The sequence below is a fragment of the Neoaquamicrobium microcysteis genome (assembly GCF_008180155.1).
GTDB classification, from domain to species: domain Bacteria; phylum Pseudomonadota; class Alphaproteobacteria; order Rhizobiales; family Rhizobiaceae; genus Aerobium; species Aerobium microcysteis.
In genome coordinates this window covers 1-54,470 of record NZ_VSZS01000065.1, presented here as the reverse complement: position 1 = coordinate 54,470, position 54,470 = coordinate 1, and the positions used below count along the sequence as shown (strand labels likewise).

Below are 54,470 nucleotides of genomic sequence, written 5' to 3'. Positions count from 1 at the left end.
GACGCTCCTCATCATCGAGGCGATGAAGACGATGAACCAGATCCCCTCGCCGCGTTCGGGCACCGTCACCGCCATCCTTTTCGAGGATGCGCAGCCGGTCGAATATGGCGAGCCTCTGGTCGTGATCGAATAGGCCGGGATCAGGAGGATGTTCCAGAAAATCCTGATCGCCAATCGCGGTGAAATCGCGCTTCGCGTGCTGCGCGCCTGCCGGGAGCTCGGCATTCAGACCGTCGCCGTCCATTCGACTGCCGACGCCGAGGCGATGCATGTGCGGCTGGCCGACGAAAGCGTCTGCATAGGCCCCCCGCCCTCTCGCGAGAGCTACCTCAACATCCACCAGATCGTCGCAGCATGCGAGATCACGGGCGCGGACGCCATCCATCCGGGCTACGGTTTCCTGTCGGAAAACGCCAAGTTCGCGGACATCCTGGCGGCCCACAACATCACCTTCATCGGCCCGTCGGGCGACCATATCCGCATCATGGGCGACAAGATCGAGGCCAAGCGCACGGCCAAGCGCCTCGGCATTCCGGTCGTGCCCGGCTCGGAAGGTGCGGTGTCGGACGAGAAGGACGCGCTGCGCATCGCGGCCGAGATCGGCTACCCGGTCATCATCAAGGCCTCGGCCGGCGGCGGCGGACGCGGCATGAAGGTGGCGCGCACCGAGGACGACCTGCTGGTCGCCCTTGCCACGGCCCGCACGGAGGCTGGAGCAGCATTCGGCGACGACGCGGTCTATATAGAAAAGTATCTCGAGAAGCCGCGCCACATCGAGGTGCAGATCGTCGGCGACGGCAACGGCAAGGCGATCCACCTCGGCGAACGTGACTGCTCGCTGCAGCGCCGCCACCAGAAGGTCTGGGAAGAGGCCAATTCGCCCGCCCTCAATGCCGAAGCGCGCGCGAAGATCGGCGAAATCTGCGCCAACGCGGTGGCCGATCTCGGCTATTCGGGCGCCGGCACGATCGAATTCCTGTACGAGAACGGCGAATTCTATTTCATCGAGATGAACACGCGCCTGCAGGTCGAGCATCCGGTGACCGAGGCGATCACGGGTATCGACCTCGTGCACGAGCAGATCCGTGTCGCTTCGGGCGGTGGGCTTTCGGTCACGCAGGACGAGGTACGCTTCCACGGCCACGCGATCGAGTGCCGCATCAACGCAGAGGACGCGAGGACCTTCGTCCCCTCGCCCGGCACCATCACGCATTTCCACACGCCGGGCGGCCTCGGCATCCGCGTCGATTCGGGCGTCTATTCCGGCTACCGCATTCCGCCCTACTACGACAGCCTGATTGGCAAGCTGATCGTGCACGGTCGCAACCGCGTCGAATGCATGATGCGCCTGCGCCGTGCGCTGGACGAATTCGTCGTGGACGGGATCAACACAACCCTGCCGCTTTTCCGCGATCTTGTCGGCAATATCGACGTAGCCAATGGCGACTACGACATCCACTGGCTGGAAAAGCATCTGGCCAAAGCGGAGTAGGCTGGAACCGGGAGCGAGATGAGCCGACCTTTCGCGCCAGGTCAACGCATCCCGACGGACCTGCTGCTGCGTGCCTACGCATCGGGCGTCTTTCCGATGGCGGAAAGCGCCGACGACCCGGAAATCTTCTGGGTACGGCCGGAGACGCGCGGCATCATCCCGCTGGACGGGTTCCACGCCCCCAGAAGTCTCATGAAGACGGTGCGGCAAGGCGCCTTCGACATCCGGTTCGACACGGATTTCGAAGGCGTCATCGACGGCTGTGCCGAGGCACGCGCGGGACGCCGCTCAACCTGGATCAACGAGCCCATACGTGAAGCCTACACGGCCCTGTTCGAGCAGGGGCACTGTCACACGATCGAGGCGTGGCGCGAGGGGGAACTTGTCGGCGGGCTGTACGGCGTGACGCTGGGACGGGCGTTCTTCGGCGAGAGCATGTTCTCACGCGAGACGGATGCCTCGAAGGTTTGCCTCGTCCATCTGGTTGCGCGGCTGATCGAGCGCGGCTTCGTTCTGCTCGACACGCAGTTCACCACCGAGCACCTCAAGCGCTTCGGCGCTGTCGACGTACCGCGGGGCAAATATGAAGTTCTGCTCGAGGAAGCGCTTGCGGGCGAAGCGCGGTTTGCGGACTGAGGATCAGCCGCCGGCCGCTTCGGGAGCCGGCACGTCCGATTCCTGCTTGCAGCTCTTCAGCCACACATCGTAGACCGCGTGCTCCACGGCGTTGAGACCGGGGCTTTCGGCAAACATCCAGCCGGTGAAAATGCGCCTGATCTTGCGGTCCAGCGTGATCTCGTCGACCTCGACGAATGAATCGGTCTTGGGCTCCTCCGTATCGGGAGCCGAATAGCAGACGCGCGGCGTGACCTGCAAAGCGCCGAACTGTACCGTCTCGTCGATATACACGTCGAAAGTGATGATGCGGCCGGTGATCTTGTCCACGCCGGTGAACTCGGCGACCGAATTCGTCACACGCTGCGCGGCGGCAGGCGCGGAGGCCGCGATCAGGGCTGCCAGCGCGAGGCCACAGCCAGCCAGCCGTCTCGCGGCTGCCCGCCGGGGCTTATCTTTCTTCTCGGTGTTGCAGTCGTTGCCCATGCGGCGGCGCGATCCGTTTTCCTAGGGAGAAAGCCACTCGTTAAGGGACAATTGTGGCGAGAAGTGTCCTGTTTCGCGCCTTGCGCAACGATCAGGAACCGGGCGTCCAAGCGTCGTAGTCGCCAGTCACGCGCGGGCGTTCCTCGTTCGTCAGCACGGAGCCTCGCGGGCGATACGCTGCTGCCGAGCCGGTCAGGTTCGTCTGATGCGACTTCTCCCACTCGTGGGCAACATAGTTCTCGGCGCTGGGCGCGACATCGGTGCGGTGATGCATCCACCCGTGCCAGCCGGGTGGGATGGCGGACGCTTCGGCATAACCGTTGTAGATAACCCAGCGCTTCGGGCGACCGTCGCTGTCCTTGCCGCCTTCGTAATAGGTGTTGCCGAACTCGTCGGTGCCCACCTTTTTGCCGCTTCGCCATGTGAAGAAGCGCGTGCCGAGAGTCTGGCCGTTCCACCAGGTAAAGAACTGCGTGAAAAAGGTCTTCATCGATTCCTCTGGCAGGGGTCGGTTGCCGTCCGCACGCTTATGGCGCTGTCCGTGGCGGTTGGCAAGCGCTGCGGCAACAGGGCGGCGGAGAACCCCACAACGCCCTGTCAGCTGCTGCGGCGAGGCCTCAGGCGCTCGCCGCGCTGCCCTTTTCCTTCTCGGCGTAGATGTAGAGCGGGCGGGCGTTGCCGGACACGACCTCGTCGGAGATCACGACTTCCTGCACGCCTTCCAGCGCCGGCAGCTCGAACATCGTGTCGAGCAGGATCGCTTCCATGATCGAACGAAGGCCGCGTGCGCCAGTCTTGCGCTCGATGGCCTTCTTGGCGATGGCCGACAGCGCGCTCTCGTGGAATGTCAACTCCACGTTCTCCATCTCGAACAGGCGCTGATACTGCTTCACAAGCGCGTTCTTGGGCTCGGTAAGGATCTGGATGAGCGCAGGCTCGTCGAGGTCTTCCAGCGTCGCCAGGACGGGCAGGCGGCCGACGAACTCGGGAATCAGGCCGAACTTCAGCAGATCTTCCGGCTCGACCTGACGGAACAGGTCACCGGTGCGGCGATCTTCCGGCGAAGCGACCGTCGCGCCGAAGCCGATCGAGGTCTTGCGGCCACGGTCGGAGATGATCCGGTCGAGGCCAGCGAACGCGCCGCCGCAGATGAACAGGATGTTGGCCGTGTCCACCTGCAGGAACTCCTGCTGCGGGTGCTTGCGACCGCCCTGTGGCGGCACGGAAGCCACCGTGCCTTCCATGATCTTGAGCAGTGCCTGCTGCACGCCCTCGCCCGACACGTCGCGGGTGATCGACGGATTGTCCGACTTGCGGGAAATCTTGTCGATCTCGTCGATGTAGACGATGCCGCGCTGGGCGCGCTCGACATTGTAGTCGGCCGACTGCAGCAGCTTGAGGATGATGTTCTCGACGTCCTCGCCGACATAGCCCGCTTCGGTAAGCGTGGTGGCGTCGGCCATGGTGAAAGGCACGTCGATTATGCGCGCCAGCGTCTGGGCGAGCAGCGTCTTGCCGCAGCCCGTCGGGCCGATCAGCAGGATGTTGGACTTCGCCAACTCGACATCGTTGTTCTTGCCGGCGTGCGCGAGGCGCTTGTAGTGGTTGTGCACCGCCACCGACAGCACGCGCTTGGCGTAGGGCTGGCCGATCACGTAGTCGTCCAGAACCGCCAGGATCTCCTGCGGGGTGGGGACGCCCTCGCGCGACTTCACCATCGAGGATTTGTTCTCCTCGCGGATGATGTCCATGCACAGTTCGACGCATTCATCGCAGATGAATACGGTCGGCCCCGCGATCAGCTTGCGGACCTCGTGCTGGCTCTTGCCGCAGAACGAGCAATACAGCGTGTTCTTCGAGTCGCCGCCACTATTGCTGACCTTGCTCATGCTATCCAAACCCTTTCGGCTCTGCCCGAACCATACCACGATGTACGATCCGGGGGCACAACACTATGGCGGGAACGCGTCCCTGCCAATGCCAATGGCTCATTGAAACCGTTCCGCACAGAAAACAACCCGGAGCCGGCCACGGCGACACGCGAATCCCTTGGAAAGGCTAAGCCGCCGAAGCTCAACAGAGGCTTAACGTAGGGTGTCACCCTTCCCGAGGGAACAGCAAATTGTGACCGAAATGGCGCAGCACGCGTCAAAAATGCGTGGGATTCGTACTGCGCCGGCTGGATCACGAAGCGGTCGGTCCTTCGATCGTCTCACGGCTGGAGATGACCCTGTCGATAAGGCCGAACTCCTTCGCCTCCTCCGAGGTCATGAAATGGTCGCGGTCGAGCGTCCGTTCGATGATCTCGTAGTCCTTGCCGGTGTGCTTTACATACACTTCGTTGAGGCGACGCTTCAGTTTGATAATGTCCTGGGCGTGACGCTCGATGTCGGAAGCCTGGCCGGAGAAACCGCCGGACGGCTGATGCACCATGATGCGCGCGTTGGGCGTCGCGAAGCGCATGTCCTTGTGGCCGGCGCACAGCAGCAGCGAGCCCATGGAAGCGGCCTGCCCGATGCACAGCGTCGAGACGGCCGGCTTGATGAACTGCATGGTGTCGTAGATCGCCATGCCCGAGGTGACCACGCCGCCGGGCGAGTTGATGTAGAGGTTGATTTCCTTCTTCGGATTCTCGGCCTCGAGGAAGAGGAGCTGGGCGCACACCAAGGTCGCCATGCCGTCCTCGACCGGGCCGGTGATGAAGATGATGCGTTCCTTCAGCAGGCGCGAGAAGATGTCGTAGGCGCGCTCGCCGCGGTTCGTCTGCTCGACCACCATCGGCACGAGGTTCATGTAGGTTTCGACGGGGTCTCTCATAGTATCCCTTCCAGATGGGAATCAGCGGGCCCGACGGCCAGAATCGTGATTGTCGGTTCCCTGTTAGATAGGATGCCGGCTTTGCCTTGCGCAAGCCCGTCGGCACGCCAAGGTAAACGCCCCCGGCGCCCAGCCGCGCTGACGCAGGGTCAGATTTGTTCGGCCTGCAACCAGCGCTTGAGACAGCGTGTGTCGCCATCCTCCACCGCTTGCGCCACACGCCGGCCGACGGCTGCGCCGAACTTGTAGCCGTGCCCCGAACAGGCCGAGACGACGAGGCATTTGCCGCGCTCCGAGGCGAAGAAGCGCTCGTCGTCGGTGAAGGTGTACGCGCAGGTGACGACCTCGCGGACGACGTATTCCGATATGCGCGCGATGGGCGGCGAAAACAGGTTCAAAATGGCATCGCCCTCACCCGGCGCGGGCACGCGGTCCATGTCGGCGTCGGGCTGCGCGCGCTTGTGCAGGCCGGAGCCGAACTTGAGCCCGCCCTCGCCCGAGCGGGGAATGATGTAGCCGTCGGTGGCGCCGCCGACATCGAGTATCACCGGCGCAGCCTCCCAGGCTTCGGACAGGTCGGCCGGCGGCTCGAGGTAGACGACGGCGGTGCGATAGGTCGTCAGCTCGGACGCGAGATCGGGGAACAGCTTGGTCACCCAGGCGCCGGCCGCAACGACGATGCGGTCAGCCTCGATTCGCTCGCCATCGGCCAGTTCGACGACGCCGGCGGCGCAATCCACCGACGCCACTCGCGTATGCTCACGCACGTCTGCGCCATTGGCGCGCAGCCATTCGCCAATTCCCGCCGCGATGCGACGGCAGTGCAGCGCGCCACCTTCCGGCGAGTGAAACGCATAGCGGATGCCGGCGGCATCCAGAAACGGCCAGCGGCGGGCGGCTTCCGCAGCATCGAAAACCTCTATCGGCCAGCCGCCCTGCTCCATGCCTTCGCGGTAGCGCTCGGCATCGTCGCCCGGCTCGCGCGACACGCATAGAAAGCCCCGCGCATCATAATGGCTCTGGCCCAGATCCCGCCAGAGTTCGTCCCACGCGTGGTAGGCCTCGGTTATGGCGCGGCCGTAACCGCTGTCCAGCCCATAGGCACGGCGGATGATGCGGTGATGGTCACCCGATGCGGCGAGCGGATTGGGTATAGGCCCCTGCTCCAGAAGCGAAACGTGATGCCCTCGCCTGGTCAGCGCCCAGGCCGTTGAAAGCCCGGCTATCCCGGCGCCGACCGCAATCACCTTCATCGCCAACCCCCTCAGATCGCTGTTGAGGTGTCACAATACGGGCTGGAAGCGGGGGTGCAAGTCGAGCTATGCACCCGTCATGGACAAACCTGCCTATCTGGAATTCGATCCCGACAGCCGCAGCGTGCGGCTCGACCCGCACGAGGCCAGCTTCGTGCAGGACCCCTATCCGGCCTACGCGTTTCTTCACGCCTCCTGCCCCGTGTTCTTCTGGGAGAATTTCGGGCTCTGGTGTCTGGCCGGATACGACGAGGTCAACCGCACCTTCCGCGACCGGCGTTTCGGGCGCGAGCGGCCCGGCGGATATATGGCGAACGTGCTGGCGACGGGGGACCGCTCGCATCTGGCCGATTTCGACCGCGCCGAGGCGGGTTCGATGCTGGAACTGGAGCCACCCGTCCACACGCGCCTGCGAACGCTGGTCAACCGGGCCTTCGTCTCGCGGCAGGTGGAGCGGCTGCGCCCACGCGCCGAGAGACTGGCGCACGAACTGATCGACCGTTTCGAACGGGATGGCGAAGCAGACCTCATACCGGATTTCGCGACCCCGCTTCCCGCCACCATCATCGCCGAGATGATGGGCCTGCCGGCCGAGACGGGGCCGCAGCTCGTGGCGTGGTCGAACGACATGGTGCGCATGTACATGCACGCCCCGACGCGCGAAATCGCGGAGCAGGCAAACGCATCGGCAAGGGCGTTCTCCGCGTTCATCCGCCATCACGCCGAGGAGCGGCGCAGGACCCCCGGCGACGACCTGCTGAGCGTACTGACGGCCGCGCACGAGAGCGGTGAGAAACTGTCGGAAGACGAGCTGGTTTCGTCCGCGATCCTGCTTTTGAACGCCGGCCACGAGGCAACCGTGCATCAGACCGGCAATGCCATCCGGGCTATTCTTTGGCAGGGCGGCGACCCGCGCCGCTTCTTCTCAACGCCCGAGGCGACCGCGGCGACGGTGGAAGAGTGCCTGCGTTTCGACGCTCCCCTGCACATGTTCACCCGCTACGCATACGAGGACGTCGAGATCGCGCCCGGTATCCAGTTGCGTTCGGGCGAGCAGGTGGCGCTTCTGCTCGGCGCCGCCAACAACGATCCGGCGGCATTCGAGCTGCCGCGCGAGTTCAACCCTTCTCGCGCAGACCAGAAGAACGTCTCGTTCGGCGCCGGCATCCATTTCTGCATCGGGGCGCCACTGGCACGGCTTGAGATGCAGGCGGCCCTCAAGGTGCTGTTCGAGCGCCTGCCCGCCATCAGGCTTGCCGAAGAGCCGCGCTATCGCGACATCTATCACTTTCACGGGCTGGAGCGGCTTGTCTGCCGCTGGTGACGACCGTCGCGCCAAAACAAGGAAAGCACCGGGATCGCTCCCAGTGCCTCCCTGTTCAGATCAGGGTCTCGTTGTGGACGCGCCTCGAAGAGACGAAACCGCATCGAATCCTGTTTCTGACGGTGGCCGCGGGACATGCGCGCCTTCGAAGAAGGTCTGCTTTCCCGGACCTGCCTCTCCCGACCCCTAAGAGCCGTTTTCGGCATACCATCGAAGGACTTACCCGGCCTTCATGGCAGCATCGGTCCGCCTGTAGCGTTCCAGACCGCTGTCAGCGGTTCCGCTGGACTTCCGGCTTCGCCCTTGCCGCGGGTTTTACCCCGTAGCCCGACCGGGCCGGTGCGGTCCCAGTGATCCTTTGGCTTGTTCCCGCTGTCCGAGCGGGGCCGTCAGGCATCTGAGATGTCCTCAATTTACGGCCCTGCCCTTGCGTAAGCAATGCGGCGCAGCCTGTGGACAATGTGGATATGGGGGATTACGCAGCGGAAAGTCGCTCAGACCCGGATCACATATTCCTTGCGCGTCGTCTCCACCACTTCCCACGTGCCCTTGAAGCCTGGGCGGAGCACGAAGCTGTCGCCCGCCTTGAGCGTGTGCGCCTCGCCGGCTTCCTCGGCTACGATGGAGACGCCTGAAAGGATGTGACAGAACTCCCACTCGTCATATTCGATGCGCCATTTGCCGGGTGTTGCTTCCCAGATGCCGGCATAGAGGCCGCCATCGGCCTCCTCGACATTCCAGGTCCGGAACTTCGGATCACCAGCGATCAGCCGATCCGGCGCGGGAGCACCCTCCTCCGGCTCGCTCCCCGCAACCGATACACCGACGAAGCGACTGACATACATGGCATCACACCTTGGCCAGGGCCTGATCGAGGTCGGCGATGATGTCGGCGACGTCCTCGATGCCGACTGAAAGGCGGATCACGTCGGCGCCCGCTCCTGCCGCTGTCTTCTGCTCGTCGGAGAGCTGGCGGTGGGTGGTGGACGCGGGATGAATGATGAGCGACTTCGTATCGCCGATATTGGCCAGATGCGAGAACAGCTCGACGCCCTCGACCACCTTTACGCCGGCGTCGAACCCGCCCTTGAGGCCGAAGGTGAACACCGCTCCTGCCCCGTTGGGCGAGTATTTCTGCTGAAGCGCATGATTCGGGTCGGATTCCAGGCCGGGATAAGACACCCAGGCGACCTTGTCGTGCTTCGTCAGCCATTCAGCGACCTTGAGCGCGTTGTCGCAATGGCGCTGCATGCGCAGCGGCAGCGTCTCCAGTCCCGTCGCGATGAGGAAAGCGTTGAACGGCGATATAGCAGGGCCGAAATCGCGCAGGCCCAGCACCCGGCAGGCGATCGCAAAGGCGAAATTGCCGAAGGTCTCGTGCAGGACCAGCCCGCCATACTCAGGGCGCGGCTGCGACAGCATCGGGTAGTTGCCCGATTTCGACCAGTCGAAGGTGCCGCCATCCACGACGATACCGCCCATGGAGTTGCCGTGGCCGCCGATGAACTTCGTCAGCGAGTGGACGACGATGTCCGCACCGTGCTCTATCGGCCGCAGCAGATAGGGGCTCGCCATCGTGTTGTCGACGATCAGCGGCAGGCCGTGCTTGCGGGCTATCTCGCCGATCTTCTCGATATCCACGAAGGTGCCGCCCGGATTGGCGAGGCTTTCGATGAAGATGGCGCGGGTATTGCCATCGATCTGGTCTTCAAAGGTCGACGGATCGTCCGTGTCGGCCCAGCGGACCTCCCAGCCGAAATTCTTGAAGGCATGGCCGAACTGGTTGATCGAGCCACCATAGAGCTTCCTTGCAGCAACGAAATTCTCGCCCGGCCGCATCAGCGTGTGAAACACGAGCAGCTGCGCGCCATGGCCTGACGACGTGGCGACGGCCGCAGTGCCGCCCTCCAGCGCTGCAACGCGCTCCTCCAGAACCGCCTGCGTGGGGTTCATGATGCGGGTGTAGATGTTGCCGAACGCCTTGAGGCCGAACAGGGAGGCGGCATGATCGACATCGTCGAACACATAGGCCGTGGTCTGGTAGATCGGCGTGGCGCGCGCGCCGGTTGCTGGATCGGGCTGGGCGCCCGCGTGGATGGCGAGCGTGTTGAAGCCGGGTGCGCGCTGTGACATCGATTTCCTCCTGAAGTTTCAAGGTCGCGGCATTGTTCGCAAACGCTGCGAACAAAGGCAAAGAGGATTTTTCTCTCCGGAACGCCCAGTGCGGCGGCGCACGGGGCCCGCGCACACAATCCGTAGAATAGATTTCCAGCGCTACCTCTGCCTTATGCCGAAGCTCTGGAATCCCTGCCGCATGACCGGCTTCTTCGACGATATGACGCGGCTGTTGACGCCGTTCCAGCCGATTTCGCCCGCAAGGCGCGCATACTCGATCTTGGGGCAGCGGTTCATCACGACATCAATGCCGGCTGCCTCGGCTTTGGCCGCGGCCTCGTCGTGGCGCACCGTCAGTTGCATCCAGATCGCCCTGGGCAGCGGGTCGAGCGCCAGCACCTCATCGACGATGGCGGGCACGGCTGCCGAGGCGCGAAATATGTCCACCATGTCGATCGGCTCGGGAACGTCCGCCAGCCGCGCATAGGTCATGCGCCCCAGGATTTCCTTGCCGGCATGGCCGGGATTAATCGGAAAGACGGTATAGCCCTTGTCGATCAGATATTTGGTCACAAAAAAGGAAGGTCGAACGTCGTTGGCCGAAGCGCCGACGATGGCGATGGCCTTAACCGTGTTGAGGATGCCTGCGATGTAGGAATTGTCGTAAACGTCGTGGTTCATTCAGGCAGCGAGATACGCCCTTCTGCGTCGATCGGAAAGTCGGGGTTCCAGGCAACTTCCCACAGGTTGCCCTCCGTGTCTGCGAAATAGCCCTGAATGCCGCCCCAGAAGGCCTGCTGGGCCGGTTTCAGCACGAGACCGCCGGCTTCCGCGGCGCTCTGGATTATTTCTGCCACCTCGTCAGGCGACCGGGTGTTGTAGGCGAGCGCGATGCCGGAGAAGGATCGTTCGAGAAGCCCGGGGTCGAACCCCGCATCCTTTGCGAGTTCCTCGCGCGGCCAGAGCGCGAGAATCAGCCCGCCCATCTGGAAGAACGCCACGCCATCGGTGAACTTCCGGTGCCGCTGAAGCCCGAGCGCTTCGTAGAACGCGGTTGCACGGTCGAGGTTTTCGACCGCGAGCGTCACGATCGATATGCGTGGCTCCATGCTCATTTAAACCTAAAGTGATCCTTCATGATCTCGAACAATTGGCGCGCTGAATGTTCGTCCAACTGAATAGACTGACTGACTTTTCCAGGAATCTTCCTATCTCGGCTACCCATCGTATCGATCTGAATCAGGCGTCTACCGTCCAGTTCATAACGGATAATCTTTGCATCTATTGAATTGTGGAGGGTGACACGTTCGCGTGCCACTTCTTCAAAACTATCGATCCTTGCCATTACTCGCCCGTCCACTCCGGCTTGCGCTTGCCTATGAAGGCGTCGATGCCCTCCGCAGCGTCTCGCGCCAGCATGTTTTCCACCATCACCCCGGAAGCGATATCATACGCTTCGGGCAGCGGCTTTTCGATCTGCGCGTAGAACGCCTGCTTGCCCATGCGGATCGCCAAAGGCGATTTGGCGGCAATGGCTTGCGCGTATTTGGTCACGATCTGATTCAGGTATTCGGGTGGCACGACGCGATTGATGAGGCCGAATTCGCGTGCGCTCGACGCGTCGATCATCTCGCCGGTCAGCAGCATCTCCATCGCATGCTTCGGCTTGATCTTCCGCGAGAGGGCAACCGCCGGCGTCGAGCAGAACAGCCCGACGTCGATGCCGTTGACGCCGAAGGTGGACCGGTCGGTGGCTATCGCAAGATCACACGACGCGACGAGCTGGCAGCCGGCGGCGGTCGCCGCGCCATCCACGGCGGCGATGACCGGCTGCGGCAGCGCCACGATCGTCTGCATCAACCGCGAGCAGGTCGCGAAAGTGTGCTCGAAGAAAGCCCGGCCGCGGTCATCATCGGCGCGATGGCCCTGCATTTCCTTGAGGTCATGCCCACCGGAAAAAAGCTTCCCCTGCGCGGCGATCACCACGACGAGCACGGCCTTGTCATCACCCGCGGCGTCGAGCGCCTCCTGCAGCGCGGTCATCGTCGCGAGCGACAAAGCATTGGCGGGCGGGTTGGCCAGGGTCAGGCGCAAGATGCCGTCGCGAAGGTCGGCGTGGACCGGCCCTCCTGCATCTTCCTGCCTGCGCATGGCGACGACCTCTGCCATCTTGTCCTCCCCGGTTGATTGCGCACCCAGCCTGCGATTTGCGTTCGAAACTAGCACGGGGCGGGTTGAAGGAAAGGCGGGAAATGGCGAAACTCACTTTGACGTTTACGAAAACGGAAGCCGGGAGGGGCAGATGAGCACATTCGAGCCGATCATGACGGCCGACGAAATCAACGAGTTCCTCAAGTCGGTCTATCCGCAGCTCAACGACGATTTTTCCGACTATCTGGCAACCGACGTGTTTGCGGGCGGCTGCATCGTCCGCCTCAACGCGGGAAAGCGCCATCTGCGCCCTGGCAATACGGTTTCGGGCCCGTCGCTGTTCACCCTCGCCGACATTGGGGGCTATGTCTGCGTGCTGTCCCACGCCGGCCGCGACGCCCTGTCGGTGACGACCAATCTGAACATCAACTTCATGCGCAAGGCCGAGGCCGGCCCGATCGACGGGCATTGCCGCATCCTGAAGCTCGGCCGGAGCCTCATGGTTTTCGATATCTCGATGGTCTCGGGGCCGGACAAACACGTCGTCGCCCATGCAACTGGCACCTATTCGATCCCACCCAGGCGGTGAGCCGTGCGGTAAAATAATACCGCACGTGTACACCATTGTTTTTCCTTGCTATTTTTGGAGCGGGGCCGCCTAACGCGGCTTGACGGCGTTCCGAGACGCTTTTATAAGCACCATCGAACACAGCGGCCCTATCGGCCGCCGTTTTCTTTTGGGTAGCGGCACCTGCCGCCATCCAAGCCAAGCAACAAGAAACGCCTTCTCCGGAAGGTCCGAAACGAAAGCATAAGACCATGACAACCTTTTCGCAGAAGCCTGCGGACGTGGTGAAGAAGTGGGTGCTGATCGATGCCGAAGGTCTCGTCCTCGGCCGCCTCGCATCCGTCGTCGCCAACCGTCTGCGCGGCAAGCACAAAGCAACCTTCACGCCTCACGTCGATGACGGCGACAACGTCGTCATCATCAATGCCGACAAGATCGCGCTGACGGGCAAGAAGTACACCGACAAGACCTATTACTGGCACACCGGCCACCCCGGCGGCATCAAGGAGCGCACCGCTCGCCAGATCCTCGAAGGCCGTTTCCCGGAGCGCGTCGTCGAGAAGGCGATCGAGCGCATGATCCCGCGCGGCCCGCTCGGCCGTCGCCAGATGAAGAACCTTCGCGTCTACGCCGGCGCCGAGCATCCGCACGAGGCGCAGCAGCCCGAGAAGCTCGACGTGGCAGCGCTCAATTCCAAGAACAAGAGGGCCGCATAATGGCTGACCTTTCCTCCCTCGCCGAACTCGGCCAGGCAACCGCCGAGCAGCCTGCTGCTCCCGTGCACGTCCAGAAGCTGGACGCTCACGGCCGCGCCTATGCCACCGGCAAGCGCAAGGACGCGATCGCCCGCGTCTGGGTCAAGCCAGGCACCGGCAAGATCACGATCAACGACAAGGAGTACGACAAGTACTTCGCCCGTCCGGTGCTGCAGATGATCCTGCAGCAGCCGATCGTCGCCTCCAACCGCAACGGCCAGTACGACATCGTCGCGACCGTCGTCGGCGGTGGACTTTCGGGCCAGGCCGGTGCCGTTCGTCACGGCATTTCCAAGGCGCTGACATACTACGAGCCCACGCTGCGCGGCGTGCTCAAGAAGGGCGGCTTCCTGACCCGCGACAGCCGCGTGGTCGAGCGAAAGAAGTACGGCAAGGCGAAGGCCCGTCGTTCGTTCCAGTTCTCCAAGCGCTAAGCGCTTCGGACGATCGGACAGACAAAAGCGGGCCTTCGGGTCCGCTTTTTTTGTTGCGTGCGCGTCGCAGAGAGCCAATAGCTTTCGCGCGAACAACCGGAGGGACGACAATGCCATCCAGCGCAATCGACCGCGCCTTCACCGCGAGAAAGACCGTGGGCAGCGACAGCGAGCCGACCTATGCCGGCGCGCTTTCCTTCATGCGGCGCAAGTTCACCAAGGACGTGAAGGGCGCGGACGCGGTGGTGTGGGGCATTCCCTTCGATGCTGCGGTGTCGAACAGGCCCGGCGCGCGCTTCGGTCCGCAGGCGATTCGACGCGCCTCGGCGATCTTCGACGTCGACCCGCAATATCCCTTCGGCGTCGATCTGTTCGAAGCCATGGCGGTTGTCGACTACGGCGACTGCCTGCTCGACTACGGCAACCATCAGAAGACGCCGGCCACCATCGAGCGCGAGGCCGCCAAAATCCTCAAGCATGCTGGCTTCCTGCTTTCGCTGGGCGGTGACCACTACGTCACATGGCCGCTGCTGAAGGCGCATGCCGAGAAGCATGGGCCGCTGGCGCTGGTGCAGTTCGACGCCCATCAGGACACCTGGTTCGATGACGAGAAGCGTATCGACCATGGCTCCTTCGTGGCGCGCGCCGCGCGTGCCGGCATCATAGACCCGGAGCGGTCGATCCAGATCGGCATTCGCACCCACGCACCGGAGGATTGCGGCATCCGGATCATCCACGGCTACGAGCTGGAGGATATGAAGGCGGCCGATATCGCTTATGCCATCCATGAGCGCACCGGCGGCAAGAAGACCTATGTGACGTTCGACATCGACTGCCTTGATCCGGCCTACGCGCCGGGAACCGGCACCCCTGTCGCCGGCGGGCCCTCCTCGGCGAAGATGCTGTCTGTGCTGCGCCAGCTCGGCGGCATCGACATCGTGGGCGCCGACGTCGTCGAGGTAGCGCCGGCCTACGATCATGCAGACATCACGGCGATTGCCGGAGCGACGGTCGCCATGCACTATCTCGGGCTGCTGGCCGAGAAGCTCGCGCGACGATGAGAAATCGATTCCGGAGCCTCAAAGGTTGATTCAACCCGGCTCGGCAACCATCTGTTTTCGCACGCATTCCGGACAAGAGACATGAAACCGAAAATCTTCATCGACGGCGAGCACGGCACGACGGGCCTTCAGATCAGGCAGCGGCTGGGCAGTCGCGCCGATCTCGACCTGCTTTCCATCCCCGAGGCCGAGCGGCGCAATCCCGCCCTGCGGCAGGAGATGTTGCGGGCCGCCGACATCGCGATCCTGTGCCTTCCGGACGACGCCGCACGCGAATCCGTCGCCATGCTGGACGGCAACAATTCCACACGCGTGATCGACACCTCCACGGCCAACCGGGTCAATCCCGACTGGGCCTACGGCTTTGCCGAGATGGACCCGGCGCAGACGGAAAAGATCGCGAATGCAAGGTTCGTCGCCAATCCCGGCTGCTACCCGACAGGCGCGATCGGGCTGATCCGGCCGCTCAGCCAAGCCGGCATCCTGCCTGCCGACTATCCCGTAACCGTCAACGCGGTCTCGGGCTATACCGGCGGCGGCAAGCAGATGATCGCGCAGATGGAGGATGAAACGGCGGCGGATCACATCGCCGCGCCGCACTTCCTCTACGGGCTGACGCTCACCCACAAGCATGTCGCCGAGTTGAAGCTTCACGGCCTCCTCGATCGCCGGCCGATCTTTTCGCCCAGCGTCGGCCGCTTCGCGCAGGGCATGATCGTGCAGGTGCCGCTGCATCTGGCCGATCTGAACGGCAATCCCTCGCTTGCCGACCTGCACGGTGCGCTGAGCGCCCATTACGCCGGGCAGAACGTCGTCGAGGTGGTGCCGCTGGCTGAAAGCGCCATGCTCTCGCGCATAGACCCGACAGAGCTCAACGACACCGACCGCATGAAGCTGTTCGTCTTCGGCACGCAGGGCAATGGGCAGGCCAATCTCGTCGCCGTGCTCGACAATCTCGGCAAGGGCGCGTCGGGCGCGGCTGTGCAGAACATGGACCTGATGCTGGGCAAGGCGGCTTGACACAACGGGGCCGAAGCCCTTCGGGGCTTGTCGGTCGGTCGCGCTGTGCAGGAGGCCGCGCGCCAGATCAGGTCTTAGCGGAAATCTGCGTCGGCAGCGGATAGCTGCCCTTCGTCCCCCGCCAGTGTGCCGCCGCAAAGCCCAGCAAAATGATCGCCAGCGCGTGGTGCGTAAGCGCGGCATGCAGGTTCACGACCGACAGGAGCGTAGCGATACCCACGCCCGCCTGAAGCGTCACGAGCAGCAGCAGCACCCCTGCCCTGCGCGCGTGGGTCGACCCCGGCTGCGATCGCCACGCCGCAATCGCGTGCCAGATCGCCGCCACGAAGACAATGTAGGCGCCCAGCCGGTGCATGAACTGCACGGTCTTGGGGTTCTCGAAGAAGTTCACCCAGACCGGCTGCAAGGTGAGAAGCTGGTCCGGCCACAGTCGTCCGTCCATCAGCGGCCATGTGTTGAACGTCATGCCGGCGTGAAGCCCCGCAACGAGTGCACCCAGATAGATCTGGACGAACACCAGAATGAGCATCCAGCCTGCGAAACGCCGCGTTTCGGGCCGCGATGGCCCCGCCGAATGCGGGGCAAGCCCGCGCGCAATCAGCATCGTGGCGACGAAAATCAGGCACGCAAGCATCAGATGCGTTGCAAGCCTGTACTGGCTGACCGAGACGCGCTCCGACAGGCCCGAGGCCACCATCCACCAGCCGATGAAGCCCTGAAGCCCACCCAGCGCCAGCAGGCCCACCAGCTTCGGCTTCAGATGGCGCTCCAGCCGGCCCGTCAGCCAGAAGAAGGCCAGCGGCACGGCCACCAGGAAACCCACGCCGCGCGCGAGCAGTCGGTGCGCCCATTCCCACCAGAAGATGACCTTGAACTCGTCGAGGCTCATGCCTCTATTGATCTGCTGGTATTGCGGGATCTGGCGGTACTTTTCCAGCTCCTCCTGCCACTCCGCCTCGTTCAGCGGCGGCACAACGCCATGGATCGGCTTCCACTCGGTGATCGACAGGCCGGAGCCCGTCAGGCGGGTCGCGCCGCCGACCAGAAACAGCGCAAGGAGAACCACAAGCACGATGTAAAGCCACACCCGCACGTAAAGCCGGTTGCGCTGTTCGCGGCTTTGGGCGCGCAGCGGTGCTGAGAGGGTTTGCGCTTGATCGGCCATCTGGCTCGTCCTTGACGACTGGTTGGGCGTTTCGTGACGCATCGCGCGACCCAAGGCAAGAAACCCGCGCGCGACAAGCGGTCGCGCCGGCCCCGTGGGGGCTGCGCAGGTTTGCACCACGTGCCCGTTCGGATTATGTCGTTGCCCAAAGGAAACGCAAAATGCCCGTTCGCATCAAGAAGCTGATCGGCACCGTGCTGCTGGTACTGTTGGTCACAGTCTATGCGCTGGTCGCCACCATCGTCGCCGTGGCCCAACTGGCCGAGTCCGGGCCGCTGGTTCACCTGGCATATTTCTTCTTCACCGGCATTCTGTGGGTGCTGCCAGCGATGCTGATCATCAAGTGGATGGTCAAGCCGCCCAAGGCCCGCACAGGCTAAAGCGTAACCAGCTTTCGGCCGCGGTTGGAAAGCAGCGTCGGCAAGCCGGACAACAGCGCGCGCATGTAGCTGAGACGCTGATAGTTTCCGTTTACGGAGATACGCGGCAACGCATGGGGATGCTGGGCGTGCCCCGCGTGAAGGACGCCGTGCCGGGTCGTAACGGCCGAAGCGAAGCCGGCCTTCGCCGCAAGCGCCACTTCCCTTTCGCCAGCAGCGCTCTCGTAGCCGTATGGATAGGCGAAATGGCGTGGGCGCTGGCCGGTCTGGCTCTCGACCATGGCTGCGGAAGCGGTCATCTCGTCCAGCGCCGCCTGTTCGCTCAACCTTTTCAGGTTGTAGTGGTGCACCGTGTGCGCGCCGATCGTCGCCAGATGGTGACCGGCCAGTTGCCGGATTTCGTCCCGGTTCATGAAGCGCCGCGGAGAAAGACCATGTTGCGCGGCGGCCGCGATCTTCTTCAGCAGCATCTGCTGGTCTTCTTCGGCCACGTCTTGCGTCAGATGGTTCATCAGCCAGCGGGCGGACGCCTTCTTCGACAGTTCATCCGAGCAATCGAGGCTCACGACACCCTGAGGCGTCGGCAGGTTGATGGCATCGCGGCTTGCCGCCAGTTCCTCCACGGCCTCCCACCACGGCACGACCGTACCGTCGGTGAGGCCAGGCGCCACGTAGATCGTGAAAGGCGCATCGTGCGCCTCGAACACCGGCAGCGCGTTGGTGAGATTATCGAGCCAGCCATCGTCGGCGGTGATCGCGACAGCCGAACGGCTGGACCTGCCGGCAAGGTGCTCCAGCATCTCGTCCAGCGATATCAGCGCGACGCCGCGTGCTTTCAGGTCGGCAAGGAGCCGGTCGAGGAAATCCGGAGAGATCGAAAGATGGCTGTTCAGGCCGAGCGGCGAGCCTTCCATCCGGTTGACCCGGTGCAGCATCAGGATCGCGCCCTTGCCTGACAGCAATGGCGCGCAGACAGCGGCCAGCCCCGACCAATAGACGCCGCCGAGAATCAGCTTTCTGGCCGTCTCCCGCGCGTCGATCATTGATTCACCTTTTGCATCTAGGCTTCCCGCCCGCGCGGTTCGTTCGAGGCGCGACGGCTCGCACTCTAGGGCGGAAGGATTGCGGTATGGTTGACATCGGCGCGACGGGCCGCACGGCCAGGGCGGCTGACCGCAATGCCGGGGCCGGCATCGCATCGCTGAAGTCGCCGGTCGATGTACGCCCGGCGGACGCCGTCGCCCTTGCCGAATACGAGGCTTTCTGCGCCTCGGCCCTGTATGCGCCGCCACAGAACCCGGTCTGGGTTCGGGCGTGGATTGGCGCGACGCAGGCCGATGCATTCGTCGCCACGGTAGACCGCGATGGCCGCGCGGCGATCGCACTCGTGCTGGAAGTCGTGCGTGAAGGCCCCTTCCGCATCGCTCGCTTCGTAGGCGGCAGCCATGCCAACGGCAATTTCGCAGCGATGGCAAAGGGTTCGCACGAGCCGCTTGCGCGGGACGAATACCGCGCCTTGACGGAAGCGATCCACACCGCAAGGCCTGACGTCGACCTTGTTGTGCTGGAGCGTCAGAACCCGGCGGCTGCGAGCGTTCCGAACCCGCTCACGAACATGGCGACGATGCCTAGCCCGAACGTATCGCTGGCGGTCGATCTGTCCGGCGGCTTCGACGCGATGCTGACGCGCCGCAACGGCAAGAGGAAACGGAAGAAGTACCGGCTGCAGCTTCGCAAATTCGAGGATGCCGGCGGTCACAGGCTCTTCGAAGCAGGCGCGCCGGCCGAGGTCGAGCGCCTGATTTCAGAGTTCTTTGTGATGAAAGCCGCACGCTTTCAAGAGCGGGGCATCACCGACGTATTCGCGCCTCAAGAGGTTCAGGCATTCTTCCGCGACCTGTTCATGTCCGCGCTGGAACAGCCGCGACCGCCATTCTTCCTGACGGGACTGGAGGTCGCGGGCAGGCTCCAGGGCGTCAACGGGTTCAGCGTGATGCCTGATGGCGTCGTGTGCGAGTTTTGCGCCATGCGCGACGAGGATCTGGGCATCAGCCCCGGCTTCTTCCTCGACTATGTCGCCATGGAACAGGCTTGCGCGGACGCCATGGGCATCTTCGACTTCAGCGTCGGCGACGAGGAATACAAGCGCAGCTGGTGCGACCTCGAGACATGGCAGTTCGACACGCTGCTGCCGCTCACAGGCAAGGGCCGGCTGCTGAGCGCGTGGAAGATCGCGCGGGCCAAGGCGGTGCATCGCATCAAGTCGAACGCCATGCTCTGGTCGGCGGTCAAGAGGCTGCGGAGCAGGGTCGCCGGGGCAAAGCCCGCCGGCGACGATTAGGGTCCTTCCGATCTGAAAGATCGCAACATGCTCTAGCTCAGGCGACCGAGCGGCCCTCGGGTGCCGGCGGCGCATCGTAGCCAACCGGTGTGACCATGTGGACATCCTCATAGCCGTGGGCCAGCAGATCGGCGGTGGCGGCCGTCACGGCGGCGTCGTCGGGCTGGATCACGCTCACCAGTATCTCGCTACCCTCTCCCGCTACACGGGCGATGCCTTCGGCGTTCGTAGCGCCGCATTCGACGATCACCATGTCGTATGCGGTCGTCAGCGAGTTCATGATGATGGGGAGACGATCGGCCGCCCGCATCGCCTTGGCAGCGTCGGCCGTGCCCACCGGAATGACATGACAGTCGGAATAAAGATCGCCGCGGATGATGTCGGCGAACTGGGCTTCCGAAGCCAGCAGGTTGGTGATGCCGGGATAGTGAGGGCTCTCCAGCATCGAGTTGGACGGCGCGCCCGAATAAGTCAGGTCGAGGAAAAGCACGCGCAGCCCGGCGTCGCAAATCTCTCGGGCCACCATGACGGACGAAGCTGAAGCCTCGTCCCCTTCCGGCGATACGAAGATCGCGCGGGCAGCGCCGCCCGACACCAGCCGCTCGGCGGTCGCTTCGATGGAAAACTCTTCTGCGAACTCGTCTTCCACTGCGGGCGCGGCATCCAGCGGTTCCTCGACTTCCAGCGTCGGTTCCGGCTCGCTTCGTGCTTCCAGTGCCGTCGGCATCGCCACCTGCTCGACCGGCTCGAAGGTTCCGGTCGCAGGACGCATCGCGCGGCCGCTGAACAGTTCCCGCAGCAGGATGAACAGGCCGACGATCAGCAGGGAACTGATGAAGGCAGCCGCCATGATGGGCAGGACCTTCGGGAAGTAGGCCTCGAAAGGCGCCGTCGCGCGGGAGAAGATGCGGGCATCGGCCGGCAGGTAGTTGCGGTCGGCTCGCGATGCCGCCTCGCGGTAGCGCGTGAGATAGGATTCGAGCAGCGCGCGCTGAGCTGCCGCCTCGCGTTCCAGCGCACGCAGTTCAACTTCCTCGTCGCCGGCACGCGCCGTTTCCGCCTTCAGCCCATCGAGATCGACGACCAACTGGCGCTCGCGGGCCTGGGCGCTCGACACTTCGTTCTCGAGGCTGCGCAGCACCTTCTGCATCTCGTTGCGAAGCTGCTGGTCGGTTTCGGCCAGCTGTGCGTTGAGCGCGCGGATGCGCGGATGATTGCCGAGCAGCGACGTTGACAGGTCCGCGAGATCGGCTTCGATCTGCACCTGCCGCTCACGCAGCCGCTGCACCATCGGCGCGTTCAGCACATCGGCCACTGTGTCGATACGCTCGCCCGACTGGAGCGCGGCGCGGATGGCCTCGACGCTGCCCTCCGCGGCGGAACGGCTGGCGCGCACACGGCTCAACTCGCTCGACAGTTCGGAAAGCTGCTGCGTCGAAAGCAGCGCATTGCCCTGCCCTACGACCAGCAGGTCGGAACTGGCGCGATACTCCGCCACCCGCGCCTCGGCCTCGCGGACGCGCTGGCGCAGATCGTCGATTTCCGGCTCCAGCCACTGGGTGGCATCCGCGTTCGACAGACGCTTGGCCTGCTCCTGAACTGCAATGTAGGCGTCGGCGATGGCGTTGGGCACTGCCGCCGCCAACTGCGGGTCCTCGGAGGAGAAGCGGATGACGATGACGCGCGAACGATCTACACGGTAGACGCTCAGCTTCTCGCGCATCGACTGGATGACACGCTCGTCCGCAGAGGCCTGCGATGCATCGTTCCTCAGCCCGAAGAGGACGAGAAGATTGCCGAGCGCAGAGCGTTCGCCGCTGCCGCCGAATTCGTCGCGACCGGCAAGTTCAAGCTGGCGCGCAACGTCGCGCAGGATGTCGGCCGACGAAATCACCTCGACCTGGCTCGTGATCGCTTCTTCGTCGAGAAGCGGCCGATCCGCGTCCGCCCCCGCATTGCTGGGCCGAGTGTAGATCGATTCGCGGTTTTCGATGAGGATGCGCGTCTCGGCGCGGTAGAGCGGCGTCGCCATCGACGCCAGCATGAACGCAATTGCCGTTATCGACAGGGCGAAAATGACGATGCGCAGCCAGTTTCTCGCCAGGCTGCCGAAAAGCGCCCCGATATCCACGTCGACATCGCCGACAGAGCGTGCACCAGACATGTTACTCTACCCCGTTACGCATTCGGGGCCATGGTAAAGATACATGGTAACCGGCAGGTTAAGCGCCGGGCCGCGTATGGTTTTTCTTTGACGATCCCGCCTAGACTCGCCTTGGCAAGCATCGGGAGCCGCCGCCTTTACCCGGCATTAACCTTAACGGGAGGATAACCGGACCCACGTTCGATCCACGGCGCTGGTCCGTCGTGGAAACAGGGGATCGTCGCCGGGCCATGAGAAGTCAGTTTGCAGCCGCGCTCGTCATTTCCGCATCCGTGCTCGCTGCCGGATGCTCGAGCTATCGCCCTGCCCCGCCGGCCTTCCACGAGGCCATCAACAAGCCCTACATTCTCGATGCCGGAGATCGCATCCGCGTGACCGTGTTCGAGCAGGAGACGCTCACCAACACCTACGCCGTCGACCAGTCCGGCTACATCGCCTTCCCGCTCGTGGGCGCCATCGCAGCGCGCGGCTACACGGTCCAGCAGATCGAAGGGCAGATTGCCGACAAGCTGCGTCAGGGCTATCTGCGCGACCCCGACATATCGGTCGAGGTGGACCGTTACCGCCCCATATTCGTCATGGGCGAAGTGGGTGCGGCAGGCCAGTATTCCTACGTTCCGGGCATGACCGCGCACAAGGCGGTGGCGGCTGCCGGCGGCTTCACGCCTCGCGCAAACCAGGCGAACGTCGACATCACCCGCGACATCAATGGCGAGGTCATGACCGGCCGCGTAGCGACGTCCGACCCGCTCATGCCGGGCGACACCATCTACGTACGCGAGCGCTTCTTCTAGGCCGAAAGAACAGCCACACGTGCCGACAGGCCTCCGCATCATTCACTGCTTTCGATCGCCCGTCGGCGGCATCTTCCGGCATGTGCGCGATCTCGTCGCCGCGCAGTCGGCCGCCGGACATCAGGTCGGCATCATCTGCGACTCGTCCACCGGCGGCGATCTCGAGGATCGCTACTTCGACGAGATCAGGGGAATGCTGGCACTCGGCGTATCGCGCATCACCATCCATCGCCAGATCGGCCTCGGCGACCTCGCCGCCGGCTGGCGCACGTACAAGCTAATCAAGGCATTGCAGCCGGATGTACTGCACGGGCACGGCGCCAAGGGCGGCGCGCTCGCGCGGGTATTCGGCTCACTTCTGCGGGTCTCCAGGTATCGCGTAGCCCGCCTCTATTCGCCCCATGGCGGCGTCCTCCACTACGATCCGGCAAGCAGCAAGGGACGCATCCTGTTCGGCATCGAGCGCTTTCTTGGCCGCGTCAGCGACCATGTGCTGTTCGTGTCGGACTATGAGCGGCGCACCTTCGTCGCCAAGGTGGGCGAGCCGCGTTCGCCGGCCAGCCTCGTCTATAACGGCCTGAACGAAGGCGAGTTCGACCCCGTCGCTGCCGACACCGGCGCTGCCGACTTCCTCTATATCGGCATGATGCGCGACCTGAAGGGCCCCGACATCTTCATCGACGCGCTTGCGGAAGCCTCTAAACAACTGGGCCGGCCGCTCTCGGCAACCATGGTCGGGGATGGCGACGACCTTGCGCGCTACAAGGCGCAGGTTGTGGAGCGCGGGCTTGCCGACCGAGTCCGTTTCTTCCCGCCGATGCCGGCGCGCAAGGCTTTTGCGCTGGCCCGCGTCGTCGTGGTGCCGTCGCGCGCCGAGGCGATGCCCTATATCGTCCTGGAGGCTTTGGCGGCCGGCAAGACGATGATCGCCACGCGAGTGGGCGGCATTCCCGAAATCTTCGAGGACGGCTCCCCTGCCCTCGTCTGGCCTACGGTCACCAGCGTGACGGCCGGCATGGTCGCAGCCATGCGCGACGAAGCCGGGTTTGCCGCGGCGATGCCCGACCGCGCGACGCTCCAGTCCCGCTTCGGCGCCGATGTCATGGCGCGAGATGTCGAACGGGCCTATGAGGCCAGCCTGGCCTGACGGTCATTGAGGCGGCACGGGCGTGTCGATCGTCACCGTCACGCCGGGCAACGCCTCCAGCGCCGCCAATCCCGCAGCATTCACCTCCAGCGAAATCGCCGGGGTCACCTCGAACTGTGCGACGATCCGGTGCGGCAGGCCGTCGAGCGCGGCGAGGATGCGCCGCGTTTCCTGCTCCCGGCTTCCGGGTCCGAACTGCACGATGACCAGTTGTGTATCGTTCTGTGCGATCACGATGTCAGCTCCGGCTGCCTTCCCGCCACCCTGGGCGAGCCCTGCAGATCCTGCCCCGAAAGCCGAGGCGGCGACCAGCAGGACGGCACCGACCGCCAAAGCGCGCCGCAAGCGCCGGGCGTAGCGCCCCGCAATATCGACACTGTCATCGTCACCATGCACTGCGGCTGACTTCTTCACGGAAGATACCCCTATCGGTACGCGTGGATCGCGTCGCCTTCGATCCTGATACGCTGGTCCCGCTGAACCGTCGATGAATGCGCGAGCGGCCCGCAGCGTCAAGGTTTCCTTAGCGGCTTTCTGGTAAGCACTTCTCAACCCGAAGGCACGACCATGGCAAAGCCCAAGATAGCGAACCGTTTCAGCAGCGAGGCCGTCCGCTCCTTCAAGGACGGCGAGAAGCCGCACGTTTCGGGCGACCTCAACCCCATGGCGCGCCAGATCGCGACCCAGTATCGGCGGGACACCATGTCGCCGGTGATGGTGAGCGGTGTGCTCCGGCTGGCTGAATTCGCGCTGCTGGCGATCTCGGGACTGGCGATCTACGCCGCCTATGTCGATGTCCACGACGCCTTCCTGTGGCAGTATCCCGTCCTGATACTGGCGACCTCGCTCGTCGCCGTCATCCTTCTCGAACTGACCGACAACTACCAGATACCCCGGCTGCGCCAGCCCATCGGCAGCCTTGGGAGCATAATTCTGGTCTGGGGCGGCACGCTGGCGATGACCACCGTCGCAGGTTTCTTCCTGCGCGTGTCGGCGGATTTTTCGCGCGTGTGGCTGGCGTCGTGGTTCGCTGCGGGTCTCGCCCTGATTCTTCTCCTCCGGTTCGTGATCTCGCGGCTGGTGCGCCGCTGGGGACGAAACGGCGCGATGGAGCGCCGTGCGGTGATCGTGGGCGGCGGCAAGGGCGCGGAATCGCTCATCCGCTCGATCGAGCAACAGCCACACAACGACATCCGCATCTGCGGCATCTTCGACGATCGTGACGACCGCCGCTCGCCGCCGCTCGTCGCCGGCTACCCCAAGCTCGGCAACATCAGCGAGCTCATCGAGTTCGCCCGCATCGCCCGCATCGACATGCTGATCGTCTCGCTGCCGCTGACTGCCGAAAACCGAGTGCTTTCGCTGCTCAAGAAGCTGTGGGTGCTGCCGGTGGACATCCGGCTGTCGGCTCACTCGAACCAGCTTCGTTTCCGGCCCCGCGCCTACTCCTTCATCGGCTCTGTGCCGATGCTCGACATCTTCGACAAGCCGATCAACGATTGGGACTCCGTCGCCAAGCGCGCCTTCGACATCGTCTTCAGCCTCATCGGCATCGTCGCGTTCTCGCCGATCATGCTGGCTACGGCGATCGCCATCAAGCTGGACAGCAAGGGTCCCGTTCTCTTCAAGCAGAAGCGGCACGGCTTCAACAACGAGGTCATCGACGTCTACAAGTTCAGGTCGATGTTCGTCGACCAGTGCGACCCGACTGCCCGGAACGCCGTGACGAAAGGCGATCCGCGCGTCACGCGCGTCGGGCGCATCATTCGCAAGACATCCATCGACGAGTTGCCGCAGTTCTTCAACGCCCTGATCGGCAACCTGTCGCTCGTCGGCCCTCGCCCGCATGCCGTGACTGCCCAATCGCATCACCGGCTCTACCATGAAGTCGTGGACGGCTATTTCGCGCGTCACCGCGTCAAGCCCGGTGTGACGGGCTGGGCGCAGATCAATGGCTGGCGCGGCGAGGTGGATCACGACGACAAGATCCGCATGCGCACGGAGTTCGATCTCTACTACATCGAGAACTGGTCGCTCTGGTTTGACCTCAAGATCCTGCTTCTGACGCCTGTTCGGCTGCTCAACACCGAGAACGCCTATTGAGCGCGGTCACGGTCAACGGGCTCCCGCGCTCGCTCGTTCAGGCCAAGTCGGCCTCGCTGATCGGCTCTGCCGCGGTCGCGCTGGGCGTATTTCTGCTTGGCTTCGTGATACGGGAACCCGCACCCTACGAAGTCTACATGGTCGGGCTCATCGCGGTGTGGAGCCTGTTCGGCCTGCGGCTGTCTCTCCACGCCGTCGTCCTGCTGGCGCTGCTTGTCGCGTTCAACATCGGCGGCCTTCTTTCGATGACGACCATGGGCGACCTGTACGAAACGCCCCTGTTTCTGGCCGCTTCGCTCTTCCTCGCGTTCACGGCGGTCTTTTTCGTCGCGATCCTCGAGGCGGACCACAATCGATACCGCCTTATCTTCATGTCGTGGATCGCAGCGGCACTGGTGACCGGATCGCTTGGCATAGGCGGGTATTTCGGGGTGATACCGGGCGCGGAGATGTTCACGCGTTACGACCGCGCTATGGGCGCCTTCCAGGATCCGAACGTCTTCGGCCCTTTCCTGGCGCTGCCGGCGGTCTATCTGCTCTACCGCATCCTGACCGGCAATCCGCTGCGCATGCCGTTCTACGCAGGTGCGTTCGTCGTCATCGTCGCCGCGATCTTCCTGTCCTTCTCACGCGGTGCGTGGGGGTTGTTCGCCGCATCGTCGGTGCTCCTCACCGGGTCCCTGTTCATCCAGAGCACCAGCAGCCTTTTTCGCCTGCGCCTCATCCTCATGGCGCTGCTTGCCTCGGTTCTGCTCGTCACGGCGATCGTCGTCGTCATGCAACTGCCCGGCGTGTCGGACCTGCTCACCACGCGTGCCCGCCTCGTACAGGACTACGACGCCGGCCATCTCGGTCGCTTCGCCCGCTTCGGCATCGGCCTTCAGATGGCGATCGAGAACCCGATGGGCATCGGGCCGCTCAATTTCGGACGCAATCTGGGCGAGGACACGCACAATGTCTGGCTGTCGTCACTGATGAACTACAGCTGGCTGGGCTTCATCTCGTTCGTCACCCTCGTCGTTTGGACGGTCGCGGGCGGCTTTCGCATTCTTTTTCGCGACCGCCCCTGGCAACCTTACCTGCTGTGCACCTACATCGTGTTTCTCGGGCACATCGCGCTCGGCACCGTCATCGACATGGATCACTGGCGTCACTTCTATGTGCTGATAGGGCTGATCTGGGGTGCCATGGCGCTGGAAAGCCGTCATCAACGCGGGCTCGCTGCGCAGAAATCCACCTGAGAATGCGCGTTTCGGCGCGGCGGCGGCCCCAAACCTGTTCTGTCCACAGCCTGCCCGCCGCGAATCCGGTTGTGCGGCTGCGCAAAAACGCTATTTTCGCCGAAACTTTTCAGCCCTCCCCCTCGGGGGACCAGAAGAAACGACTGCCGCTTGATACGCATCGCCATTGACGCAATGGGTGGAGACCACGGACCGGAGGTGACGATCGCCGGCCTTCAGAAAGTGGTCGAGCGACGCCCTGATGTCCGCTTTCTCATTTTCGGGCGTGACGAGCGTGTCCGCCCGGTGCTCGACAAATACCCTCGCGTCGCCGAGGTCAGCGAGTTCACCCACTGCGAGATTTCCGTTCGCATGGACGACAAGCCCAGCCAGGCGCTGCGCCAGGGCCGCTGGAAGTCCTCGATGTGGAAATCCATCGAGGCGGTGAAGACCGGCGATGCCGATGTCTGCGTCTCGGCCGGCAACACCGGCGCGCTCATGGCGATGTCCAAGTTCTGCCTGCGCACGATGGCTTCCATCGAGCGTCCAGCCATTGCAGCGATCTGGCCGACAGTGCGCGGCGAGAGCGTGGTCCTCGACGTGGGCGCCACCATCGGCGCGGATGCACACCAGCTCATCGACTTCGCGATTCTCGGCTCTGCCATGGCGCGCGCCATCTTTGCGATCGAGCGCCCTTCCGTGGGCCTGCTCAATGTCGGGGTGGAAGAGATCAAGGGGCAGGAAGAGGTCAGGGAAGCAGGAAGGCTTCTTCGCGTATCCAACCTGAAGACGATGGACTATCATGGCTTCGTCGAAGGTGACGACATCGGTCTGGGCTCGGTCGACGTGGTCGTCACCGAAGGCTTTGCCGGCAATATCGCGCTCAAGACCGCCGAGGGCACGGCCAAGCAGATCGGCGAATACCTTCGCGCCGCCATGAGCCGCACCGTCATGTCCAAGATCGGCTATGTCCTTGCGCGCGACGCCTTCAACCGACTGCGCGAGAAGATGGACGTGCGCAAGATCAATGGCGGCGTGTTCCTCGGGCTCAACGGCATCGTGGTCAAGAGCCACGGCGGCACCGATGATGAGGGCTTCGCGGCCGCCGTCGAACTGGGTTACGACATGGGTCGCAGCCGCCTGATCGACGGCATTCGCAAGGAACTGGAAGCATTCCACGGCCGTGATGGCAAGCGGCGGGGCACGACGGACGTCGATACGGCTACCGACGAAGAATAAGGCATAAGAAGAATGATTAGATCCGTTGTGCGCGGCGTCGGAACCGCCCTGCCGCGCCGCATCATGAAGAATGCAGAATTCGAGACTCTCGTCGATACCTCCGATGAGTGGATCGTGCAGCGTACCGGTATCCAGCAGCGGCACATCGCGGCCGACGACGAAACCACGGCGTCGCTGGGCGAAGCTGCGGCGCGCGCGGCGCTGGACAATGCGGGCCTGACGCCCGATGACATCGACCTCATCGTGCTGGCCACCTCGACGCCCAACAACACGTTTCCCGCCACCGCCGTGGAGATCCAGCAGCGGCTGGGCATGCGCCACGGCTTCGCCTTCGACATGCAGGCCGTGTGCAGCGGCTTCGTCTACGCGGTCGCCACCGCCGACGCCCATCTGCGTGCGGGCATGGCGCGCCGCGCGCTGGTCATCGGCTCCGAGACCTTCTCACGCATCCTCGACTGGACCGACCGCACCACCTGCGTGCTCTTCGGCGACGGCGCGGGCGCGATCATCATGGAAGCGGCCGAGAGCGAGGGCACGATGGCCGACCGCGGCGTTCTAGCCGCCAGCCTGCGCTCCGACGGTTGCCACCGCGACAAGCTCTACGTCGATGGCGGCCCCTCCACCACCGGAACTGTCGGCCATCTGCGCATGGAAGGCCGCGAGGTCTTCAAGCATGCCGTTGGCATGATAACCGACGTGGTGGAAGATTCGCTGGCGCAAGGCGGCATCACCGCCGACGACCTCGACTGGTTCGTCCCTCATCAGGCCAACAAGCGCATCATCGACGCCTCGGCCAAGAAGCTGGGCATCGCCGAAGACAAGGTTGTGGTGACGGTGCACCTGCACGGCAACACGTCCGCGGCCTCCGTTCCGCTCGCGCTCGGCGCCGCCGTTGCCGACGGCCGCATCCAGAAGGGCGACTTGGTCCTGCTGGAGGCCATGGGCGGCGGCTTCACTTGGGGCGCCGTCCTCCTGCGCTGGTAAACGCGGCATCAACCACAATTCTAAGTCGAGCCTGTTTGCAAGTTGGGTTCTTGACCTCGCTTGGGCAATTTCTTAACGTCGCGAAATATTGCGGATTTTTCAGTTATTTCGATATGGTTGGACAGCCGAATGGGGGGAACGACACTTACGCGCGCTGACCTGGCCGAGGCAGTCTACCGAAAGGTCGGTCTGTCGCGCACGGAGTCCGCTCAGCTTGTCGAGATGGTTCTCGACGAGATCTGCGAAGCTATCGTTCGCGGGGAAACGGTGAAGCTTTCTTCCTTCGCGACCTTCCACGTTCGCGACAAGAACGAGCGCATCGGCCGCAACCCCAAGACCGGCGAGGAAGTGCCCATCCTTCCCCGCAGGGTGATGACCTTCAAGGCTTCCAACGTGCTCAAGCAGCGTATCCTGCGCTCGCACCAGAGCGGCAAGGCCAAGAACCGCAAGTAAGCCGCATTCGCGATTGCAGAATGACGCTGCGTAATAAAAACTGCGCACGAGCGATGCTGCGTGCTTGCAACGGCTGCCGCAAGTCGGTGGAATAACGCACGATTCGCCAATCGGAGCACTGGCCTCAAATGGACAAAAGCCCTGACGCCTTCCGCACGATCAGCGAGGTGGCCGAGCAGCTCGACCTGCCGCAGCACGTCCTGCGCTTCTGGGAAACCCGCTTCAACCAGATCAAGCCGATGAAGCGCGGCGGCGGGAGGCGATATTACCGCCCCCAGGACGTCGAACTCATCAAGGGCATCCGCCACATGCTCTACGACCAGGGTTACACGATCAAGGGCGTGCAGAAGCTCCTGCGCGACAACGGCAACCAGTTCCTGGTCGCGATCGGCAGTGGCGATCTTGCCGCCATCGAGGTGATCGCACAGCGCAAGCAGGCAGCCGTAGAGGCGGAGGAAGCCGCCTCACGCCCGCGCGGCGACGACGAGATGCTCGTCGGACAGCCGCGGGTCAAGCCCGGCCGGCGCTTCTTCGGCCTTGGAAAGAGCGAGGAGGAAGGCGCGGTCCAGAGCGGGGACGGCCGCCTCTCGCGCGACAACCGCGCGCTGCTGCAGGAAGCGCTGTTCGACCTGCTGGAGTGCAAGCGCCTGCTCGATCAGGTGCGCTGAGCAGCGACAGCGCAAGGCTGGCCTGCCACAAGGTGCCGGCCAAAAAAGCGAATGCCCGGCAGCGTGCTGGGGGGCCGCTCGCTACCGGGCTTTGTCGCATCACGCTTCCGTTGCGGAAGCATTTGGAAGATGCGCCGCGTAAGTTAACGCCCGGTAAATTTTTGAAGGCCACTGCGAAATATCGTGCCTTTTTGGGACAAAAGCAGGCCGCCTCAGAGGCAGGCTATGCCACCGCTGACAGATAAATGTCTGCTGCCATTGAGCGAGACCATTGTCGGCCGGCATCAAAGAAAAAATGGTCGGAGCGGCGGGATTCGAACCCACGACCCCTTGACCCCCAGTCAAGTGCGCTACCGGGCTGCGCTACGCTCCGAACCGCGGAAAGCCCTATAGTCTCGCCGTGTGTAAGGCAAGCGCCAAATCGCCTAAGTGTGAATAAAGACGCATATATTTGGCAGGCCCGAGGAGCGGTGCCTCCCTCAATTCCTGTTCTTCAGCGCCTGGAGTTTCTCGAACAGGGGGCCGCGCTTTTCCTCGGCGGACGATCCGCCCTCGCCCGGTACCGCCACGCCCGCCTTGCGCGGGTAGGGGTTGATGCCCAGCGCAAAGAACTCCTCGGCAAGCTGGCCCACATCCACGGTGTCGCCCGAAAACGGTTCCGGCGCGTCGTCACCTTCCGCGTCGAGGAGTATCTCGCCCTCGGCGGAACGCCTGGGGACGTTCAGCTTGGAATTTTCGGGCAGGAACAGGGCCGCCACCTCTTCGTCCACCTCTTCGCGCACAGGCTCCAGCGTCACGATGCATTCCTGCACGATGGCAGCCTTCACCGTGCCTGTGACCCTAACGCCGCCCTTCTTCCATGTGGTCACGTCGAGTTCCGCGACGAATCGCTCGACGGCCACAAGGCCGTGCGCCGCCGCCAGCGCGGCGCGCTGCTGCTCGTCTGCGTCGATCGTCACCGGCATGCCCTTCTTGGGCAGCCGCGCGACGTTGACGGGGAAGGAAACCGGGCTGACCGTCTCGTTCACGCCACCGCCTCCCCTTTGCCGGCCTCCGGAAAGGCCACCTTGCCCGCCAGCAGCGCATCGTCGTCCTGCGCTGCCAGCACTGCGGCTGCTTCCTGCATGTAGGCTGCAAGCTTCGGCGCTTCCGGCCAGGCCTCGCTCTCGGGCAGCACGTTGCGCGCAAGGGCTGCGGCCAGGGCCTCGCCGTCTCCTGCCGCCAGCGCCTCGCGATACGCCTCGGCGCGGCCGTAGAACATCTTCGCCAGCTTCTTCATCCGCTTGGGTACGCCCAGATCGCCGATACCGAGCTCGCGCAGCGAATGCTCGACATCCTTGAAGAACTCGTCGGTCATATCCTGCGCCATTTCGCCAAGCGCCGGGGGTGCGCCGCGCGCGCGGTCGAGAAACAGGAACATGTGCACCGAAAGCATCTCGAAGCGGCCCAGCGGCGTATCAGGCACGCCCCACTGCGAATAGAACACCGGCTGCCGCGCGGATGCCACGATTTCTCCGTAAAGCGCATCGGTCACGAGCTGGTTGGGGCGCCGACCGAGACTCAATATGGACTTGAACATGGCAAAGGCTTTCCAAACGGCCCGTTTCGGGTGCGGCGCGGTTGCATCGCCGCGCAAGCTGGTTTACCGGTTTTGCCGCTCGGCGCAAGCCGCACAGGGGACAGGATTATCATGGATCTGATGACGCAGACGCGGAATTTCAAGCCGGATGCAGCCCGTTCGGCGCGCGCGGCGCTCATCGCCATCGGCGCGGCCGTCTTTCTGGCGGGCTGCAATTCCAGCAACGTGATGCAGGTCAGCGAGACGATCAGCCACGGCTACATTGTCGATCAGGACACGCTCGACATGGTGCCTGTCGGCTCCAGCCGCGAGCAGGTGCTTCTGGCGCTCGGCTCACCGTCGACGACCGCGACCTTCGACAACGAGGTTCTCTACTACATTTCCCAGACCCGCGTCCGGCCGGTCGCCTTCATGAACCCCAGCGTCACTGACCAGAGCGTGCTGGCCGTGTATCTGGGTGATGACGGCCGCGTGACCAACATCGCCAATTACGGGCTTCAGGACGGCAAGGTCTTCGATTTCATCTCGCGCACGACGCCGACAGGCGGCAAGGACCAGAGCTTCGTCAGCCAGCTCATCACCGGCGTTGCCGGTCGTCCGGGCTCGGTGCCGGCCGGCATGGGCAGATAGCCCACAAAATACCAGCCTCGAATCAGGAAGGCCGCGGGATCGCTCCCGCGGCCTTCTTCCTTGGTGCCGACAATCAGTGCGCGAGTACGGCCAGAAGCAGCAGCGCCATGATGTTGGTGATCTTGATGGCCGGGTTGACGGCCGGGCCGGCGGTGTCCTTGTAGGGATCGCCCACCGTGTCGCCCGTCACCGACGCCTTGTGGGCCTCGGAGCCCTTGAGGTGCTTGACGCCGTCCTTGTCGGTGAAGCCGTCCTCGAACGACTTCTTGGCGTTGTCCCACGCACCGCCGCCAGAGGTCATCGAGATGGCGACGAACAGGCCGTTGACGATCACGCCCAGCAGCATCGCGCCCAGCGCGGCGAAGGCCGACGCCTTGGAGCCGGAAATGAGCAGCACGCCGAAATAGACGACGAGCGGCGCCAGAACCGGCAGCAGCGACGGCACGATCATCTCCTTGATCGCCGCACGGGTGAGCATGTCCACGGCGCGCGCATAGTCGGGCTTGGAGGTGCCCGCCATGATGCCCGGATCGGCCCTGAACTGCCTGCGCACCTCTTCCACGATCGAGCCTGCCGCACGTCCCACCGCCGTCATGGCGATGCCGCCGAACAGGTAGGGAATGAGGCCGCCGAAGATCAGGCCCGCCACCACGTAGGGGTTGGACAGTGAGAACGACACGTTCTCCATGCCCTGGAAGTAGGTGTAGGTGTCACTGTTGGCGATGAAGTATTCCAGATCGTAGGAATAGGCCGCAAACAGCACCAGCGCGCCGAGACCGGCGGAGCCGATCGCATAGCCCTTGGTGACGGCCTTGGTGGTGTTGCCGACGGCGTCGAGCGCGTCCGTCGAGTGGCGCACTTCCGGCGGCAGGCCCGACATTTCGGCGATGCCGCCTGCATTGTCGGTAACCGGGCCGAAGGCGTCCAGCGCCACGATCATGCCGGCAAGGCCCAGCATCGTGGTCACCGCAATGGCGGTGCCGAACAGGCCGGCGAGCTGGAACGTTGCCAGGATGCCGCCGACGATCACGATTGCCGGCAGCGCGGTCGATTCCAGCGAGACCGCGAGGCCCTGGATGACGTTTGTGCCGTGGCCGGTGACGGATGCCTGCGCGATCGAGTTCACCGGGCGCTTGTCGGTGCCGGTATAGTATTCGGTTATCACCACGATCAGGCCGGTGACGACCAGACCGATGATGCCGCAGACGAAGAGCGCCGTACCGGTGATGTCCATGCCGCCGACGGTTCCGATGGAACCCCAGCCGATGGTCAGCGAGGTGGCCGCGCCGACACCGATGATGGTGAGAAGGCCGGTGACGATCAGGCCCTTGTAGAGCGCGCCCATGATCGAGCCGTTGGAACCCAGCTTGACGAAGAAGGTGCCTACGATCGAGGTGAGGATGCACGCCGCGCAGATGGCCAGCGGATAGATCATGACCGAACCGAGCACGTCGGTGCCGGCAAAGAAGATCGCGCCGAGAACCATGGTGGCGACGACGGTCACCGCGTAGGTCTCGAACAGGTCGGCCGCCATGCCCGCACAGTCGCCGACATTGTCGCCGACATTGTCTGCGATGGTTGCCGGGTTGCGCGGGTCATCCTCCGGAATACCCGCTTCCACCTTGCCCACGAGATCGCCGCCCACGTCGGCGCCCTTTGTGAAGATGCCGCCGCCGAGGCGTGCGAAGATCGAGATCAGCGAAGCGCCGAAGCCGAGGGCCACCAGCGCATCGATAACGGTACGGTCGTTCGGCGCAAAGCCGCCCGGGCCAATGAGGATCACATAGTAGACGGAAACCCCCAGCAGGGCGAGGCCGGCCACCAGCATGCCGGTGATGGCGCCCGCCTTGAAGGCCACGTCGAGGCCGGCAGCGAGGCTGTTGGACGCGGCCTGTGCGGTGCGCACGTTGGCGCGCACGGAGACGTGCATGCCGATATAGCCCGCAGCGCCCGAAAGCACCGCGCCGATGAGAAAGCCGATTGCGGCCCAACCGGACAGCAACAGCCATGCAAGCACGAAGACGACCACGCCGACGATGGCGATGGTTGTATACTGACGGTTGAGATAAGCCTGCGCGCCCTCCCGGATCGCGCCGGCAATCTCCTGCATGCGTGCGTTGCCCTGATCGGCCGCAAGGACCGACTGCGTCGCCCATACGGCGTACACGATAGACAGAACGCCGCAGAGAATGACGACATAAAGCATTGTCATTTCACGGATTTCCTCGATTGGCGGCCCGAAAGACCCCTCCCCGGGCCAAGTTTGAACAAGGCAGAATCCGAATGGTCTCCACCCTTCCGCCGCAGCTTGCGAAACGGTCTGGCCAACGTCAAGGTTCTGTTGGGTTTTTGCCCGCTTTTCGCCCGGAGCGGCCGGCGTTCGGGCCTACTCGCCGGCAGCGAGCCTGTCGCTTCGCGATACGACCTGCAGCCCTATCAGGCCGGCAACGCAGAGGACGACCACCGGAAACACGATCCAGTTGAGCATGTCCCAGCCCCATTCGTTGTAGACGACGCCCGACAGGAAGGAGGCGAGCGCCACGAAGCCGAAGAGGATGAAGTCGTGCAGGCCCTGCACCTTACCCTTTTCGGAGGGGCGGTAGGTTTCAGCCACCATTGCGGTCGCGCCGATGAAGCCGAAGTTCCAGCCGAGACCGAGCAGGATCAGCGCCGTCCAGAACTGCCAGAGTTCGATGCCCGACAGCGCCACCAGCGCGCAGCCCACCAGCAGCGCCAGCCCCACGGCCACGATGGGCTCGCGGCCAAAGCGGGCGATCAGCTTGCCGGTGAAGAAGGAGGGGGCGAACATGGCCATGACATGCCACGAGATGCCGAGCGTCGCCTCGTCCGGCGAAAAGCCGCAGCCGACCATGGCCAGCGGCGCACCCGTCATGACGAAGCTCATCAGCGCGTAGGAGCCCACGGCGCACAAGAGCCCCACGGCAAACAGCGGCTGTCGCACGATCTCGGAAAGCGGGCGCGCGGGCGCCTCGGCCATGCCCGAAACGACGTTGCTGCGCGCATCGTTGCGCGGCAGGAAGGCCAGGATTGCCGCGCCCACAGCCGCCAGCAGCACGATCGAAGCGAAAGAACCGGCGAACATCACCGGCGCGAGCAGCTCGCGCGTGAAGATGACGACCTGCGGCCCGAGAATGGCGGTTATCACCCCGCCGGCCAGAACGAACGAAATCGCCTTGGCCTTGAAGGCCGGAGGCGCGTTGTCGGCGGCAGCGAAGCGGAACTGCTGCACGAACGCACCACCGAAGCCGGTTACCAGCAGCCCGAACGCGAACAGCCAGAAAGAGGCCTCGAAAAGCCCCAGCGTGGCGAGGACACCGCCCAGCGCCGTCACGCCCGTTCCGGTCATGAAGCCCGAGCGCTGGCCCATGCGCTTGATGATGCCGGCGGCCGGGATCGCACCAACGGCCACCCCGACGGTGAAGGCCGTGACCGGAATGGTCGCCAGCGACTTGTCCGCCGCGAGAAGGTAATAGCCTGCGAGCCCGCCTATCGAGATGGCGATGGGGGCTGCCGAACCGACGATCGCTTGCGAGGCGGCGAAGATGATCGCCGCCCGTCTCGCTTGCGCTTCGCCGGGCATTGTCACTCGGGATTCTTTCCCTTGCCTTCGCCGCGAACCCGCCGCGAGACGCGGTCCAGCACCGCGTTGACGAGCTTGGGTTCGTCGTCCTCGTAGAACGCCTTGGCGATATCGACATATTCCGAAACGATGACGGCCACGGGCACGTCGTCGCGCCGCATGATCTCGTAGACACCGGCGCGGAGGATCGCGCGCAGGGTGGAGTCCAGTCGCGACAGCGGCCAGTCCTCGGTCAGCGCCTGCCGGATGATGGGATCGACCGTCTTCTGGTTCTCCACCACGCCAGACAGGATGGAGCGGAACCACTGCGCGTCCGCCTCGCGGTATTGCGCGCCGTCCACTTCCTTGCCGAGGCGAAACTGCTCGTATTCTGCAGTGATTTCGAGGATGCCGCTTCCGGCGACGTCCATCTGGTAGAGCGCCTGCACGGCCGCAAGCCTGGCTGCGCCGCGCTTGTTGGCCTGGCGCGGTCCGGTCGGCTTGGCGGTAGTGTCGGGTTTGATAGTCAAGATCACGCTCCGAGACGCTGGCGCAGTTCGATCATCGTCAGCGCGGCCCGCGCCGCGAAGCCGCCCTTGTCGCCTTCGTCGGGCTTCGCCCGCGCCCACGCCTGCGCCTCGTTCTCGACCGTCAGGATGCCGTTGCCGATCGCGATCGATTCCGCCACCGCAAGGTCCATCAGGGCACGGCACGATTCGTTGGCGACGATGTCGAAATGGTAGGTTTCGCCACGGATCACACAGCCCAGCGCCACAAAGCCATCATACGCCACGCCGCCCTCTTCCGCACCGTCCATGGCGAAAGAAATCACGGCCGGAATTTCCAGCGCGCCGGGCACGGTGACAACGTCGTAGCCGGCGCCGGCCGCGTCCAGCGCGGCCTTCGCGCCGGCCAGCAACGCGTCGGAAAGCGCATCGTAAAAGCGCGCCTCGATGATGAGCAGTTTGGGGGGATTGGTGCTTGCCATTCTCTTCTCCGCGGATCGCCGGGTGACTTAGGCCGAAGCAGGCACCTTAGCAAGCGGTTCATTGCGGATGGCGGGGTTGCGCGGCGCGCAAGGCTTCGGGGGCTTTGGACTAAAGCCCCTCTTCCGCAGCCTGAGCAAGACGCGCCGCGTAGCGGGCCATGGTATCGACCTCTAGATTGACCCGGTCGCCGACGTTTCTTTCGCCCCAGGTGGTGACCGATAGCGAGTGATGGATCAGCAGCACGTCGAAACGCGTCCGCTCGACACGGTTGACCGTGAGCGACGTGCCGTCCAGCGCGACCGAACCCTTGGGCGCTATGAATTTCGCCAGCTCGGCCGGCGCTTCGAGCGTGAAGCGCACGGCATCGCCCTCGTCCTTGCGCTCGACGAGCTCGGCCATGCCGTCGATGTGGCCCGACACGATATGCCCGCCCAGTTCGTCGCCGATCTTCAGCGCGCGTTCCAGGTTGATCCGGCTGCCTGCCAGCCATTCCGAGGCGGTCGTCAACCGCAGCGCTTCTTCCCAGGCTTCCACCTCGAACCAGCGCTGGTTCGAGCCCGCGTCGGGCAGCGCCACCACCGTCAGGCACACGCCCGCGCAGGAAATCGACGCGCCGATATCGATCGTCGCAGGGTCGTAGCCCGTGTCGATGCGCAGCCGCACGCCTTCGGGCAGCGGCGATGCCGCATTCACCGTTCCGATGTCGGTCACAATGCCGGTGAACATCAGCGCATCCTCACATATTCGCGGTAGCGGTCGTCGCCGAAAGCGGCTTCACGCACCAGCAGGAACCCTTCAGGCATCTGCCCGCCGGTCAAAGGCGTTGCGACGCCGCCCTCGCCTATCAGCACCGGTCCCTCGAAGAGCGCGATGCGGTCGACAAGATCGTCCTCCAGAAAGTTCCGGGCCGTCTCGGCCCCGCCCTCGACCATCACCGTCATGGTGCCCTGCGCGGCTAGGTCTTCCAGCAGTTCGGGCAGCGCGATGCGCCCGTCGTGGGTCTCGACGGCCAGGAAGCCGACACCCTGTTCAGCAAGTGCGGCGCGGCGATCCGGCTCGGCGTCGGCAGCAGCGGCAACCAGCGTCGGCGTCTTGCGCGCGGTGCGGGCGAGCTTCGAGCTGGCGGACAGGCGCAGGCCCCTGTCCAGCACGATCCGCGACGGCGAGCGCGCTTCCAGCCCCGGCAGGCGGCATGTCAGTTCGGGATCATCCGCAAGCGCCGTGCCGATGCCCACCATGATGGCGTCGCTCTCGGCGCGCATGACGTGTACCTGCCGTCGTGAGACCGGGCCGGTGATGGCCACCTGCCCTTCACCCAGCCTGCCGATCATGCCGTCAGCCGAAACCGCAAGTTTCAGAGTCACTTCCGGCCGCTTCCTCAGGGATCGAATCAGGTAGCCGGCCATCATGTCGGCCGCTTCCACGGCCAGGTCGTTCTCGACGACCTCGATGCCGGCAGCCCGCAGGATCGCATATCCCCTGCCCGACACACGCGGGTCGGGGTCGCTGGCCGCCCCCACCACCCGCGCCACGCCTGCGGTCACCAGCGCTTCGGCGCAAGGCGGCGTGCGGCCATGGTGGGCGCAGGGCTCAAGCGTGACGTAGGCGGTCGCGCCGCGCGCAAGCTCACCTGCTTCGGCAAGCGCCTGCGTCTCGGCGTGCGGCCTGCCGCCCATCGCCGTCACGCCGCGCCCGACGATCACGCCGTCGCGCACGATCAGGGTCGCAACCGATGGATTGGTGGCAGTCAGGCCGAGGTGGCGGCGCGAGAGGCGGATCGCGGCGGCCATGAAGCGGGCATCCACCTGCTCCCGCATGGCCGTGTCGGGAACCGCCATCGCCGCCTACTCCTCGTCTTCGTCGCCCCGCAATTCGCCGAGCACCTCGTGGAAATCCTTGGCCTCGCGGAAATTGCGGTAGACCGAAGCGAAGCGCACATAGGCAACGTCGTCTATCGACTTCAAGGCCTCCATAACGAGCCGGCCGATCTCGCCCGCCACGATCTCCGTCTCGCCCGAGCTTTCCAGCTGGCGGACGATACCCGTCACCGCGCGTTCTATCCGCTCGGGATCGACATTGCGCTTGCGAACCGCGATTTCCATGGAGCGCAACAGTTTGTCGCGGTCGAAAGGCACCTTGCGGCCCGATTTCTTCACCACGACGAGGTCGCGAAGCTGGACGCGCTCGAACGTGGTGAAGCGTCCGCCGCAATCGGGGCAGACGCGGCGCCTGCGGATCGCGACCCCATCCTCGGCGGGACGGGAATCCTTCACCTGCGTGTCTTCGGACTGGCAGTAAGGGCAGCGCATGGTTCTCTTCCGGCGAATCTATGTCGCCAGAGCCTTACCCCAGATAGGGGTAAAGCGGAAACCGTTCGCAAAGCGCTTCCACCTTCTGGCGCACCGCCTGCTCGACTGCGGCGTTGCCCTCGTCGGAGTTTGCGGCCTTCAGCCCGTCCAGCACTTCGGCGATCAGCTTGCCGATCTCGCGGAACTCGGCCGCGCCGAAACCGCGCGTGGTGCCGGCCGGCGTGCCGAGGCGCACGCCTGAAGTGACGAACGGCTTTTCAGGGTCGAACGGTATGCCGTTCTTGTTGCAGGTGATGTGCGCGCGGCCGAGTGCTGCCTCAGCGCGCTTGCCGGTCGCGTTCTTCGGCCGAAGGTCCACCAGCATCAGATGGTTGTCGGTGCCGCCCGAGACGATGTCGAGGCCGGTTTCCTGGAGGCTTGCGGCCAGCGCCTTGGCATTGGTGACGACGTTCTGCGCATAGGTGCGGAACTCCGGCTCCAGCGCCTCGCGGAAGGCCACGGCCTTGGCGGCGATCACGTGCATCAGCGGGCCACCCTGCAGGCCGGGAAACACGGCCGAGTTGATCTTCTTGGCGATGTCCTCGTGGTTGGTGAGGATCATGCCGCCGCGCGGGCCACGCAGCGACTTGTGCGTGGTCGTCGTCACCACATGGGCGTGCGGCAGCGGCGACGGGTGCTGGCCGCCGGCGACCAGACCCGCGATGTGAGCCATGTCGACCATCAGATACGCGCCGACCGCGTCGGCGATCTCGCGAAAACGCTTCCAGTCCCAGATGCGCGAATAGGCCGTGCCGCCGGCGAGAATGAGCTTCGGCCTGGTCTCATGCGCCTGCTTCTCGATGGCGTCCATGTCGAGCAGGTGGTCGTCCTCGCGCACGCCATAGGAAACGACGTTGAACCACTTGCCGCTCATGTTGACGGGCGACCCGTGGGTCAGGTGACCACCGGAGTTCAGGTCGAGGCCCATGAAAGTGTCGCCGGGCTGCAGCAGCGCCAGAAACACCGCCTGGTTCATCTGGCTGCCGGAGTTGGGCTGAACGTTGGCGAAGTTGCAATCGAACAGCTTCTTGGCCCGCTCGATCGCCAGTTCCTCGGCGATGTCGACGAACTGGCAGCCGCCGTAATAGCGCTTGCCCGGATACCCCTCGGCGTATTTGTTGGTCATGATCGACCCCTGCGCCTCCAGCACGGCGCGCGAGACGATGTTTTCCGAGGCGATCAGCTCGATCTCGTCGCGCTGGCGGCCGAGTTCCTTGCGGATCGCGCCGAAAATCTCGGGATCGCGGGTTTCGAGCGCCTCGGTGAAGAATGCGGAAGCATTGGTCGCGGCAGCGGAGTCCAGGGCCATAAGATCAGTCCTTCGGTCGGCTAGAGCATTCTGCGATCGGACGGAGCCGTCCGATGTCCGCACGAATGCGGCTGGAAAGTCGCGGGCGCATTAACACACTTCCCGCCGGCCTTCCATGTTCGCCGCGCGAATTTTGATCGCCGCTTCACGCCATTGCGCAAAGAAAAAGGCCGCCCCGCGGGACGGCCTTGATCCTGTCGTGCGGCAAGGGCTCAAAGCGTGGAGATCTGCAGCTCCGCCGCCCCGTCGAGGCGATAGATGTCGTCGCGGAAATGGGCGACGCCATCGCCGGCCCATGCGGAGACGTAGGCCAGATAGATCGGTACCGGATTGGTCACAGGCACCTTGATGTCGGACTCGGCCTGGATCGTCTGTTCGATCTGGCGACGGTCCCAGCCCGCCGTGTCGCGCAGGATCCACGTCACAAGGTCGCGCACGTTCTGAACGCGCACGCAGCCTGACGAGTGGAAACGCTCGATTTCGTTGAACAGGCTCTGCTGCGGGGTGTCGTGCAGGTAGACCGCGTGCTGGTTGTGGAAGTTGATCTTGGTCGTCGCCATCGCGTTGATGCGGCCGGGGTCCTGTCGGAAACGCAGCTTCGCCGCCTCTTCCGTCGACCAGTCGATGGTCATAGGGTCGACTTCGCCGTTGGGCCCGAGGATGCGGATGTTGTTCTCGGCCAGATAGTTCGGGTTCTGGCGCATCAGCGGGATGATGTCGCGGCGCACGATCGATTCGGGCGCGTTCCAGTACGGGTTGATGTTGATCTCGTGGACGCGCGAATTGAGGATCGGCGTCTGCCGGTCGATCTTGCCGACGACCGCGGTATGTCGGGTGACGACGCGATCGTTCTCCATCGCCTCGATCTGTGCGGCGGGAATATTGACCACCACCTGGCGTGCGCCGAACGCACCGGCGAACTCGCGCAGGCGGCCGAGGTTGGTTTCAAGCTGGCCGAGGCGCACGGGCGCGGAAACGTTCATGGCCGCATAGGTGAAGCGACCGGTGGCGCCGTCGGCCGGCAGGCCGTGGCGGGTCTGGAAGCGCTTGAGCGCGGCATCGACATAGGTGTCGAACGCAGGCGAGATGCCCGCGCGCTCCGAAAGGTCGCCCGAGATCATCAGACGACGGCGCAGTTGCTCGACGTCCGGATCGACCATGCCCAGCTTGAGGGCCTTGTTGGCGGGCACAGGCTGCCAGCCACCCCGCGCAACGAGGTCCTGATACTGGAACAGCATCTGCTCGGTATTCGCCAGCGTGGTGTTGCTGAAGATCGGCGAAGTCGAAACCACGTTGCCCGACTGCGTCGACGACCGCGAATCGAACTGGTCGTCCCAGTTGCCACGCTGCGTCGACGACAGGATGTCGTCGATGGCGTTCTGCCCGAAGGCGCTGCTTGAAATAGCGGTAGCGGCTGCTGCACCGGCACCTGCGAGGAAGATACGGCGAGATGTCTTCATGGATGTTCCCGACACTTTTCACAAAGGTCGCGGACAAAGGCCGCGAGCGTCTTTTACGCAGCCTGGGCGATTAACGTTAATTTTCGCCAAACCCGAGCGCGCCGATCCCTTAACGGAAGGGGTAATCCCCGGTTCCATTCCTTTATGGCAGCATCGTGACCGCGCGCCAAAAACAGGCGAACCGCCAGCGGCGCGCGGCCGCTCGCGGTTCGTGCGTGCCGGGGCGCGCTCGCCCCCGGCCATCCTGCCGATCGCCTTACATGCGGTAGGCGATGGTATCGTTCCAGAAGCGGTCCAGACGCTGCAACGCGCGGTTCATCTGCTGGAATTCTTCGGAATTGATGCCGCCGACCTGTTCGATCGAGCCGATGTGACGCTCGTAGAGCCGTCCCACGACCTCGGCGATCTCCTGCCCCTTCGGCGTCAGGCTGACGCGGACCGAACGACGGTCCACCCGCGAGCGCTGATGGTTGATGAAGCCGAGATCGACCAGCTTCTTCAGATTGTAGGAGACGTTCGAACCCAGGTAGTAACCGCGCGAGCGCAGTTCGCCTGCGGTGAGCTCTGCCGAACCGATATTGAAAAGCAGCAGCGCCTGAATGGAATTGATGTCGCTGCGGCCGTTACGGTCGAACTCATCCTTGATCACGTCAAGCAGACGGCGGTGAAGCCGCTCTACGAGCTGGAGCGATTCAAGATAAAGCGAACGGATCGCATCCTTGCGTTCTTCATTCTTCTCAGCGGGCTTCGCCGCCTGTCGCGAAGTCATCATGGTCTAGCCTCTCGTTTAACGCCCGGTGATCTTGTTTTTGTTCTCACCTTGGCCCGACCTTATCGAATGCACATAAAATTCGACTTAAACCGCAGGCTTAACAAGGGCTTACCAGCGTCGGAGCTTAAAAGAGGCCTAAGAAAGGGTTAATTCGCCTCCCTTCGCGACTGGAGGAAGAAGATGAGGCGGAAGACGCAGTAGATGGCGGCCACCAGCGCATGGGACGCCACAACCCAGTAGCGCGTGCCGAAAAGATCTGGGAAGCCAAGATACATCGTGGTCTCGATCGCGGCGCAGATGAACCAGATCACCGGCCCCCACGAGGCGAGCATCCACAACCCGCTCGCGGCGAAGGGAAACAGGGCTGCAAGGCATACCGAGGCGACCTGCCAGTGAACCGGCATCAGGTCGAACCGCCATGCGGCGCCGTCGTAGAAGCCTACGAGCCTTACCCAGTAGAGAATGCCGAACAGCAGGCTGTACACGGCGACGAGACGGTGGAACCACTGATAGAGCAGTTCCAGCGTCGTCGCGTGCAACGGCGAGCGTTCGAAAGCCTGAAGCATTGGTGGCCGGACACTCCCCCGACGTTTCGATTCGTCGAGCAGAATAGGCGCCCCCGGCAGCACCGCAAGCGCCCATGGCCGGCTATTTCGCCGCGATGGCCTCGATTTCCACCCGCAGGGCCGGCGAGGCAAGCGCCTTCACGTAGACAAGAGTGACGGCTGCTGGCGGCTGCACCAGAAGCGGGGCTGCCGCGCCGGTGAAGCCCTCGAAGTCGGCTTCGTCGGTGAGATAGATGGTGGTCTTTACGATGTCCTCCGGCGTCATGCCGCCGGCGGCGAGCACCGCGGTCAGGTTCGCGATGGCGACGGTCGCCTGCTCGCCGATGCCTTCAGCGACGCTGCCGTCAGGCCGCATGCCGACCTGGCCGGATACGAAAACCATGCGCGAACCGGCCTGCACCTCGACGCCGTGGCTGTAGAATGGCGGCGGGTTCATTCCTTCGGGATTGAATTTCCTGTTCATGTCTCACTCCTCTCTCTTGTTGTCTGATGTCCTGCACGCGCCCGGTCCCGCGATTGCCGCAGCAGGTCGAACTGCGACCGCACCGCCTCCTGGAAATTCTTGTCGAACCGGCCTGCCCGGGAGAAAACCAGGATGCCGTGATAGAGAAGAAGAAGCCTGCTTGCCTCCGCATCCACCTGTTCGGGCTCGATCTCACGCTCCAGCACGGCGCGGATGCCCGACGTGACCAGATCGAAAGACCGCGCCATCTCCTCGTCCACCGGCGAGCCCCGCGTTCCGAACTCGATCGTCGAATTGACGACGAGGCAGCCGCTGCCGTCGGTCATGGGCTCCCTGAACAGTGTGAGGAACAGCTGCTCCAGATCGTCGAGCGTAGCCACCGGCCCAGCATGCGCTGCGATGCGCCCGGCCACGTAACCGTCGACGTAGAAGGCCATCGCCGCGCGAAACAGCCCGTCCTTGTCGCCATAGGCGTTGTAGAGGCTGCCCGAGCTCAGGCCCGTCGCTTCCTCGAGCTGCTTGATCGAGATGCCCGCATAGCCATGGCGACGGAAAGCGTGCATCGCACTCGCCAGCACCTCGGTCTCGTCGAAAGAGCGGTTGCGTCCCATCGGGTCCTCTTATTAGATCGTTCATTTTAAAATAAACGTTCTTAAATAATTGTCCAGCGTCATTTTGGCCTGTGCTGGCAGGGTTGGTCCGCTCGCCCCGGCCGTGATAGAAGCCCGCGAACCGGAGTGAACGCCATGAACAGCCCCGCCCGCCTGAAGCCGTTGCGCAGCGTCGACGAGATCACCGGCTCGCGCAGGCTTCGCCGCATGCGCAAGGCCGACTGGTCGCGCAGGCTGGTTCAGGAAAGCCGCCTCACCGTGGACGACCTGATCTGGCCGATCTTTCTGGTCGAGGGTGAGAACCGGCGCGAGGAAGTGGCTGCCATGCCGGGCGTGTTCCGCCTGTCGGCCGATTTGGCCGTGCGCGAGGCCGAGCGCGCGGCGAAGCTGGGCATTCCCGCACTGGCCACCTTCCCGAACGTGGATTTGTCGCTGCGTGACCGCACCGGTTCGGAAATCCTGAACCCGGACAATCTCATCAATCGAGCGACGCGCGCCATCAAGGCGGCGGTGCCCGAAATCGGCGTCATCACCGACGCCGCACTGGATCCGTTCACCAGCCACGGCCACGACGGCATTCTCGACAACGGCATCATCATCAACGACGAGACCGTCGAGCAGGTGGCGGCGGGAGCCGTGCTTCAGGCTGCGGCCGGTTCCGACATCATCGCGCCGTCCGACATGATGGACGGGCGCATCGGCGCGATCCGCGACGCGCTCGACGTCGCCGGCTTCCAGGATGTCGCGATCATGTCCTACGCCACCAAGTTCGCCTCCGCGTTCTACGGCCCCTATCGCGAAGCGATCGGCACCAAGGGGCTGCTGCAGGGCGACAAGAAGACCTACTACATCGACCACGCCAACACCGACGAAGCCGTACGCGAGACCGAGCAGGACATCGCCGAGGGTGCCGACATGATAATGGTCAAGCCCGGCCTGCCCTATCTCGACATCATCCGCAGGCTGAAGGACGAGTTCCAGATGCCGACCTTCGCCTATCAGGTGTCGGGCGAATACGCGATGATCGAGGCCGCCGCCGCGAATGGCTGGATCGACGGCGAGAAGGCGATGATGGAATCGCTGCTGGCCTTCAAGCGTGCCGGCTGCGACGGCATTCTCACCTATTTCGCGCCGCGCGTGGCCGAGCTGCTCAAGGGCTGACCGTCAGGCGGCCGGCACGGCCTCGCGCCGCCAGCCCATCCGGTTCCATGCGTCGAGGCCGGCGATCTTGTAGGCCTCGGCAAGCGTGGGATAGTTGAACGTATTCTCCACGAAGAAATCCACCGTGCCGCCGAGGTTGATGACCGCCTGGCCGATATGGATCAGCTCGGTCGCGCCCTCGCCTACGATATGCGCGCCCAGAAGCCGCCGCGTTTCCAGCGAGAAGATGAGCTTCAGGAAGCCGGAATCGACGCCCATGATGTGGCCGCGCGAGGTTTCGCGAAACCGCGCCACGCCGCACTCGTAGGCCACGCCGCTCTTGCGCACTTCCTCTTCCGACTGGCCGACGGTCGAGATTTCCGGCACCGCGTAGATACCGTATGGAAACGTCGCCGGCGGAGGCGGCAGCGCGATGCCGAAGGCGTGGCATGCTGCCACCCTGCCCTGCTCCATCGAGGTCGATGCGAGGCTCGGAAAGCCGATCACGTCGCCGCAGGCATAGATGTGCGGCACCGAAGTCTGGAACGTATCGGGGTCCACCTTGATGCGGCCGCGCCCGTCCGCCTCGATCCCCACCGTTTCGAGGCCCAGCGACGCGGTGTTGCCCACCCGGCCGGCGGCGTAGAGCACCGTTTCCGAGCGCACGGTCCGCCCGTCGGCCAGCACCACCTCGGCGCCCGTAGGCCTCACCTCGATGCTGTTGACCGAGCTGCCCAGCCTCACGGTGACGCCCCGGTCGCGAAGCTGGTGGATGAAATCGTCGACGAGTTCCCTGTCCACGAAATCCAGAATCCTGTCACGCGGCTCCACCAGCGTCACCGGAACGTCGAGCGCCGAAAAGATCGTCGCATATTCGACGCCGATCACGCCGCCCCCGATGACGGTGAGCGTGCGCGGCAGCCGTTCGATCTCCAGAACCTCGTCGCTGTCCAGCACGCGCGCGCCGTCGAAGGGCACGCTCTCCGGTCTGTAGGGCCGCGTGCCGACCGAGATCATCGCGTGATCGAAGGACACGTCCGAGATTTCACCGGTCTCGGTCGTCAGCCTTGCGCGGTTGGCGTCGATGAAGGATGCGCCCGCCTGCGCGCTGCGCACGCCGTTGCGCAGGAACTGGTGCTGCAGCACCTCCACCTCGTGGTCCAGCGTCTTGTGCAGCCGCTGGATCAGGTCGGTGGATGAGATGTCCTGCTTCACGCGGTAGCCGCGCCCGTAGAACCCGCGCTCGCGCCAGCCAGACAGGTTCAGCACCGTCTCGCGCAGCGTCTTCGACGGAATGGTGCCGGTGTGAACCGAGACGCCGCCAAGCCGCCTGCCACGGTCCACCACCAGCACCGACTTGCCCAGCTTGGCTGCCTGCACGGCGGCGCGCCGGCCCGAAGGTCCGCTGCCGATGACCAGCATGTCGAAATGTTCCATTCGCGTCGCGCCTTCCCGTCCCACAGCGGCTGCCCGATGCCGCACTGCACCATCCCTAAAGCCAAAGCGTTTCGATGACGTTTCCAGCAATTGAATAAAATGGCGGTTATCGGTATCCCCGGCTGCGTTTCTTGAAATCGCGGAAACAATTCCCATCTGCGATGCCAGGCAACAAACAGGAGCAACCGACATCATGAACGCCCGCGTTCTCGACGGTGAGATCATCACTTCCCGCCTTGACGACATGCGCGTCTATGAAGGCGTTCGCACGCGCCGTATCGTCGCGTTCCTGATCGACTACGTCATCATCGCGTTGCTGCTCATCCCCTTCGCCATCGTCGTCGCCATTCTTGGCGTCCTCACGCTGGGCCTCGGCTGGATGCTCTTTTCCATCCTCGGGCCTGCTGTGGCGCTGCTCTACATCTGGAACACGCTTGGCGGCCCCAATCAGGCCACCGTCGGCATGGGCATGATGGGCATCAAGCTGGAACGTCTCGACGGCCGCCCGATAGACGGCATGATCGCCGTGGTGCACTCGGTGCTGTTCTGGGCCGGCAACGTCATCCTCACGCCGCTCATCCTGCTAGCGTCGCTCTTTCTCGACCGAAAGCGTACGGTGCACGACCTTTTGCTGGGCACGGTCGTCACCCGGTCGGAACGTTAGGCAATAAGGCGTATACGCTCACGAAGGTTTGCGCTGCATCATCTTTCAATATTTTGCAGTTGACGTTTTCATGGCGCATGACAAGCCTATAGCTGAATAGCAGCAACGGCTCATGAAGCACCAACCGACGCAATCGCCGCAATTCTTCCTGACAGCGCCCTCGCCGTGCCCGTATGTGGACGGCCAGTTCGAGCGCAAGGTCTTCACTCACCTCGTCGGCGACCGCGCGCCAGAGCTCAACGATCTGCTCACGCAGGGCGGCTTCCGCCGGTCGCAGAACATTGCCTATCGCCCCGCCTGCGAAAGCTGCCGGGCCTGCGTGTCCGTGCGAATCCTGGTGGACGAGTTCGAACCCTCGCGCAACATGAAGCGCATTACTGCGCGCAACGCCGACCTCATCGGCGCCGAGCACGAAGCCGAGCCCTCGACCGAACAGTATTCGCTGTTTCGCACCTATCTCGATTCACGCCACAAGCGCGGAGGCATGTCGGACATGACCGTGCTCGACTACGCCATGATGGTCGAGGACACCCACGTCCAGACAAAGATCATCGAATACCGCAGGCGCGGGCCCGACTCCTTCATCACCGGCAAGGGCGAAGGCGAACTGATCGCCGTGGCGTTGACCGACCGCATGGGCGACGGGCTTTCCATGGTCTACTCGTTCTTCAACCCCGAGCTCGAGGATCGCTCGCTCGGGACGTTCATGATCCTCGACCACATCGCGCGTGCGCGGTCTGCCGGCCTGCCCCACGTCTATCTCGGCTACTGGGTCAACGGGTCACGAAAGATGGCGTATAAGGTCCGCTTCGGGCCACAGGAGCACCTCGGCCCAAAGGGCTGGGAGCGTTACGACCAAGGTTCCGGCCATCCCTGAGCCGGCAACTCCCGGCGACCAGCCACATCAGCGGCCAGCCGGAGCGTCTTCATGTCCGCCCATCACGCCGACCACTCGAAGGGTCTGCTCCTGACAGCCATCGGCGGGCTGGCGCTGACGGTCGACATTCCTCTCATCAAGCTCGCCAATGGCGACGTCTGGTCGATCCTCTTCCTGCGCGCCTCCTCCACGCTTCTTGCAGCCATCGTCATCTGGCTGGTCTGGCGGGCGGTGGCCCGCAACGCGCCTCCGCTGGTGCCCGGTCGCGCGGGGCTGGCCGTCGCCGCCCTCTACAGCATTACCTCGGTCTGCTTCATGGCTGCGGTGTTCCACACCTCAACGGCCAACCTGGTCTTCATCGTTGCGTTCAGCACCGTTTTCGCGACCGCCCTGTCATGGATTTTCCTCAAGGAACGGCCGAAGCCGCCCACACTCGCCGCAATGGCTGTGATGATCGTGGCCATTGGCATCATCGTGCAGGATGGTCTCAGCTCAGGCGGCTGGTTCGGAGACCTGCTGGCGCTGGGAGCGGCATTGTCCATCGCAGCGGCGATCGTGATTTCGCGCGCAAGCGGCCGCGACATGGGCTTCACTCCGCTTGTGGCGGTCGTCATTCCGCTGCTGATCGGGGGCGCGGTGGTCGCGCAGAACGGGTTGAACGTCGAAGCGCCGTTCTGGATCGTGCTCGACGGGCTCGTCATCATCCCTGTCGCATTCTTCCTGCTCGCCACCGGTCCGAAATATATCTCCGGCCCGGAAGTCGCGATGTTCTATCTGCTGGAAACCGTGCTCGCGCCGATCTGGGTATGGCTGATCTTTTCGGAGACGCCGACCTCCCAGAGCCTGCTGGGCGGGCTCATCCTCATATCCGCGCTGCTCGCCCATTCGCTGTGGCAGCTTCATCAGGGGCGAAAGCGGCGGGCCACGCTGGCCTTGCGCCACGCGCCCTGATTACTCGGCCGCGTCCCGGCCCTCGGGCGTCTCGTCCGGCGCATTCGGGTCACCAGGCGCGCTTTCGGCGCCGAGGTCGGGAAAAACGACTATCCGCATGCCATGAAAGTCGGTGCGCACGACCAGCAGACCGCGCTCTTCGAAATAGGTGAGAAGCCGGCGGGCGCGGGACAGCGAGTGCGTGCCGTAGGCTCGCGCCAGCGTCGCATCCGATGGGCATGGCGCGCCCGACACCGCTGCCTGCGCGACGATCAGGAATACGCCCTGAATGTCGTCGGTAAGGCCCTCCGACATTCGTAGAGCCTCTTGCCAGGCATCTCCGGTCGCCATGTCCTTGTCCACGCCCGCACGAGCGATGGCAAGCTGTCGCTTGAAGGCCGACAGATCGAGGGCGGCACCCGGAACGCGATGGATACGACAGCGCACCAGAAAATCCTGATAGAGCACTGCCACCGAGCGGAAACCGGCATCCGGGTCCGCAACGATCTCGGCCAGAACGCTTTCGATGGCCGCCTTGCGTTCGGCCTCGTCGATCTCGGGAAACAGCGATGCAGCATCCGCAGAAGCAGGCTCGGGCCGCGACTTCACCAGTTGGGCCAGAATTTCGGCTGTGGGGGTCGGCGGAGGTGGAGGCGGCGGGCGCCTCACCGGCTGGCGCAGTTCGGCCGGGTCCACCTTGAAGATGAGTTCCGCCGCATCTTCCGGAGCCGTGTCGGGCAGAGGCATCAGCTTGGGGCTGACGGAGCGTGCGGACGTTTCGACCGGGCCGATCGCAACGGGCAGCGGACGGCGCGCGATGGCAGGGCCGAGTGCGACGAAGCGGCCGCGCTCCAGATCGCGGAACTGTTCGGCTTGCCGCCGATCCATTCCGAGCAGGTCGGCGGCACGCGCCATGTCGATGTCGAGAAAGGTGCGCCCCATCAGGAAGTTGGATGCTTCGGCTGCCACGTTCTTGGCCAGCTTGGCCAGACGCTGGGTTGCGATAACGCCGGCCAGCCCGCGCTTGCGGCCACGGCACATCAGATTGGTCATAGCGCCCAGCGACAGCTTGCGCGCCTCGTCCGAGACCTCTCCCGCAGCCGCCGGCGCGAAAAGCTGCGCCTCGTCGACCACCACCAGAACCGGATACCAGTGATCCCGCTCGGCATCGAACATGCCGCCCAGAAACGCTGCCGCAGCCCGCATCTGCTGCTCGACATCCAGACCTTCAAGGTTGAGCACGACGGAAACGCGGTGCTGCCTGATGCGGCCCGCGATGCGGGTCAGTTCGGCCTCGGTGCGCGCGGCATCCACCACCACGTGGCCGAACCGGTCGGCCAGCGTGACGAAGTCGCCTTCCGGGTCGACCACGCACTGCTGAACCCACGGTGCCGATTGCTCGAGCAGGCGGCGCAAAAGGTGCGACTTGCCGGACCCGGAATTGCCCTGAACGAGCAGCCGGGTGGCGAGCAGTTCCTCAAGATCGACGGATGCGGACGCGCCGCCCGCGCCCGTGCCCAGATCGATGCCGACCTTCATTCATGCCTCGACGCTCGTTGCGAAACGGCAGGCATAGCATCCCGCGGCGCGGGATGCGCGGGCGGGTGCGCGCAATTCACAAGAGAGGTCGTCAGTCGCGACGGTTTGACGCCCGCAGAGGAGCGACCAGCAGGCCGAGCCCGACCAGCAGGCAGGCGAGCCCCACCCCGCCGCGCCAGATGGCGCTCTCGGCGGGAAATGCCGTGTCCAGATAGGCATGCTCGGGATCGTGCGGATCGTGGAAGGCCGGCACGCTGCGCCCCGTCACCCTTGCAAAGAGCAGCCGGCGATAGAGCGTGCGCAGCCGCCGGTCGTGCGGGGCGGCGCGGTCGTCGAGGCTCGCCGCATAGCCGGCATAGGTCTGGCCGGCCACTTCGAACTCATACACGACGGAAAGCACCAGTTCCGTCGAGAACGCATCGCTGCCTGGCTCGGCATAATGCTCTTCGACCAGCGACGCAGACACGATCCGCGCTTGCGCCGACGGCCAGGAGGAGGCCTTCAGATGGATGATAGCCTGCTGCCAGGGAAGGGTGAACAGAATGGCCGCGCCGGCCAGCGCCAGCACGAGGCCGGTGACGGCCCACATTCCCGGTCGGCGCGAAACGCCGTGTGCGGCCCGGGTTCCCCCGAAGCTCAACGTACCCATTGTCGGCCCCCGCCGATCTGTTTCCCGGCCTCCACATTAGCAACATATCAATTGCGGAACGGACAAGGAATTCGTTCAAATTGCGAGGAGCTACCGATTGGCCGCCTCCGAAAGGCTGACGCGCCGCTCCTTTCGCCATTGCATGATGCGCGGGCGAAGCGGCCGGTAGGCCACCAGCAGGAAGGCGAGCACCAAGTAGATGAAAGGCTCGAACGTCACCACCTTGACCGACATGGCGTAGTGGGTCGCGCCCGCCAGCACGATGACGTAGCTGAGCTTGTGGAGCTTGTTCCAACGCTGGCCGAGCCGGCGGATCGACCAGGAATTGGAGGTGAGCGCCAGCGGGACGAGCATGACGAGCGCGGCCATGCCGATGGTGATGAACGGCCGCTCGGCGATGTCCTTCACGATCTCGGACAGGTTCAGGTTCTGGTCGAGGATCATGTAGGTGAGGAAGTGCATGACCACATACCAGAACGCCAGCAGGCCCAGCGCGCGGCGATAGCGGATGAGGTTGAACCCCGCCAGATCGCGCAGCGGCGTGACGGCGAGCGTGGCCAGCAGGAAGCGCAGCGCCCAGATGCCCAGCAGATGCTCGAACACCTTCACCGCGTTGCCGGGGATCTGCCCCGTCGCGCCGAGATAGAAATACCACGCCGCCGGCACGAACCCGACCGCATAGAGCAGCCAGATGCTGGCCGGCCGCCAGTTCCATGATTTCGCCTGCGGCTGCGCCATGGTCAGTAATTGGCCCTAAGATCCAGCCCGTCATAGAGGCTGGCAACCTCCTCGGCATAGCCGTTGAAGGGCAGCGTGGGCCGCCGCGCGGAGTTGAAGAACCCGCCCTCGCCGATGCGGGTCTCGCTGGCCTGGCTCCAGCGCGGATGATCGACTTCCGGATTCACGTTGGCGTAGAAGCCGTATTCGCTGGGCTGCATGCGCGACCAGCTCGTCACCGGCTCGTCCTCGACAAGCGTGATGCGCACTATCGACTTGATGCCCTTGAAGCCGTATTTCCACGGCACGACGAGCCGCACGGGCGCGCCGTTCTGCTTGGGCAGGGTCGCGCCGTAGAGGCCGACCGACAGGATGGTGAGCGGATGGCGCGCCTCGTCGAGCCGCAGGCCCTCGACATAGGGCCATTCCATGGGCTGGAAGAGGCCGCGCTGGCCGGGCATCTCTTCGGGCCGCACCACGGTCTCGAAGGCGACGTATTTCGCGCTGCCGAGCGGCTCGACCTGATCGAGCAGGGCCGCAAGCGGGAAGCCCACCCACGGGATGACCATCGACCACGCCTCGACGCAGCGCATCCGGTAGATGCGGTCCTCAAGCGGGAAGGCGCGCAGGGCATCGACATCGAAGGTTTTCGGCTTGCCCACGAGGCCGCCGACCTCCAGGGTCCACGGCTCCGGCTGGAAATCGCCCGAGCGGGAGGCCGGATCGCCCTTGCCGGTACCGAACTCGTAGAAATTGTTGTAGCTGGTGATGTCCTGAAACGAGGTGTGGGCCTCGTCGGTGGCGTAGGGGCCGGGCGTGGTGGTGAGCGGCGCGGCCTGCGCGCCCGACCCGCCGATGAAGGGCAGCGCGGCCGCCGCCCCTGCGCCTGCCAGAAGGCTGCGACGGTTCATCCAGACGCCCTGCGGCGTGATCTCGGATGCCGCGATCTTCGGATACCGGTATGCGGCCATGGACATTCCACTCCCTGATTTTAGCCCGCGGGCAAAGCCCTGCAGTCGACAGCCAGTCACGATGCGAAGCTGTATATAGTTTCGGCCGAAACGGTTGAAATGTTACATCACGATGGAGTGTTCCTTCTGTTTTTCGCTCACGCGCCGCATCGCCGCCTTGGGCGGCTGGCGCTCCGCGAGGGCGGGCCAAGCGGCCCGACGCCCGGTCGGGCTTGCGGCCTGCGGCCGGGATATGGGCGTGCGGCATCGGCGCCGCGCCGCGTTGCGGCGGCGGCCGATCGTGCAAATCTTGTGAGACGGCGGGGTTCCCGTTCATGAGGTGTCGGGGGCTTCCAGCGCCGCCATGGCGAGGCCGTGGGTGTCTTCGAGGATGACGTGAACTGGCCTGCCCCTATGAGGTGGTCCGGTTTCAGTTTTAATGCATGATCGGCTTTCCGGCCATTGCCTGTGCAGATGGTGGTGCCGTTCTACGGTTCGGCGCCGGCCAGAT

At 64.2% G+C, this 54,470-nt stretch carries 59 protein-coding genes and 1 tRNA gene (1 of these 60 running past the window's edge); 24 read left to right on the top strand and 36 right to left on the bottom strand.

Annotation, left to right across the window (positions count from 1 at the left end):
* The 3 genes in view from accB to aat are tightly spaced (at most 18 nt apart) and all read left to right on the top strand, a layout consistent with a single transcriptional unit that may run on beyond the window.
* A protein-coding gene (gene accB / locus FY036_RS15625) for an acetyl-CoA carboxylase biotin carboxyl carrier protein (RefSeq protein ID WP_148915684.1) crosses the window boundary here: on the top strand, nt 1-133 show its final stretch. The gene continues 335 nt to the left of window position 1, outside the view; the window shows 133 of its 468 coding nt (coding positions 336-468); its start codon lies off the left edge, out of view; its stop codon occupies nt 131-133.
* Nucleotides 134-148: 15 nt separating this feature from the next.
* Nucleotides 149-1,492 carry an acetyl-CoA carboxylase biotin carboxylase subunit gene (gene accC, locus FY036_RS15620; protein ID WP_148915683.1) on the top strand — a complete coding sequence of 448 codons (1,344 nt, stop codon included), beginning with the start codon at nt 149-151 and terminating at the stop codon, nt 1,490-1,492.
* Between the two features lie 18 nt (nt 1,493-1,510).
* The gene (aat, locus tag FY036_RS15615; RefSeq protein WP_148915682.1) at nt 1,511-2,128 is read left to right on the top strand and encodes a leucyl/phenylalanyl-tRNA--protein transferase; all 618 of its coding nucleotides are present in this window, start codon (nt 1,511-1,513) and stop codon (nt 2,126-2,128) included.
* 3 nt (nt 2,129-2,131) lie between these two features.
* On the opposite strand, the gene FY036_RS15610 is transcribed toward aat, so the two are convergent.
* From FY036_RS15610 to FY036_RS15590, 5 genes are all read right to left on the bottom strand, one after another.
* Nucleotides 2,132-2,593, bottom strand: coding sequence for a DUF2155 domain-containing protein (locus FY036_RS15610; RefSeq protein ID WP_201744783.1), 462 nt, complete (start codon nt 2,591-2,593; stop codon nt 2,132-2,134).
* Nucleotides 2,594-2,684: 91 nt separating this feature from the next.
* The gene (locus tag FY036_RS15605; protein WP_148915681.1) at nt 2,685-3,083 is read right to left on the bottom strand and encodes an NADH:ubiquinone oxidoreductase subunit NDUFA12; all 399 of its coding nucleotides are present in this window, start codon (nt 3,081-3,083) and stop codon (nt 2,685-2,687) included.
* Nucleotides 3,084-3,210: 127 nt separating this feature from the next.
* A complete protein-coding gene (gene clpX, locus FY036_RS15600) occupies nt 3,211-4,482 on the bottom strand; it encodes an ATP-dependent Clp protease ATP-binding subunit ClpX (protein ID WP_148915680.1) in 1,272 nt (423 codons plus the stop codon).
* Nucleotides 4,483-4,777: 295 nt separating this feature from the next.
* Entirely contained in the window at nt 4,778-5,410 is a 633-nt protein-coding gene (locus tag FY036_RS15595) for an ATP-dependent Clp protease proteolytic subunit (protein ID WP_148915679.1), read from the bottom strand.
* 149 nt (nt 5,411-5,559) lie between these two features.
* A complete protein-coding gene (locus tag FY036_RS15590) occupies nt 5,560-6,663 on the bottom strand; it encodes an NAD(P)/FAD-dependent oxidoreductase (protein ID WP_148915678.1) in 1,104 nt (367 codons plus the stop codon).
* Between the two features lie 79 nt (nt 6,664-6,742).
* Between FY036_RS15590 and FY036_RS15585 the strand changes: the two genes are divergently transcribed.
* Nucleotides 6,743-7,987 carry a cytochrome P450 gene (locus FY036_RS15585; protein WP_148915677.1) on the top strand — a complete coding sequence of 415 codons (1,245 nt, stop codon included), beginning with the start codon at nt 6,743-6,745 and terminating at the stop codon, nt 7,985-7,987.
* Between the two features lie 494 nt (nt 7,988-8,481).
* Here FY036_RS15585 and FY036_RS15580 read toward each other — a convergent pair whose 3' ends face one another.
* The 6 genes from FY036_RS15580 to FY036_RS15555 form a co-directional block, all read right to left on the bottom strand.
* Nucleotides 8,482-8,832 carry a cupin domain-containing protein gene (locus FY036_RS15580; RefSeq protein ID WP_148915676.1) on the bottom strand — a complete coding sequence of 117 codons (351 nt, stop codon included), beginning with the start codon at nt 8,830-8,832 and terminating at the stop codon, nt 8,482-8,484.
* A gap of 4 nt (nt 8,833-8,836) precedes the next feature.
* On the bottom strand, nt 8,837-10,120 hold the full coding sequence (locus FY036_RS15575; RefSeq protein ID WP_148915675.1) for an O-acetylhomoserine aminocarboxypropyltransferase: 1,284 nt from the start codon (nt 10,118-10,120) through the stop codon (nt 8,837-8,839).
* Between the two features lie 141 nt (nt 10,121-10,261).
* Nucleotides 10,262-10,783, bottom strand: coding sequence for a CoA-binding protein (locus FY036_RS15570; RefSeq protein WP_148915674.1), 522 nt, complete (start codon nt 10,781-10,783; stop codon nt 10,262-10,264).
* Entirely contained in the window at nt 10,780-11,211 is a 432-nt protein-coding gene (locus tag FY036_RS15565; RefSeq protein WP_148915944.1) for a VOC family protein, read from the bottom strand. Before FY036_RS15565 ends, FY036_RS15570 begins: the two co-directional genes overlap by 4 nt.
* 2 nt (nt 11,212-11,213) lie before the next feature.
* The gene (locus tag FY036_RS15560) at nt 11,214-11,447 is read right to left on the bottom strand and encodes a methionyl-tRNA formyltransferase (protein ID WP_235897686.1); all 234 of its coding nucleotides are present in this window, start codon (nt 11,445-11,447) and stop codon (nt 11,214-11,216) included.
* A complete protein-coding gene (locus FY036_RS15555; protein ID WP_148915673.1) occupies nt 11,447-12,271 on the bottom strand; it encodes an enoyl-CoA hydratase in 825 nt (274 codons plus the stop codon). Before FY036_RS15555 ends, FY036_RS15560 begins: the two co-directional genes overlap by 1 nt.
* A gap of 133 nt (nt 12,272-12,404) precedes the next feature.
* On the opposite strand from FY036_RS15555, the gene FY036_RS15550 reads away from it, so the two are divergent.
* The 5 genes from FY036_RS15550 (at nt 12,405) to argC (ending at nt 16,091) form a co-directional block, all read left to right on the top strand.
* Nucleotides 12,405-12,842 carry a PaaI family thioesterase gene (locus tag FY036_RS15550; RefSeq protein ID WP_148915672.1) on the top strand — a complete coding sequence of 146 codons (438 nt, stop codon included), beginning with the start codon at nt 12,405-12,407 and terminating at the stop codon, nt 12,840-12,842.
* Nucleotides 12,843-13,072: 230 nt separating this feature from the next.
* Nucleotides 13,073-13,537: a 50S ribosomal protein L13 gene (gene rplM / locus FY036_RS15545; RefSeq protein ID WP_148915671.1), complete on the top strand. Its 465-nt coding sequence runs from the start codon at nt 13,073-13,075 to the stop codon at nt 13,535-13,537.
* The gene (rpsI, locus tag FY036_RS15540; RefSeq protein WP_148915670.1) at nt 13,537-14,010 is read left to right on the top strand and encodes a 30S ribosomal protein S9; all 474 of its coding nucleotides are present in this window, start codon (nt 13,537-13,539) and stop codon (nt 14,008-14,010) included. The genes rplM and rpsI overlap by 1 nt, the downstream gene beginning before the upstream one ends.
* Before the next feature lie 110 nt (nt 14,011-14,120).
* Nucleotides 14,121-15,071, top strand: a complete 951-nt coding sequence (gene speB, locus FY036_RS15535) for an agmatinase (RefSeq protein ID WP_148915669.1) — start codon at nt 14,121-14,123, stop codon at nt 15,069-15,071.
* Between the two features lie 81 nt (nt 15,072-15,152).
* Entirely contained in the window at nt 15,153-16,091 is a 939-nt protein-coding gene (argC, locus tag FY036_RS15530; protein ID WP_148915668.1) for an N-acetyl-gamma-glutamyl-phosphate reductase, read from the top strand.
* A 67-nt stretch (nt 16,092-16,158) separates the two neighbouring features.
* Here argC and FY036_RS15525 read toward each other — a convergent pair whose 3' ends face one another.
* The gene (locus FY036_RS15525) at nt 16,159-17,256 is read right to left on the bottom strand and encodes a COX15/CtaA family protein (RefSeq protein WP_148915667.1); all 1,098 of its coding nucleotides are present in this window, start codon (nt 17,254-17,256) and stop codon (nt 16,159-16,161) included.
* Between the two features lie 161 nt (nt 17,257-17,417).
* On the opposite strand from FY036_RS15525, the gene FY036_RS15520 reads away from it, so the two are divergent.
* A complete protein-coding gene (locus tag FY036_RS15520) occupies nt 17,418-17,636 on the top strand; it encodes a DUF2842 domain-containing protein (protein ID WP_148915666.1) in 219 nt (72 codons plus the stop codon).
* On the opposite strand, the gene FY036_RS15515 is transcribed toward FY036_RS15520, so the two are convergent.
* Entirely contained in the window at nt 17,633-18,679 is a 1,047-nt protein-coding gene (locus FY036_RS15515; RefSeq protein ID WP_148915665.1) for a polysaccharide deacetylase family protein, read from the bottom strand. The genes FY036_RS15520 and FY036_RS15515 overlap by 4 nt on opposite strands.
* Before the next feature lie 86 nt (nt 18,680-18,765).
* Between FY036_RS15515 and FY036_RS15510 the strand changes: the two genes are divergently transcribed.
* A complete protein-coding gene (locus tag FY036_RS15510) occupies nt 18,766-19,977 on the top strand; it encodes a GNAT family N-acetyltransferase (protein WP_161601144.1) in 1,212 nt (403 codons plus the stop codon).
* A gap of 37 nt (nt 19,978-20,014) precedes the next feature.
* Here FY036_RS15510 and FY036_RS15505 read toward each other — a convergent pair whose 3' ends face one another.
* Nucleotides 20,015-22,141, bottom strand: a complete 2,127-nt coding sequence (locus FY036_RS15505) for a GumC family protein (protein WP_148915663.1) — start codon at nt 22,139-22,141, stop codon at nt 20,015-20,017.
* Nucleotides 22,142-22,371: 230 nt separating this feature from the next.
* Here FY036_RS15505 and FY036_RS15500 point away from each other — a divergent pair, with 230 nt between their 5' ends.
* Nucleotides 22,372-22,935, top strand: coding sequence for a polysaccharide biosynthesis/export family protein (locus tag FY036_RS15500; protein WP_148915662.1), 564 nt, complete (start codon nt 22,372-22,374; stop codon nt 22,933-22,935).
* 19 nt (nt 22,936-22,954) lie between these two features.
* Nucleotides 22,955-24,082, top strand: coding sequence for a glycosyltransferase family 4 protein (locus FY036_RS15495; RefSeq protein WP_148915661.1), 1,128 nt, complete (start codon nt 22,955-22,957; stop codon nt 24,080-24,082).
* 3 nt (nt 24,083-24,085) lie between these two features.
* Here the strand turns inward: FY036_RS15495 and FY036_RS15490 are convergent, their stop codons facing one another.
* Entirely contained in the window at nt 24,086-24,496 is a 411-nt protein-coding gene (locus FY036_RS15490; protein WP_148915660.1) for a hypothetical protein, read from the bottom strand.
* A 153-nt stretch (nt 24,497-24,649) separates the two neighbouring features.
* Between FY036_RS15490 and FY036_RS15485 the strand changes: the two genes are divergently transcribed.
* From FY036_RS15485 to FY036_RS15460, 6 genes are all read left to right on the top strand, one after another.
* Nucleotides 24,650-26,185, top strand: coding sequence for an undecaprenyl-phosphate glucose phosphotransferase (locus FY036_RS15485; RefSeq protein ID WP_148915659.1), 1,536 nt, complete (start codon nt 24,650-24,652; stop codon nt 26,183-26,185).
* A complete protein-coding gene (locus FY036_RS15480; protein ID WP_148915658.1) occupies nt 26,182-27,426 on the top strand; it encodes an O-antigen ligase family protein in 1,245 nt (414 codons plus the stop codon). Before FY036_RS15485 ends, FY036_RS15480 begins: the two co-directional genes overlap by 4 nt.
* Nucleotides 27,427-27,576: 150 nt before the next feature.
* On the top strand, nt 27,577-28,644 hold the full coding sequence (gene plsX / locus FY036_RS15475; RefSeq protein ID WP_148915657.1) for a phosphate acyltransferase PlsX: 1,068 nt from the start codon (nt 27,577-27,579) through the stop codon (nt 28,642-28,644).
* 12 nt (nt 28,645-28,656) lie between these two features.
* Entirely contained in the window at nt 28,657-29,628 is a 972-nt protein-coding gene (locus FY036_RS15470; protein ID WP_148915656.1) for a beta-ketoacyl-ACP synthase III, read from the top strand.
* A 129-nt stretch (nt 29,629-29,757) separates the two neighbouring features.
* On the top strand, nt 29,758-30,081 hold the full coding sequence (locus FY036_RS15465; RefSeq protein WP_148915655.1) for an integration host factor subunit alpha: 324 nt from the start codon (nt 29,758-29,760) through the stop codon (nt 30,079-30,081).
* 128 nt (nt 30,082-30,209) lie between these two features.
* Nucleotides 30,210-30,749, top strand: coding sequence for a MerR family transcriptional regulator (locus tag FY036_RS15460; RefSeq protein ID WP_148915654.1), 540 nt, complete (start codon nt 30,210-30,212; stop codon nt 30,747-30,749).
* A 296-nt stretch (nt 30,750-31,045) separates the two neighbouring features.
* Here the strand turns inward: FY036_RS15460 and FY036_RS15455 are convergent.
* The 3 genes from FY036_RS15455 to FY036_RS15445 form a co-directional block, all read right to left on the bottom strand.
* Nucleotides 31,046-31,122, bottom strand: a tRNA-Pro gene (locus FY036_RS15455).
* 106 nt (nt 31,123-31,228) lie between these two features.
* Nucleotides 31,229-31,777: a YceD family protein gene (locus FY036_RS15450; protein WP_235897685.1), complete on the bottom strand. Its 549-nt coding sequence runs from the start codon at nt 31,775-31,777 to the stop codon at nt 31,229-31,231.
* Nucleotides 31,774-32,328, bottom strand: a complete 555-nt coding sequence (locus tag FY036_RS15445; protein WP_148915653.1) for a ubiquinol-cytochrome C chaperone family protein — start codon at nt 32,326-32,328, stop codon at nt 31,774-31,776. Before FY036_RS15445 ends, FY036_RS15450 begins: the two co-directional genes overlap by 4 nt.
* A gap of 111 nt (nt 32,329-32,439) precedes the next feature.
* On the opposite strand from FY036_RS15445, the gene FY036_RS15440 reads away from it, so the two are divergent.
* Nucleotides 32,440-32,958, top strand: a complete 519-nt coding sequence (locus FY036_RS15440) for an outer membrane protein assembly factor BamE (RefSeq protein WP_148915652.1) — start codon at nt 32,440-32,442, stop codon at nt 32,956-32,958.
* A 73-nt stretch (nt 32,959-33,031) separates the two neighbouring features.
* Here the strand turns inward: FY036_RS15440 and FY036_RS15435 are convergent, their stop codons facing one another.
* The 13 genes from FY036_RS15435 to FY036_RS15375 all read right to left on the bottom strand — a co-directional run bounded on the left by FY036_RS15435 (nt 33,032) and on the right by FY036_RS15375 (nt 45,056).
* Nucleotides 33,032-35,170 carry a sodium-translocating pyrophosphatase gene (locus FY036_RS15435; protein WP_148915651.1) on the bottom strand — a complete coding sequence of 713 codons (2,139 nt, stop codon included), beginning with the start codon at nt 35,168-35,170 and terminating at the stop codon, nt 33,032-33,034.
* Nucleotides 35,171-35,344: 174 nt separating this feature from the next.
* The gene (locus tag FY036_RS15430; RefSeq protein WP_148915942.1) at nt 35,345-36,559 is read right to left on the bottom strand and encodes an MFS transporter; all 1,215 of its coding nucleotides are present in this window, start codon (nt 36,557-36,559) and stop codon (nt 35,345-35,347) included.
* A gap of 2 nt (nt 36,560-36,561) precedes the next feature.
* Nucleotides 36,562-37,062 carry a transcription antitermination factor NusB gene (gene nusB, locus FY036_RS15425; RefSeq protein ID WP_148915941.1) on the bottom strand — a complete coding sequence of 167 codons (501 nt, stop codon included), beginning with the start codon at nt 37,060-37,062 and terminating at the stop codon, nt 36,562-36,564.
* A gap of 8 nt (nt 37,063-37,070) precedes the next feature.
* Nucleotides 37,071-37,526, bottom strand: a complete 456-nt coding sequence (locus FY036_RS15420; RefSeq protein WP_148915650.1) for a 6,7-dimethyl-8-ribityllumazine synthase — start codon at nt 37,524-37,526, stop codon at nt 37,071-37,073.
* 109 nt (nt 37,527-37,635) lie between these two features.
* Nucleotides 37,636-38,253, bottom strand: a complete 618-nt coding sequence (locus FY036_RS15415) for a riboflavin synthase (protein WP_148915649.1) — start codon at nt 38,251-38,253, stop codon at nt 37,636-37,638.
* On the bottom strand, nt 38,253-39,365 hold the full coding sequence (gene ribD / locus FY036_RS15410; RefSeq protein WP_148915648.1) for a bifunctional diaminohydroxyphosphoribosylaminopyrimidine deaminase/5-amino-6-(5-phosphoribosylamino)uracil reductase RibD: 1,113 nt from the start codon (nt 39,363-39,365) through the stop codon (nt 38,253-38,255). The genes FY036_RS15415 and ribD overlap by 1 nt, the downstream gene beginning before the upstream one ends.
* 6 nt (nt 39,366-39,371) lie before the next feature.
* Nucleotides 39,372-39,836 carry a transcriptional regulator NrdR gene (nrdR, locus tag FY036_RS15405; RefSeq protein ID WP_148915647.1) on the bottom strand — a complete coding sequence of 155 codons (465 nt, stop codon included), beginning with the start codon at nt 39,834-39,836 and terminating at the stop codon, nt 39,372-39,374.
* Nucleotides 39,837-39,870: 34 nt separating this feature from the next.
* A complete protein-coding gene (gene glyA, locus FY036_RS15400; RefSeq protein WP_201744782.1) occupies nt 39,871-41,184 on the bottom strand; it encodes a serine hydroxymethyltransferase in 1,314 nt (437 codons plus the stop codon).
* A 212-nt stretch (nt 41,185-41,396) separates the two neighbouring features.
* Entirely contained in the window at nt 41,397-42,644 is a 1,248-nt protein-coding gene (locus FY036_RS15395) for a L,D-transpeptidase family protein (RefSeq protein ID WP_148915646.1), read from the bottom strand.
* A 256-nt stretch (nt 42,645-42,900) separates the two neighbouring features.
* A complete protein-coding gene (gene ldtR, locus FY036_RS15390; protein WP_148915645.1) occupies nt 42,901-43,416 on the bottom strand; it encodes a transcriptional regulator LdtR in 516 nt (171 codons plus the stop codon).
* A gap of 146 nt (nt 43,417-43,562) precedes the next feature.
* A complete protein-coding gene (locus FY036_RS15385; protein ID WP_148915644.1) occupies nt 43,563-43,982 on the bottom strand; it encodes a DUF6163 family protein in 420 nt (139 codons plus the stop codon).
* 82 nt (nt 43,983-44,064) lie between these two features.
* A complete protein-coding gene (locus tag FY036_RS15380) occupies nt 44,065-44,445 on the bottom strand; it encodes a RidA family protein (RefSeq protein ID WP_148915643.1) in 381 nt (126 codons plus the stop codon).
* On the bottom strand, nt 44,442-45,056 hold the full coding sequence (locus tag FY036_RS15375; RefSeq protein WP_148915642.1) for a TetR/AcrR family transcriptional regulator: 615 nt from the start codon (nt 45,054-45,056) through the stop codon (nt 44,442-44,444). The genes FY036_RS15380 and FY036_RS15375 overlap by 4 nt, the downstream gene beginning before the upstream one ends.
* 135 nt (nt 45,057-45,191) lie before the next feature.
* On the opposite strand from FY036_RS15375, the gene hemB reads away from it, so the two are divergent.
* Nucleotides 45,192-46,217, top strand: a complete 1,026-nt coding sequence (gene hemB / locus FY036_RS15370; RefSeq protein WP_148915641.1) for a porphobilinogen synthase — start codon at nt 45,192-45,194, stop codon at nt 46,215-46,217.
* A 3-nt stretch (nt 46,218-46,220) separates the two neighbouring features.
* Here hemB and sthA read toward each other — a convergent pair whose 3' ends face one another.
* On the bottom strand, nt 46,221-47,633 hold the full coding sequence (sthA, locus tag FY036_RS15365; RefSeq protein ID WP_148915640.1) for a Si-specific NAD(P)(+) transhydrogenase: 1,413 nt from the start codon (nt 47,631-47,633) through the stop codon (nt 46,221-46,223).
* Between the two features lie 193 nt (nt 47,634-47,826).
* On the opposite strand from sthA, the gene FY036_RS15360 reads away from it, so the two are divergent.
* The 3 genes from FY036_RS15360 to FY036_RS15350 all read left to right on the top strand — a co-directional run bounded on the left by FY036_RS15360 (nt 47,827) and on the right by FY036_RS15350 (nt 50,125).
* Complete coding sequence (locus tag FY036_RS15360; RefSeq protein ID WP_148915639.1) at nt 47,827-48,297, top strand: RDD family protein; 471 nt, start codon at nt 47,827-47,829, stop codon at nt 48,295-48,297.
* Nucleotides 48,298-48,409: 112 nt separating this feature from the next.
* Complete coding sequence (locus FY036_RS15355) at nt 48,410-49,174, top strand: arginyltransferase (protein WP_148915638.1); 765 nt, start codon at nt 48,410-48,412, stop codon at nt 49,172-49,174.
* 51 nt (nt 49,175-49,225) lie between these two features.
* Nucleotides 49,226-50,125, top strand: a complete 900-nt coding sequence (locus tag FY036_RS15350) for a DMT family transporter (protein ID WP_148915637.1) — start codon at nt 49,226-49,228, stop codon at nt 50,123-50,125.
* Here the strand turns inward: FY036_RS15350 and FY036_RS15345 are convergent, their stop codons facing one another.
* The 4 genes from FY036_RS15345 to msrP form a co-directional block, all read right to left on the bottom strand.
* Nucleotides 50,126-51,643, bottom strand: coding sequence for an ATP-binding protein (locus FY036_RS15345; RefSeq protein WP_148915636.1), 1,518 nt, complete (start codon nt 51,641-51,643; stop codon nt 50,126-50,128).
* Between the two features lie 91 nt (nt 51,644-51,734).
* The gene (locus tag FY036_RS15340; RefSeq protein ID WP_161601143.1) at nt 51,735-52,232 is read right to left on the bottom strand and encodes a DUF3592 domain-containing protein; all 498 of its coding nucleotides are present in this window, start codon (nt 52,230-52,232) and stop codon (nt 51,735-51,737) included.
* A gap of 150 nt (nt 52,233-52,382) precedes the next feature.
* On the bottom strand, nt 52,383-53,030 hold the full coding sequence (msrQ, locus tag FY036_RS15335; protein WP_148915634.1) for a protein-methionine-sulfoxide reductase heme-binding subunit MsrQ: 648 nt from the start codon (nt 53,028-53,030) through the stop codon (nt 52,383-52,385).
* 2 nt (nt 53,031-53,032) lie between these two features.
* Nucleotides 53,033-53,980, bottom strand: coding sequence for a protein-methionine-sulfoxide reductase catalytic subunit MsrP (msrP, locus tag FY036_RS15330; RefSeq protein WP_148915633.1), 948 nt, complete (start codon nt 53,978-53,980; stop codon nt 53,033-53,035).
* Nucleotides 53,981-54,470 lie beyond the last annotated feature (490 nt).

Excerpts from the sequence above, each read along its gene's own strand:
- accC (WP_148915683.1), top strand. The coding sequence starts at position 149 with ATGTTCCAGAAAATCCTGATCGCCAATCGCGGTGAAATCGCGCTTCGC.
- aat (WP_148915682.1), top strand. The coding sequence starts at position 1,511 with ATGAGCCGACCTTTCGCGCCAGGTCAACGCATCCCGACGGACCTGCTG.
- FY036_RS15610 (WP_201744783.1), bottom strand. The coding sequence starts at position 2,593 with ATGGGCAACGACTGCAACACCGAGAAGAAAGATAAGCCCCGGCGGGCA.
- FY036_RS15605 (WP_148915681.1), bottom strand. The coding sequence starts at position 3,083 with ATGAAGACCTTTTTCACGCAGTTCTTTACCTGGTGGAACGGCCAGACT.
- clpX (WP_148915680.1), bottom strand. The coding sequence starts at position 4,482 with ATGAGCAAGGTCAGCAATAGTGGCGGCGACTCGAAGAACACGCTGTAT.
- FY036_RS15595 (WP_148915679.1), bottom strand. The coding sequence starts at position 5,410 with ATGAGAGACCCCGTCGAAACCTACATGAACCTCGTGCCGATGGTGGTC.
- FY036_RS15590 (WP_148915678.1), bottom strand. The coding sequence starts at position 6,663 with ATGAAGGTGATTGCGGTCGGCGCCGGGATAGCCGGGCTTTCAACGGCC.
- FY036_RS15585 (WP_148915677.1), top strand. The coding sequence starts at position 6,743 with ATGGACAAACCTGCCTATCTGGAATTCGATCCCGACAGCCGCAGCGTG.
- FY036_RS15580 (WP_148915676.1), bottom strand. The coding sequence starts at position 8,832 with ATGTATGTCAGTCGCTTCGTCGGTGTATCGGTTGCGGGGAGCGAGCCG.
- FY036_RS15575 (WP_148915675.1), bottom strand. The coding sequence starts at position 10,120 with ATGTCACAGCGCGCACCCGGCTTCAACACGCTCGCCATCCACGCGGGC.
- FY036_RS15570 (WP_148915674.1), bottom strand. The coding sequence starts at position 10,783 with ATGAACCACGACGTTTACGACAATTCCTACATCGCAGGCATCCTCAAC.
- FY036_RS15565 (WP_148915944.1), bottom strand. The coding sequence starts at position 11,211 with ATGGAGCCACGCATATCGATCGTGACGCTCGCGGTCGAAAACCTCGAC.
- FY036_RS15560 (WP_235897686.1), bottom strand. The coding sequence starts at position 11,447 with ATGGCAAGGATCGATAGTTTTGAAGAAGTGGCACGCGAACGTGTCACC.
- FY036_RS15555 (WP_148915673.1), bottom strand. The coding sequence starts at position 12,271 with ATGGCAGAGGTCGTCGCCATGCGCAGGCAGGAAGATGCAGGAGGGCCG.
- FY036_RS15550 (WP_148915672.1), top strand. The coding sequence starts at position 12,405 with ATGAGCACATTCGAGCCGATCATGACGGCCGACGAAATCAACGAGTTC.
- rplM (WP_148915671.1), top strand. The coding sequence starts at position 13,073 with ATGACAACCTTTTCGCAGAAGCCTGCGGACGTGGTGAAGAAGTGGGTG.
- rpsI (WP_148915670.1), top strand. The coding sequence starts at position 13,537 with ATGGCTGACCTTTCCTCCCTCGCCGAACTCGGCCAGGCAACCGCCGAG.
- speB (WP_148915669.1), top strand. The coding sequence starts at position 14,121 with ATGCCATCCAGCGCAATCGACCGCGCCTTCACCGCGAGAAAGACCGTG.
- argC (WP_148915668.1), top strand. The coding sequence starts at position 15,153 with ATGAAACCGAAAATCTTCATCGACGGCGAGCACGGCACGACGGGCCTT.
- FY036_RS15525 (WP_148915667.1), bottom strand. The coding sequence starts at position 17,256 with ATGGCCGATCAAGCGCAAACCCTCTCAGCACCGCTGCGCGCCCAAAGC.
- FY036_RS15520 (WP_148915666.1), top strand. The coding sequence starts at position 17,418 with ATGCCCGTTCGCATCAAGAAGCTGATCGGCACCGTGCTGCTGGTACTG.
- FY036_RS15515 (WP_148915665.1), bottom strand. The coding sequence starts at position 18,679 with ATGATCGACGCGCGGGAGACGGCCAGAAAGCTGATTCTCGGCGGCGTC.
- FY036_RS15510 (WP_161601144.1), top strand. The coding sequence starts at position 18,766 with ATGGTTGACATCGGCGCGACGGGCCGCACGGCCAGGGCGGCTGACCGC.
- FY036_RS15505 (WP_148915663.1), bottom strand. The coding sequence starts at position 22,141 with ATGTCTGGTGCACGCTCTGTCGGCGATGTCGACGTGGATATCGGGGCG.
- FY036_RS15500 (WP_148915662.1), top strand. The coding sequence starts at position 22,372 with ATGAGAAGTCAGTTTGCAGCCGCGCTCGTCATTTCCGCATCCGTGCTC.
- FY036_RS15485 (WP_148915659.1), top strand. The coding sequence starts at position 24,650 with ATGGCAAAGCCCAAGATAGCGAACCGTTTCAGCAGCGAGGCCGTCCGC.
- FY036_RS15470 (WP_148915656.1), top strand. The coding sequence starts at position 28,657 with ATGATTAGATCCGTTGTGCGCGGCGTCGGAACCGCCCTGCCGCGCCGC.
- FY036_RS15465 (WP_148915655.1), top strand. The coding sequence starts at position 29,758 with ATGGGGGGAACGACACTTACGCGCGCTGACCTGGCCGAGGCAGTCTAC.
- FY036_RS15460 (WP_148915654.1), top strand. The coding sequence starts at position 30,210 with ATGGACAAAAGCCCTGACGCCTTCCGCACGATCAGCGAGGTGGCCGAG.
- FY036_RS15445 (WP_148915653.1), bottom strand. The coding sequence starts at position 32,328 with ATGTTCAAGTCCATATTGAGTCTCGGTCGGCGCCCCAACCAGCTCGTG.
- FY036_RS15440 (WP_148915652.1), top strand. The coding sequence starts at position 32,440 with ATGGATCTGATGACGCAGACGCGGAATTTCAAGCCGGATGCAGCCCGT.
- FY036_RS15435 (WP_148915651.1), bottom strand. The coding sequence starts at position 35,170 with ATGACAATGCTTTATGTCGTCATTCTCTGCGGCGTTCTGTCTATCGTG.
- FY036_RS15430 (WP_148915942.1), bottom strand. The coding sequence starts at position 36,559 with ATGCCCGGCGAAGCGCAAGCGAGACGGGCGGCGATCATCTTCGCCGCC.
- FY036_RS15420 (WP_148915650.1), bottom strand. The coding sequence starts at position 37,526 with ATGGCAAGCACCAATCCCCCCAAACTGCTCATCATCGAGGCGCGCTTT.
- FY036_RS15415 (WP_148915649.1), bottom strand. The coding sequence starts at position 38,253 with ATGTTCACCGGCATTGTGACCGACATCGGAACGGTGAATGCGGCATCG.
- ribD (WP_148915648.1), bottom strand. The coding sequence starts at position 39,365 with ATGGCGGTTCCCGACACGGCCATGCGGGAGCAGGTGGATGCCCGCTTC.
- nrdR (WP_148915647.1), bottom strand. The coding sequence starts at position 39,836 with ATGCGCTGCCCTTACTGCCAGTCCGAAGACACGCAGGTGAAGGATTCC.
- glyA (WP_201744782.1), bottom strand. The coding sequence starts at position 41,184 with ATGGCCCTGGACTCCGCTGCCGCGACCAATGCTTCCGCATTCTTCACC.
- FY036_RS15395 (WP_148915646.1), bottom strand. The coding sequence starts at position 42,644 with ATGAAGACATCTCGCCGTATCTTCCTCGCAGGTGCCGGTGCAGCAGCC.
- ldtR (WP_148915645.1), bottom strand. The coding sequence starts at position 43,416 with ATGATGACTTCGCGACAGGCGGCGAAGCCCGCTGAGAAGAATGAAGAA.
- FY036_RS15385 (WP_148915644.1), bottom strand. The coding sequence starts at position 43,982 with ATGCTTCAGGCTTTCGAACGCTCGCCGTTGCACGCGACGACGCTGGAA.
- FY036_RS15380 (WP_148915643.1), bottom strand. The coding sequence starts at position 44,445 with ATGAACAGGAAATTCAATCCCGAAGGAATGAACCCGCCGCCATTCTAC.
- FY036_RS15375 (WP_148915642.1), bottom strand. The coding sequence starts at position 45,056 with ATGGGACGCAACCGCTCTTTCGACGAGACCGAGGTGCTGGCGAGTGCG.
- hemB (WP_148915641.1), top strand. The coding sequence starts at position 45,192 with ATGAACAGCCCCGCCCGCCTGAAGCCGTTGCGCAGCGTCGACGAGATC.
- sthA (WP_148915640.1), bottom strand. The coding sequence starts at position 47,633 with ATGGAACATTTCGACATGCTGGTCATCGGCAGCGGACCTTCGGGCCGG.
- FY036_RS15360 (WP_148915639.1), top strand. The coding sequence starts at position 47,827 with ATGAACGCCCGCGTTCTCGACGGTGAGATCATCACTTCCCGCCTTGAC.
- FY036_RS15355 (WP_148915638.1), top strand. The coding sequence starts at position 48,410 with ATGAAGCACCAACCGACGCAATCGCCGCAATTCTTCCTGACAGCGCCC.
- FY036_RS15350 (WP_148915637.1), top strand. The coding sequence starts at position 49,226 with ATGTCCGCCCATCACGCCGACCACTCGAAGGGTCTGCTCCTGACAGCC.
- FY036_RS15345 (WP_148915636.1), bottom strand. The coding sequence starts at position 51,643 with ATGAAGGTCGGCATCGATCTGGGCACGGGCGCGGGCGGCGCGTCCGCA.
- FY036_RS15340 (WP_161601143.1), bottom strand. The coding sequence starts at position 52,232 with ATGTGGGCCGTCACCGGCCTCGTGCTGGCGCTGGCCGGCGCGGCCATT.
- msrQ (WP_148915634.1), bottom strand. The coding sequence starts at position 53,030 with ATGGCGCAGCCGCAGGCGAAATCATGGAACTGGCGGCCGGCCAGCATC.
- msrP (WP_148915633.1), bottom strand. The coding sequence starts at position 53,980 with ATGGCCGCATACCGGTATCCGAAGATCGCGGCATCCGAGATCACGCCG.